This window comes from Actinomadura oligospora ATCC 43269 (genome assembly GCF_000518265.1).
Taxonomy (GTDB): domain Bacteria; phylum Actinomycetota; class Actinomycetes; order Streptosporangiales; family Streptosporangiaceae; genus Spirillospora; species Spirillospora oligospora.
This window is the reverse complement of record NZ_JADG01000013.1, coordinates 54,421-112,091: the sequence shown is the minus strand read 5'-3', so window position 1 is coordinate 112,091 and position 57,671 is coordinate 54,421. Positions and strand designations below refer to the sequence as shown.

The window sequence follows — 57,671 nt, the reverse complement described above, 5'->3', positions numbered from 1 at the left end:
TCAACGAAGAGATCGTCCGTCTCGTGGACGCGTCGGCCGATGACCTGGCCGTGGTCGAGGCGCGTGAACGCGCCGAGCTTGAACGTCGCCAACGGCGGTACCGCGGCGACCGGGCCCGGGTGCCGTTGGCGAGGCGAACGGTGATCGTGGTCGACGACGGTATCGCCACCGGTTCGACGGCCCGAGCCGCGTGCCAGGTGGCGCGCGCCCAGGGGGCGGCACAGGTGGTGCTCGCCGTCCCGGTCGCGCCTCCTGGCTGGACCGCCGGGCTGGAGGGCGAGGCCGACGAGCTGATCTGCCTGGAGACACCTGCGGGATTCGCGGCGATCGGGCAGTGGTACGCCGACTTCTCCCAGACCAGCGACGAGCAGGTCGCGGCCTGTCTGCGGCAGGCGGGCGGCCCCGCACCCGCGCCGGGCGCCGGCACATCGCCGAACGGCGACCCCGCGGTGGATGAGGAGGTCGAGATACAGGCCGGGCCGGTGCGGCTGGCCGGGCGCCTGACCGTGCCCGAATCCCCGCGCGGGTTCGTCATGTTCGCCCACGGCAGCGGCAGCAGCCGCCACAGTCCGCGCAACCGCTTCGTGGCCACCGTGCTGAACCAGGCGGGGCTCGGAACTTTGTTGTTCGACCTGCTGACGAAGCAGGAAGAGGCCGACCGGGCCAACGTGTTCGACATCGAGCTGCTCGCCCGCCGCCTGGTCGACACCACCATCTGGCTGCGCGACCGCCCGGAGATGAGGGGGCTGCGCGTCGGCTACTTCGGCGCCAGCACCGGGGCCGCGGCCGCGCTGTGGGCCGCCGCCGAACCCGATGCGGGCATCACCGCCGTCGTTTCCCGTGGCGGCCGGCCCGACCTCGCAACCGCGCGGCTGCCCCAGGTGACAGCGCCCACGCTGCTCATCGTCGGCGGATGGGACGAGGTCGTCCTCGAGCTCAACCAACAGGCCCAGTCCCAGTTGCGCTGCGAGAACCGGCTCGCCGTCGTTCCTGACGCGACGCACTTGTTCGAAGAACCCGGAGCCCTCGAAACGGTCGCGGGACTCGCGCGAGAGTGGTTCATCGATCATCTCGCGCCGGTATCGCACCCCTAGACCATCGAGGACATCCGCCAAATGATCTCCCACTTCGCGAGCGGTGCCTGAGAAGGGCCTCCGCTCACCCGGCGTATGCGGTGATCACGCCGTCACGGTCAAGGTCGACCCGGGTCCCGAAGGGATGGCTGATTCGGTCGAGGAGCGCCAGAATCCACCGGGAATCGGCTCCAGAGGCGTGCTCCAGACGTATCTTCCGGGCCTGCATGGGCACGATGCGCAGGTCGGCGAGCACGCCTGTTCCCGACTCCACGGAAGCGAAGTACATCAGGCGCAGGTCGTCCCGGAACTCCTCGTAGCCCCTGATGCCCTCGTAGTCGTCGACGAAGTCGCCGCAGCCGTACAGGATGGCTTTGCCCCGGTAGATCTCGATCGGGCGGGGGTGATGCGAGGAATGCCCGTGCACGATGTCCACGCCGGCGTCGATCAGCCGGTGCGCGAAGCGCTCTTGGCCCGGAAGGACGTCATATCCCCAGTTGGAGCCCCAGTGGACGGAGGCGATCACGATGTCACCCGGGCGTTTGGCCTCCTGGACCCGGTCGGCGATGTCGGCGGCGCCTGCTTCTGACGGGCCGGGCAGGAAATCCACACCGGCGCGATCCGGAGCCGCGGCCCAGTCCGCGGGGATGCCGCTCGAGGCCATCCCGAACGAATAGACCAAGACGCGCCCCGACCCGTCAACGGGGCATGCCGCGGGCCGCCGCGCCTCGACGACGTCCCGGCCCGCCCCCACCGCCCGCAATCCCGCCCTGGTGAGGGCGGTCAGCGTCTCCTCCAGACCTGGGCGGCCGAAGTCGAGGACATGGTTGTTGGCCACGGCGCAGGCGTCGGGCCGAAGTGCGGTCAGGCATGGAATGTTGTCGGGGTTCATTCGGTAGTTCACGCCCTTGTCCGGCGCGAAGGCGTCGCTTCTCGTGATGCTCGTTTCAAGGTTGATCAGTCGGATGTCCGGCTCGAGATCGTCGAGTACCGGCAGCGCCTCTCCCCAGGGCCAGGAGAAATCGACCGGCCGAGGAATCGGGCCGTTCACGGCCTCGGCGAGTTCAACGTAGGTTCTGGCATTGCGCACGCATGCCTCTCGCAGCGCGGGATCTCCGGGGTGCGGAAGGATCTGGTCGACCCCGCGGCCGAGCATCACATCACCGCAGAGGAACATCGTCACCCGACGATTCACCATACTTCCACTATGCACCCCTGCAATTTCGTGTGGTGCTCCGGGATCACCGCGGCCACGGAAGGCCCGGAAGACAACCCCACCCAACGCCACCACCGACCGTGATCGCCCCTCGGACACCATGTGGGCCGCCCGGGTTGCCTGTGAGGCTGGGAAATGGGACGGGCGGGCACTTTACGCCCTTGAGGGGTGTCAGGTGAGGTGGGGCGGGGGCCGGCCGGATCGGCTTACAGGCTGACAACACCGAACTTCTTGTGGACAGGTCGGACAATCGGCGAACATGATCCCCGCCTCGGGCGAAACGTCTGCCCGGCGGCCGGCGGGAGGGCCGGTGGCCTTCCGCGTCGTCGCTCCGGCTGCAGACCTCCGTGTTGGAGGCCGTCGCCGCCCAAGGCCGTCGCCCGCACCGCGCGTCGTTGGGTTCGCGGCCTGAACGACAGGCCGAAGTCCGATCCACTCATGGGTCTCCGACCCTGGTTCCACAGAAGTGAAAGGGACAAGCATGAAGTTGCTCGGCAAGACTCTGACCGCGGCTGCCGCCGTGGCCGCGCTTGGTGGGAGCGTTATCGCTACCGCGGGGACCGCCGAGGCGGCCGGACGCAACGGGAAGTGCGACACCGGCGAGTTCTGCCTGTACTACAACAGCGGCCAGAAGGGGTCCCTCTCGGACTTCACGGGGTCGGTCAGCAACTACGGCGCCAAGCAGCCGGGTTGCTACGACTTCAAGAGCGCCGGCGCGGGCAAGGGCAAGTGCGTCAAGAACGCGGCGGCTTCGGTGTGGAACCGCAGCAGCAAGACCGTTCGGATCTACTTCAACAGCAACTACGGCGGCCGTTACCAGGACTTCAAGGCCGGGGCGAAGGGCAACCTCAACTCCGGGCTGAAGAACCAGAACGCCTCGCACTCGTTCGGCATCCCGAAGCCGGGCACCGGGCAGACGCCGCGTAACGACTACGACCACAACGCGCGCGGCTTCGCGCAGAACAACTGCACGGCGTTCGCCGCCTACCGGATCGCGAGCCGGCTCGGCGTCCGCAACTTCAGCAACCACTGGAAGACCACCTGGGGCAACGCCGGCATGTGGGACAACGCCGCGCGCCGGGTCGGCGTGAGGGTCGACAAGACGCCGAAGGTCGGCGCGATCGCCGTCAACGACGTCCACAAGGTCGGCCACGTCGCCTACGTGAACAAGGTCTACTCCGACGGCTCGTTCGACGTCGAGGAGTACAACTGGAACACCCCGCTGCACTACGGCACGCGTCACCACATCCGGGTGAGCAACGCCCAGTCGGCCTTCCAGTGGATGCTCCACTTCTGATCGCCTGACTCCGGATCCCCGTCGTGGCGCGAGCGTCACGGCGGGGATTTCGTTTGCCCGTAAGAGATCCGGTCGTGAGTGTTCAGCCGCAGTACCTGGGTTGTTCTGGTTCGGCCGTCAGGGTCGCCGACGGGCGTCGTGGGGCGTCCGGTGATCGCGTGGCGGGCCCCGGGGTTCGCGCGCCGGGTGCGAGGAGCTGGTCGATGCGGGTCGGAGGGCTTTCGCTGCGCGTTGCGATCGCCGGGGCGGCGCTGGCGGCCGGGGGCGGGCTCGCGGTGGCGGCGCCCGCGCAGGCCGAGCCGTCGTTCTGCGGGCACGACCAGCGCGCGACGCCTTACGCGCGGTACCTGTGCGCCAGGACCGGCGAGCTGCTGGACGTGCGGATCGGGGACGTCAAGCCGACGCAGCCGTCGCTCGGATACGGCGAGGTCTACTACAAGCTCGGGCGCTACACGCTGGGCAAGGACGCGGTCAACAAGAAGTTCGACGACTGGTGCGAGGCGGACGGACGGGTCTCGGCGGCGAGCGTGAAGCCGGGGGCCCGGCTGGACGATCCGTCCTCGTTCACCTGCGAGCTGCCGGTCGGGGGTGAGACGGCCGACAGCGTCGCGGAGATGAAGACGGTCGTCATCGGTCCTGGAGGACGTCCGTACCTGACGGACGGGCACCACACGCTCACGTCGTTCGCCGAGACGCCGGACGGCGGGCTCGACACGCATGTGCGGCTGCGCGTCCTGGCCAATCTCAGCGCTCTGACCCCGAAGACGTTCTGGGCCAGGATGGCCGCGAACAAGTGGGACTACCTGCGTGACCCCGAGGGCAGGCCCGTCAAGGTGAACAAGCTGCCGGACAGCGTCGGCCTCGCGAACTTCCAGGACGACAAGTACCGCAGCCTCCTCTATTTCAGCCGCGACATCGGTTACACGCAGAACAGCGTGCCGTTCCAGGAGTTCTACTGGGGCAGCTGGGTTCGGGACGCCAGGCCGGTCGACCTCTCCTCGTGGGACGAGAACGACCTGGCCGGCTACCTGAGCACCGTCAAGGCGCTGACGCAGAAGATGACGGCGCTGTCCAAGAGCTCCGTGGTCGACAGCGGGTTCACGGCCGGGCAGCTCGGCGCGCTCGACCAGTGGAACGCCGGGGCGCCTGCCGACAAGGGCGAGTTCGCCAAGCTCAGCAAGCCCTACGACGTGTCCAAGCCCGGCAAGCTCGCTTACGCGCTGGAGTACAAGCGGGTGCACGGACTGAGCTGACGCTTTGCGCGGTGTCCGGATCGGCGTGGTCGGCCGGGCCGGGCGTCGTTTGGACCACCGACGAGGTGCGGGTCGAGGTGAGCCTCGGCCCGCACTTCGCATTTCCAGGAGTTGTCCCCGGGGGCGGCGTTCACTTGGAGTCATGGTCCGTGACCTTGTGTGACGACGGATGTACTCTCGCGTTCGATCATGCGGGCCTGGCCGTTGGGGCCATCGGCACGCGGGAATGGAGGGGGCATGCCGTCCACGGAGGCCGGTGGCGGGCGACCCGGCGACGGAGAGGTCGACGAGCTTCGGCAGCGGGTGGCCGAGTTGGAGAAGCAGGGGACCCGGCCGCCACGGCACCGCGTCCGCTCCTTCGGTTCCGGGCTGCTCGTCGTCTGCGCCTGCGTGCTCGCGATGCTGTCGGTGGTCTCGGTCTGGGCGAGCGACCAGGTCACCGATACAGGACGGTTCGTGGCCGCGATGGGGCCGCTCGCCAAGAACTCCGACGTGCAGACTGCCGTCACCAACCGGGTGACGAAGGCGGTGGAGCAGCAGGTCGACGTGAACTCGCTGGTGAAGGAGCTGTCCGCCGCCGCGACCGAACGCGGCGTGCCGCCGAGGACCGCCACCCTGATCAACAAGCTCAGCGGGCCGATCGGCAACGGCCTGAACAGCCTGATCAGCACCGTGACCGGCCGCGTCGTGGCCAGCGACGCGTTCGCGACCATCTGGACCAAGGTGATCACCGCCGCGCACGCCGCCGTGGACAAGGTCCTCACCGGTCAGGGCGGCGGCACCGTCAAGCTGACCGGCGACAAGGTCACCGTCGACGTCGGACCCGCGGTGGACAAGGTCAAGACCCAGCTGGTGGACTCCGGGTTCGGTCTGGCCTCCAACATCCCGGCCGTCCACACCGACTTCACGCTCTTCGAGTCCTCGGCCCTGGCGAAGGCGAAGTCGGGGTTCCGGCTGCTCCAGATCCTGGGCGTCTGGCTCCCGATCGCCGCCCTGCTCGTCGCCGCCTGCGGCGTCTACCTGGCCAAGGACCGGCGGAGGGCACTGATCGGCACGGCGATCGGCTTCGCGGCGGCGATGCTGGTGCTCGGCCTCGCCCTCGCCGTCTTCCGCACCTACTTCCTCGACCGGCTGCCCGCAGACGCCGACCCCGGCGCGGCCGGGGCCGTCTACGACGCCCTGGTGCTGTTCCTGCGGCAGGCCGTGCGGTCCGTGGCGGCGGTGGCGGTGCTGGTCGCCCTGGCCGCGTTCTTCAGCGGGCCGTCCCGTGTGGCCACGACCGTGCGGACGGCGTGCAGCACCGGCATCGGCGGCGTCCGCTCGGCGGCGGAGTCGGCGGGGTTCCGGGCCGGTCCGGTCGAGGGCTTCGTGCGTCGTCACAAGCGGTGGATCGGCGTCGGGATCCTGGTCGTCGCGGCGGTCGTCTTCGTGCTGTGGAACCATCCGACCGGCCTGGTGGTCTTCTGGTTCGCGGTCGCCATCGGGCTCGCGTTCGCCGTCCGCGAGTTCCTGGCGCCGTCCCCGGGCGTGGACGCTCCACGGCCCGGGGCGGCGGCACAGGCGGGTGCGAGCCCTTCCAGTTAGCGGGTGCCCGCGAACTCCAGCTAGCGGGTGCCCGCGAAGGAGCGGCCGAAGAACTCGATCTCGGAGATGCCCACCTGGACGTTCGGACCGGCGCCGTAGGCGGCCTGGATCGTCAGGCGGATCCTGGTGACCTTGTGGGCCCGCAGGGGGAGCTTCTGCGGGCCCGCGGCGTCGTCCAGGCGGAGCGTCTTGGTGGTCGTCCCGCCGTCGGACGTCGTGATCAGGGCGGCGAGGATCTGGGGACGGCCCTGGCGGGCGTACTGGTCGGGCTGCTTGGAGACGCCCGGGGTGATGATGACGTTCAGGAGGTCGGTGGGCTGGCCGAAGGTCGACTCCAGGAACTGGCCCGCGCCGCTGCCCCCGTACCCGTCGCCCCACCAGGTGTCGGCCAGGCCGTCGAAGGCCATGCGGGGGCCGTGGCTGGGGTCGGAGTGGGACGCCTTGGAGTCGCTCACCGAGACCGGGACGCGTTTGGCGAAGTGGTCGTAGACGCCGTTCACGGCGTTGTCGGCGTAGGCCACGCCGACGCCCACGGCGGTGAGGCCCAGGGCTGCGGCGATCGTGGTGGCGAGGGCCCGGTTCAGGCCGCGGCGCAGGCGGGGCCGTTCGCCCGCCCAGGGGGCCTCGGAGTCGTCCGGGCGGAGGATGCGGCGCCACCAGGAGCGGGTGCGGGGGCCGGACGGGTCGGCGGAGACCAGGCTCATCGCGCACTTGCGGCAGAAGTGCCGTTCGCGGGGGTTGGCGGTGTCGCACCAGGGGCAGATCACCCCGCCGACGACGGCCATCTCCTCGGCTTGCCTGATGTGGGGACGGGCCTGTTCGGGACGGCCGGGGAGGACCGGCGCGACGTGCGGGTTGGCGGGGGCGGGGGGTTGCTGGTCCGCCACCGGGACGAGGAGGCGGCGGGCTCGTTCGGCCGCGTCCTCGGGCGGGGTGGAGTGGGTCGCCGCCGGGGGTGAAGCGGCGTCCGGCTTCGGAGGGGACGGTTCGGTGGAGTCCGCGCGGTCGGGCTCGGGTTCGGGGGCGAAGCGTCGTCCGGTGGGGGCGTTCGGAGGTGCGGACTCGGGGTGGACGTTCGGCGGTTCCGGCAGGGTCGGCGTGGCCGGTGGCGGCGTCCGGGGCGGGGCGGGCGGAGGTGTCGCGGCGGGCGGGGGTGTCTTGGCCGCCGGGGGTGTCGCGGGTCGGGCGGGCGGGGGCGTCTTGGCCGGGGCGGGGTTCGACCAGTCGAGGACGGCGCCGCAGATGTCGCAGAAGGAGCCGGACTGGCCGGGGGCTCCGCAGTCGGGGCAGGCGTCCTTGGTCGTCATGGGGCTTCCTTGGTCGGGGCGGTCCACATGCCGGTGGGCGCGGCCGTGGCCGGGAGGACGTGGACCTCGTAGGGCATGTGGGCGGGACGGGCGGCGGCGACCAGGTCGTCCAGGCGCTGGGCGTCGATGGCGGACGGGTCCGGGACGCGCAGGGTGACGTCCAGGTGGGGGGTCCGGCTGCCGGGGAAGTCGCCGAGGGGACGGGGCGACCAGGTCGCGCCGCCGCTCTCGGTGATCTCGGGTTCGACGCCGAAGGCGAGGCGGACGGCGGCGGCGAGTCCCCGCCGGGTGCCGCGCAGGCGGTGGAGCCCGGCGGCGGTGGCGACGGTGTCCCGGGCCTGGTGGTCGGGTTCGTCGCCCCGGAGCTCGGCGCCGACCCAGCCGGCGAGCCAGGTGACGAAGTCCGGCGGGGCGAGGGACGGGGAGAGGTAGGCGTCCAGGCAGTCCAGGACGGACAGGACGGGGGCGAAGACCTCGTCCAGGCCCGCGGTGAAGCGCTGGGCGAGGTCGTCCTCGGCGAAGACGGCCGGAAGGTGGTCGCCGAGCGGGTAGGGGGTGCCGAGGCCGTCGACGCCGCCCCTCACCGCCTGCCTCCGAGGACGCGGACCTTGTGGTCGTGGGAGAAGAGGAGGGCGGCGGCCGACAGGTCGATGCGGTCGACGGCGTCGCCGCGCTTGCCGGTGAGGGGGTCGGCGGCGTGGAGGCGGACCTCGTCGACCAGTTCCACGCCGGGGACGCGTTGCAGGACGGCGAACACCTCGCCGGACTGGAGCGGGCGGCCGAAGGGCCAGCCGCGGCCGTCCGCGCCGCCGGTGAGCGGGTCCAGGTGGCCGTAGAGGGCCTCGAGGGCGGCGGTGCGGACCTTCTCGGCGTCGGCCGCGCCGAAGGCGTGCAGGGTCGCGACGACGGTGACGCCCTGGTAGAACGGCGGGCCGACGCTGAGCCGGATGCCGATCGGGCGGCGGTCGTCCAGGTAGCGGGTGATGCGGCCGAGGAGGTCGTCGCCGGGGACGAGCTGCTCGAAGCGGAGCCGTCCGCCGGGGTCGGGGACGGCCTGCGGGACGACCAGGACGCGCACCGCTCCGACGCCCGCGTCGTCCACGGGGAGGCAGCGCAGGCGGGCCGCCTCGGGGGCGGCGCGGCGGGCCAGCTCCTCGTAGTCGCGCGGGGTGACGGCGCGGTCCTGGGCGCGGAGGGTGATGGGGGCGCGGCGGCGGGCCTCGTCCAGGGTCTCGGGGTCGACGCCGCCGCGCGCGGCCTCCCTGTTGGTGACGCGGGCGACGTACGGGATCGAGCTGCGCAGGACGCGGAGCGCGCCGCGGGCGACGTTGCCGGACTGCCCGCCGCCGGTGCGGTAGGAGCGGGCGCGCAGGGTCGCGCCCTTGTCGGGGACGGCTCCGTACTGGCGCAGGCCGCCGTCCGCGAGCCGGACGGCCGGGCCGAAGTCGACCTCGCCGGTGGCGGGGTCGAGCCGCGCGTGCCGGTCGGACGGCCCGGACGCGGCGAAGTCCTCGACGATGTCCCAGGTGTCCCAGCCGTCGCCCGAGGAGGTTTCGAGGACGAGGGGCGGGTCGCCGTTCACGACCGGGGTGCGGGCCAGCTGGAAGCGCTGTCCGGGGACGCCCGCCGACTCGCCGAGCACCTCGTCGGTGACCAGTTCGGCGTGGATCGCCCGGGTCGTCCCGCCCAGGGTTGCGGCCTCGGCGGCGCGGACGGTCGGGGACACCGAGTAGAACGGCTGCCCGGGTTCGGGGTCGAGGATGCGGCAGCGCAGCCAGCCCGCCTCGTGCGCGCCCGCGCGTGACATGACGTGGCCGTCCGGGACGTGCAGGACGATCTCGCCCGGACGGTTCAGGCCGCCCGTCCCGTCGCTGTCGAGTTCGCAGGCCCGCCACCCGGCGGCCGTCCACGCCTCCCAGACGAGGGGCGGCTGGCGGGGGTCGACGCCGATGCCGTCCACGCGGCTGTCCAGGCGGAGGAGGACGGCGCAGGACGGGACGGCGGCGGAGAGGCCGAAGGCCAGGACGTCGCCGGGACGGGGCGCGGCGGAGAAGCAGTCGATGTCCCGGCCTTCGAGCAGGTCGGCGGTGCGGTCGGTCAGGGGGCCGCCCTCGTGCTGGACGCCGAGCCGGTCGAGTTCGCAGGAGACCAGGTCGAGGGCGTCCTCGGTGGCGAAGACGGTCGCCTCCTCGGTCTCGGTGCGCTGGGTGGCGACCTCGGTGGACGCCGGGATCGTGACCGTCCGGTCCTGCGGGGCCGACAGCCAGAACGTCATGTCGGTGCGGGCCGTGGACGGCGGCAGGAGGGTGATGCCGAGCAGGTCCAGGAACGCGAGGTAGTTCTTGTCCGGGACGCGGTTGAGCCGGTAGACGAGCTGGTCGGCCATGTGCGCGACGGCCTCGATCAGCGTCACGCCGGGGTCGGAGACGTTGTGGTCGGTCCATTCGGGGGCGCGCCGCTGGATGTACCGCTTGGCGTCGTCCACGAACTGCTGGAAGCGGCGGTCGTCGAGGTTCGGGGAGGGGAGGGCCATCAGCTCGCCGCCGTTTCTGCCTCGTCCGCGGCCTCTTCGTCGTGGCGGGGGATCACGTAGAAGGGGAAGACCAGGTTGCGCGGGTTGTTGGTGCCGCGAATCTTGTAGCGGACGTCGATGTACAGGACGCCGACGTCCTCGGCGTCGGCGGTGACCTCGACGTCCTCGACGTCCACGCGGGGCTCCCAGCGGTCCAGGCTGGTGCGCACCTCGTAGGCGATGCGGCCCGCGGTCTCCTCGTTGACCGGGGCGAACACCATGTCGTGCACGGCGCACCCGAACTCCGGACGGGTCGGGCGCTCGCCGGGGGCGGTGGCCAGCACCAGGCGCATCGCCTCCTCGATCTCCCGCTCCCCGGTCACCAGCGCGATGCCGCCCGAGGCGTTGACGCGCATCGGGAATCCCCAGCCCGCGCCGACGAACTGCTCCCCCATCGTTTCCTTCCTTGCCGTTGTGGCGTTCTCAGGCGGGGATGACCATGACGGGCATCTCGTTCTGCTGGATCACGCCCATGACGTTGAGCTTGCCCTGGACCTCGACCATCCCGGTGATCTTGAAGAGGGCGGCCTCCATGCTCACCTCGGCGCCCTTGATGTCCACCGTCCCGCCGCTGATCACGACCTGCGCGCCGCCCTTGATGTCGACCCGGGCCGCGCCGTCGATGTTCACGTCCGTGCCGCCCTTGACGCTCACGCCGCGCGCGCCGCTCACCTCGACCGTCCCGTCGCTGTGGACGGTCACCCTCGTGCCGCGCTCGTTCAGCTCGACCTTCATGCTGTCGTCGCCGCTCGACACGGTGACGCCGCGCTTGGTGGGGGCGTCCAGCAGTTCGATCCGCTGGCCGGTGCGCGAGGCGAACGCGCGCCAGTTGACCTTGCCGCCGGTGCCGACCAGCGGCGTCCGCTCGTACTTGGGCAGCCGGTCCACGCCGTTGTAGAGGCCGCCGACGACGTACGGGTGGTCGAGCGCGCCGCGGTCGAACGCGACGAGCACCTCGTCGTCCACCTCGGGCATGATCAGGGACCCGCCGCGCCGTCCGCCGTACTGGACGACGCGGGCCCAGTCGCTCACGTACTTGTCGTCCAGCCAGGGGAAACGGAGCCGGACGCGGCCCTGCTTCAGCGGGTCCTGGACGTCGGTGACGATCGCGATCGCGACGCCGGGCAGGCGCGGCGCGGACGGGACACCGCCCGACGCGAGCCCGAACAGCGAGCGGTGCTGGCGTCCGGTGACCGTCACCTGCGTCTCGTACCGCTCGCCCGTGGAGAACACGTGCCGGACGGTGCTGACGGTGTACTTGCCCTCGAACGGCTTGCCGATCCCGTTCAGCGCGACCGGCAGCCCCGGACGCAGCTTGGGATCGCCGCGGACGACGGCCTCCACCTCGGCGAACGCGGAGCTGACGTCGGCGGCGAGCGCGTCCGCGGCCCCACGGACCTCCGCCTGCCGGTCGTACGGGACGCTCGTCTCGACCAGCCGCGCCTGGCCGAACGGCCCGATCGCCTGACCTCCGGTGACGCCGATCTTCAGCTCGGGGTTGGTCGTCGCCGGGGCGCGCGAGGTGAGCTTCTGCTTCCCCGCGACGTCCCAGCCCCGGACCTCGACCTCCTTGACCTGGTCGGACGCCGTGACACCGGTGCGGACGCTCAGCAGGTTCACGCCGAACTCCAGCACGTGGTGGCTCTGCTTCGCGTGCGTGCCCGCCCCCGGCGCGCCGGACGCGTCGGAGGGCTTCACGAACCGGAACTTGCCCTTGTCGTCGAAGGACATCTCGACGTCGTTCTCCTGCGCGAGCCGCGTCAGGAAGTCCCAGTCGGTCACGTTCGGCTGCGTGATCAGCTCGTAGACCGTGCTCGTCGAGTCGACCTTGCCGACGGCCAGGCCGTTCCGGGACGCCAGCCTGCGCGCGATGTCGGAGGCCGTCATGTTGACGTAGCCCTCGACGCGGCGGTTGCGCAGCAGCCGGTGGCCGGGGTCGTGGCCGCGGATGACGCTGTACTTCCCCGTCCCGTCGCAGTCGGCCTCCAGGGCCGTGACCTCGCCGGTGAACAGGGGCGTGCCGCCGTCCCGGCCGACCGCGAGCGCGCGCAGCACGACCTTCGAGCCGATCTTGACGCCGAGGCGTCCGAGCACCTTCTGGTGCGGGTCGCGGAAGGTGAGCTGGAACGCGGCGGGCACGTTCACCGACGCGTCCACCCAGCCGTCCACCAGCAGCGGCTTCACGGTCGCGGGCAGCGGCGCGCCGTCGATGGCGACGGCCAGCAGGTTGGTGTAGGTCCCCTCGGACACGTTTCTCAGCCCTCCCTCAGAGTCAGACGTGGAGTTCGTCGGCGGCGGGCAGGAGCAGCTCGCGGCCGGGCGGCAGCCGCATCGGGTCGTCCAGGTCGTTGGCCTCGGCGATGATCCGCCAGGCGGTCGCGTCGCCGTACTCGCGCCAGGCGAGCGAGGCGAGGCTGTCGCCCGCGACGACCCGGTGCACCCGGCGGGCCGACAGCGCGCCGGACGTCGGGTTCTGCCCGGCGGTCGCGTGCGGGATCTCCTCCAGCGAGATCCGGCAGGTCGCCCGGATCGGCTCGCCGGTCGCGTCGAACAGCGTGTAGGACGCCGCCGCCTGCCGGACGTAGGCGACGAACCGGACGGTGCTGAACTTGCCCCACTCGAGGATCACCCACGGCGGGGACGGACGGTCCGGCAGGCTCGACGGGACGACCTTCAGGCAGGAGAACAGCGCCTCCACGGCCGTCCGGACCCGCGAGTCGCCCGGTTTGTCGGAGCAGTCCAGGAACATCTCGAGGTCCAGGCTCTGCTGGTCGGTCCCGAGGAACTCGGGGCGGCCCGCCTCCCGGGACGCGACCGTCGGCGTGTACGTCCACTGCGCCGACCGCGAGATCTCCAGCTGCGCCGGGTTGAACTGGAACGCGATCTTCCTGATCGTCCCGCCCGGGGTGGTGGAGTCCCCGGCGGGCGGCTCGTGGATGCTGAGCGTCGCCTTGACGTGGCTGGTCCGGCCCCCTCCGCCCGCCATCACGCGCCCCCGGACCCGGTGAAGCCGTGGTGGGCGAGCTCCAGGACCTCGGTCGCGACGGTGTTGGAAGCCGGGTCGAGGGTCGGGCCGGTCCAGTTCACGGGCAGGACGTCCAGGAGGCCCCAGCGCGCGACCAGCTCGCCGTTCGCGCGGAGCGCCTCGATCTGCGCGGTGGGCCGCCGGATCCCCGTCGAGACCGAGGAGATCCAGGTCATGACCTTGACCGTCTCCTCGTTGATCGGCCGGGTGAGCCGGATGTTGGAGTGCCGCACCCGGGTCGGCAGCTGCCACACGTGCCCGTTGTTGCCACCCTCCTCGCGCAGCTCCACGTCCACCTGCGCGGCGAGGCCGTCGCAGCCGTTCCAGTCGCCGAGGGACTCCCCGTCGATGGTGAGCCGGAAGAACAGGCTCGACCCCGGATCCTTCGTGTTGCTCATCCGGCTCTCCTTTCTGCTTCGTCGGTGCGCGTCTGTTCGTCGGTGCGCGTCTGTTTGGCGGTGTGTGTGGTCGTGTCGGCGGGGGGCGTGTCGTCAGCGGCGGGGGTCACGCAGTCTCCCCACGCGCTCGCGGTCCAGCCGCAGTTCGGTCCTGAGCAGCCTGGACAGCGGGCCGACCAGTCGTCGGGCGAGTTCGTCCAGGTCGGGCTCGGTGGCCGCCTTCCGGTTCCGGTCGGCGGCCTTGTGCGTCCGGCGCTGTGGTGGGGGCGGGGGCGACGGTGGGGGTGACGCGACGTGCCGTCCTCCTCCGGACGCCCCGTCCGAGGGTGCTCGCTGCACGACCGGAGCGGACGGCGGGGGCTGGGATGGCCGCTGCTGCTGTGTTGCTGGTGGCGGGGCGGCTGGGGTCGTCCGCTGCACCGGCGCCGCTGGGGCGGGCTGGGGCGTCCGGACGACGGGCATGGCCGGAGGCGGCGACACCTGGGGATTCGGTGCGTCTGCCCGGCTGGTTCTGTCCATGGCCTGACCAGGCGTTATGTGACCGGTTTCCAGCGCCGCCATCGACGTTGCGGCGGCTGTCGTCCCCAGGATCGGGGCTTTCCGCTGCAGCGCGACGACCTTCCTGGACGGTGGACGCCGTCCAGGAGCCGCGTTGCTGGACGCTGTGTGGGCAGCAAGGGGTTCGGCGGGCATCCGCTGGATCGGCCGACGCACCGCGACGATGGGCAGCGCGACCGCCGGGCCGTCCGGACCGGTCGCAGCCGTTGTTGCTGCCGGTGCGGGTGCGGGTGCGGGTGTCGCTGGGGTGCTGCGCTGGACGGGATGCGCGGTATCGCCGACCGGACCCACGGACGATGTCGTGTCCTTGCCCCCCGTCTCGCCGCCGTCCGTGCCTGATGGCTTGGCAATGCGTTGCACCGGAGCCGCAGCGGCGGGCGCGGGCCGTCCGCCGATCGGCAGGACGGTGGGCGGAGTGCCTCGCAGGGGAGCACCCAACCCCGACCGGACGCGCGAAGTCCGCGCCGGTCCGCCGGGGGGTGTGGAGGCGGATGGCGGCACTGCGCTTCGTGGCGTTTCGCGCAAGGGAGCGCCCAACCCGGACCGTCCGCGCGAACTCCGTCCAGCCCCGTCCGGGGACGACGTCTCGGAGGAGGGGGTGGACCTCGACGCGTCCTGGGATGGGGAGGGGACCGCGGACCTCTGCACAGGCGCGAACGCGGACCCGGGGGAAGTCGCGGACGAAGGACGGATCACTGGCCTTGACGTGAGCGGTGACAGAGGTGCGCGCGCTGGCCCGGACGCAGAACCTGACGGCGACGCGGACTCAACACGAGGCGCGGACGCGGGCGGGGTGGGCGTCCCTGAGGTGGAGCGGGACGGAGCGGAAGCGGGTTCACCGGAGGACGCCGAGGCGGGCCTCAGCCCGGGGGCGGACACCACCGGAAGGGGAATCATGGGCCGTGGGGTGGACCTTCGCGATGCCCCTGGCCTGCTCCCGGATGTGGGTGCGGATTTCGTCGTGGTTGTGGGCGCTGGCAGGCGTGGAGGTGACGTGAGCGGCGCGGAGGAAGATCCAGCAGGGGACGCCGATGCGGACCCCGGCGCAGGCGAATGTGGAACCACGGGCCGTGGCGCGTCCCCACGCGCGGGCGCGGGCGTGGAGGCGGATGACGACGTGTGCGCGGTTCCAGGCGCGGGCGCGGCCTGAGGCGGGGACGTGCGCGCTGCCGCGGTCCGCTGCACTGGCGCAGACGCGGGCCCAGACGCCGATGCTCCCCCAGGCGCGGACGGAGACGTGGACGCGGATGCTGACCGAGGCGTGGACATAGGCGCGGGCGCAGCTCCAGACGTAATCGCGGCCCCAGACGTCGGCGCGCCCCCACGCGCGGACGCGGACGCGGGCGCAGACCCACTCGCGGAGGCGATCCCAGGCGTGGACGCGGGCCGAGGCGTGGACGCGGGCCGAGGCGTGGACGCGGGCCGAGGCGTGGCGCGGGCCGAGGCGTGGACGCGGACGCGGGTCCAGGCGCGGGCCGAGGTGCGGACGCGGGTCCAGGCGCGGGCCGAGGTGCGGACGCGGGTCCAGGCGCGGACGCGGGCCGGGATGGGAGCGATGTCGTGGACATCGGCCCACCCGCGGGCGCGGGTCCAGACCTTGGCGCGGTCCCCGGCGTGGGCGCGGACGGAGGCGTGGGTGGGAGCGACGTCGTGGACGTAGACCCAGCTGCGGGCGCGGGGCCAGACGTTGGCGCGCGCACCGGCGCGGACGCGGGCCGAGGCGCGGGTGCGGGCTGGGACGCGGGCGTGGAGGCGGATGACGACGTGTGCGCGGTTCCAGGCGCGGGCGCGGTTCCAGGCGCGGGCGCGGCCTGAGGCGGGGACGTGCGCACTGCCGCGGTCCGCTGCACTGGTGCAGACGCGCCCCTGGGCGCAGACGCGGGCCCAGACGCCGACGCTCCCCCACGCGCGGACGCGGACGCGGGCGCAGTTCGAGGCCCAGGCGTAGGCGCGGACCCACTCGCGGGCGCAGGCCGAGGCGTGGACGCGGGCCGAGGCGTGGACGCGGGTCCAGGTGCGGACGCGGGCCGGGATGGGAGCGATGTCGTGGACGTCGGCCCACCCGCGGGCGCGGGCCCAGGCGTGGGCGCGGGGCCCGGCGTGGGCGCGGACGCGGGTCCAGGCGCGGGCGTGGGTGCGGACCGAGGTGCGGAGGCGGCCCCAGGTGCGGACGCGGGCCCAAGCACGGACGCGGGCCCTGGCGTGGGGGTGGGGCCAGGCGTGGACGTGGGGGCGGGTGGGACCGGCTTTGGGGCTGCGGGTTCGGGAGGTGACTTTGGCGCTGTGCCGGTGGGTGACGTGCGCGGCTGGGCGTCAGGGGAGGGTGTGGCGCTTTTCGGCGCTTGTCGCATGGGGGCGCCGAGGCCGGGACGGCGGCTACCAGCGGGTTTGCGGACGGGCGGGGTCGGGCTCGGCGAGGCGGGCTTGGGTGTCGCGCTCGTGGCCGGAGCGTCCGAGGTCGCCGTTCGCTGCACTGGTTCGGCGGACGTGGGGGCCGGGGCAGGTTCCGGGGTGTCCGGAGAGGTCGAAGGCCGTCCGGGGGTGGTTTGGCCGGACGGCGCTGACGCTTCGCCGCTGCGTCCGGGGGTCCTCGCGGCTGCGATGGGGCGGACCCGGCGGGGTGGGAGCGGGCTCACCCGCGCGGCGGTCAGCGGTGAGCGCCCTGACGCCGCCCGCTGGACGGGACGAGCCGCCACGACCGGCAACGTGGTCGATGACGGTCCCGAAGCACCGGCGTTCCGTCCGGCATCGGAGCCGGACGCGGTCGAGGGGGACCGGGATTCGGGCGCGGCGCCGGGGGCGGAGGACGCCGACGTGGGCCTCGGCGCGGGCGTGGAGGAGCGCGGGGCCGCGAGCCTTTGCACGGGCGCGGATGGCGCGGCTGCGGCGGAGGTTGTCCGGCGGAGGGGGACGGCGGGGCCCTGCGGCGTGGGCGGGCGCGTGGGAGCAGGGGGTTCGGGTGGATCGGTGGGGCGGAGGGTCGGGCGGACGACAGGGAGGGCCGCCGTCCGGACGCCGAGGGCCTGGGGAACTCCGGCGGGGCGCAGCATGCCATCGGCCAGGCCGGACGGGGCCTGGGGGCGGACGAGCTTGGGGACGTCGCCGGAGACCGACGGGCGCTGCCACGTCGGCAGGGTCGGACCGAACCCCGGGTTGGCGACGGTCTGGATCGGACGGGCCGGAGCGGGAGCGGCCAGGCCCGTCCAGCCCGGCTCGGATGCCCCCGGCCCCGGCCCCGGAGCAACCGACCGCGCGGACGCAGGCGCTGGCGCAGGTGCAGGCGCGGGCGCAGGGGTGGGCGCGGGCGCAGGGGTGGGCGCGGGCGCAGGGGTGGGCGCGGGCGTGGAGCCAACCGACGGTGCGGAGCCGTTCGACGGCGCGGAGCCGTTCGACGGCGCGGAGCCGTTCGACGGCGCGGAGCCGTTCGACGGTGCGGAGGTGTCCGGTTGGGTGGGTGGGGTTGGGGGGCGGGGGGTTCGGCGGAAGGGGTTGGGAAGGGGCATGGGTCAGCCCTCCGTCCCGGACGTGGCGTTGGCGCGGTTCACGAAGGTGGCGATGTTCGTGATGTAGCGGCGGCGGTCCGGGTGTTCCAGGTCGAGGATCTCGGCCCGGGGCCAGTGGAAGTGGTAGGCGATGTACGCGACCTCCTCGTGCAGCCGGTCGGGCGCGTACGTCACGATTCCCCCAGGCGGCTCCCGCCGAGTTCCACCTCGAAGGGCTCGTCGCAGGACGGGCAGGTGACCTCGGCGCGGGTGTGCCCCTCGGCGTTGATCTGCCGGTAGAAGTCCTGGAGGAACGCCAGGTCGGAGGCGAACATGTTCTCCACGGTCCCGTCGTGGACCATCGGGAGCGTGCCCAGCCGGGTGATGACCCGGCCGAGCAGCACGACCGACAGGTACGGCGGGTTCTCTCGGACCCGGACGTCCTGGAGCGGGACCAGCTCGTCGCGGGCGGTGGCGAGCCGCATCGCGCCGTGCCGGTGGACGGTGCCGTTCTCGTCCACGTAGCCGCGCGGGAGCTCGAACTCGAACTCGGTGCGCAGCGGGGCCTCGGCGGGAGCGGACGCGGGCGCGACCGCCGCCGGAGCGTCGGCGGCGGACGGTGACGGCGACTGCGGCGACCCGGGGACGACGGGGGCGGAGCGGCGCATTATTCGATCGTCAGTTCTTCGAAGGTGATGGTGACGGACTCGGTGAGCGCCGCGTTGCCGCCCGCCTCCAGCTGGCTGGCCTCGATCTTGCTGCACCAGGCGTTGCGCATGTGGTACCGCTTGACCGGATTGTTCTGGTAGTCCATCACGATGATGCTGGCGTTCTTGCGCGCCGAGCCCATGTTGCCCTTGATGGAGTCCTTGATCCAGGTCGTGAACGCCTGGCTCTCGGTCTGGCCGCGCACGACCGTGGCCTCGCCCGCCTGCGCGACGCCGGGCATCTTCTTGGTGATCGGCTTGCCCTGCGCCGAGTTCTGCTTGAACTCGATGACGTCCTGCGCGTAGGTGAGTCCGGTGACGCTCTGGAGGTACTCCACCATCACGCCGTCGATCTGGAGGCCGAAGTTGTGCGACGCAACGGCGTCGCCGCCCTGGAAGCCCATGGTTCCTCTTTCGGGTCAAACGGGTCGGGAAGGGATTGGCGCGACCGCGCGGTCACGGCCTGAGGCGACCGCGCGGAGGTCGCGACTTGACGCGACCACGCGGAGGTCGCGGCCTGGCGTAACCGCGCGGACGTCGCGGCCTGGCGTAACCGCGCGGACGTCGCGGCCTGGCGTGACCGCGCGGTGGTCGCGGCCTACTCCTCGAGGTCGCCGCCGCCGGAGATCTGCGCGAGCCGGAACACCACGAACTCGGCGGGCTTGACCGGGGCGACGCCGATCTCGCAGACGACGCGTCCGAGGTCGACCGACTCGGGCGGGTTGGTCTCGGCGTCGCACTTGACGTAGAACGCCTCCTCGGGGCTGGACCCGAACAGCGCGCCGTCCCGCCACTCGGTGACCAGGAACGCGGAGATGTTGCGCCGGATCCGCGCCCACAGCGCCTCGTCGTTCGGCTCGAACACCACCCACTGGGTGCCGATGAGGATGGACTCCTCGAGGTAGTTGAAGTACCGGCGGACGTTCAGGTACCGCCAGGCCGGGTCGGACGCGAGCGTCCGCGCGCCCCACACCCGGACGCCGCGTCCGGGGAAGGCGCGGATGCAGTTCACGCCGATCGGGTTGAGCAGGTCCTGCTCGCCCTTGGTGATCTGGAGGCCGAGGTCCACCGCGCCGCGCACGACCTCGTTCGCGGGGGCCTTGTGGACGCCGCGCTCGGCGTCGCTGCGCGCCCAGATCCCGGCCATGTGCCCCGACGGCGGGACCATCGAGGCCTTCCCGGTGGACGGGTCGAACGCCTTGATCCACGGGTAGTACAGGGTGGCGTAGCGCGAGTCGTACCCGGCGGTCTCCATCCGCCACTCGCGGATCTGCCGGGCGTTCAGGCCGGGCGGCGGGTCGATGATCGCGACCCGGTCGCCCATCAGCTCGCAGTGCGCGATCATGCCGAGCTGGACGGCCTTGACGCTCTCCATGTCCAGCGCGCCGCGCTCGTAGGCGCTCATCAGGTCGGGGCAGGAGACCATGGTGACCGCGTCGAGGGCCTCCAGGCCGCCGAAGCCGGTGCGGTCGGCGGTGTCGCCGAGGTAGTGCTCGGGGGTGACGGTCCCGTTCTCGCCGACCGGCGCGGCGGGCGCGGCCGGACGGGCGAGCTCGACCGACTGGTTCTCGGGCCGCGCGAGCTGGCCGGCGCCGACGGCCTCGGTCACCGTGATGAGCTTCGACCGCTCCTTGACCTGCGTCACGATGTAGGCGCGGGTGTTCTTCCGGGTCGAGACGTGGAAGTTCTCGACCGTGTTGCCGTCCAGCTTGACGATCAGCCGGAACCGCTCGTCGGAGCCGCCGGGCTTGTCGGCGTCCTTGGCGTCGCCCTTCGCGTCGGCCTTGCCGTCGGCGCCCTTGGCGTCGGCGGTGCTCTCGACGTCGGCTATCTCGACGGTGATCCGGCCGGCGGACGCCGCCGCGGGCAGCGCGTTGACGTGGAACCCGCCGAGCCGCGTGGGCTCGGCCGCGGCGATCGCCCTCGGCCCGCCCTGCGCGACGCTCTCCCCGGCGGCGGGAGCGCCGCCGACCCGGATGACGTAGCAGGTGGTGCCGCCGTTGTTGAAGAACCCGTACACCGAGTGCGCGAGGTAGTAACCGTCGGTGAAGTCACCGAACGCGGCGACGTACTGGGACCAGTTGGTGACCAGCACCGGCTCGTTCAGCGGCCCTTCGGGCGCGAACCCGACGAAGGCCGCCACCGAGGTCCCGACCCCCTCGATCGGCCGTGACCCGCTGGCCACTTCCTCGACGTAGACGCCCGGCGACAGGTACGAAGGCATGCTCGGCTACTCCCCCAACAGGACGGTCTGCTGACCACTCGACCCTGCCGTTCCGCCCCGCTGTCCGAAACGTCCGGACGGCTTACCTCCGGGGCAATCCTCCCTGCCCGTTCGGCCACCACCCCGACCACCGCGCTGGCCGCCGTCCGGGCCCGCCGTCCGGGCCCGCCGTCCGGGCGCGCCGCGCCAGCCGCCGCGTCGGCCACGTCGGCCACCGCCCAAGCGGTCGCGTCAGTCGCTGTGGGGGGCGTGGGCGCAGGTGCCGGTGGGTGGGGCGGTGGACGCGGCCGTCTCGGCGTCGCGTTCGCCGAGTTCGGTCGCGAACCAGCGGCGGACCTCGTTGGACAGGCGGGCGCGGCTCGTCCCCTTGGGGTCGTAGTAGGCCGCGTACGCCTCGGCGAACCATTCGTCCGGGGTCGAGAACTGGTAGTTCGACACGGCGTTGCCGCGCGCGGCGGCCTCGTAGGAGACCCATGCGTCGTAGTGGTCCACGTGGTAGATGCGCCCGCCGACCTCCAGGTGCGCGCGTCCTCCGTCGTTGAGCATCCACGGCTGCGCGAGGGCCTTGCGGACGAAGCCGACGACCTGCCCGCGCCGCTCGTCGTCCAGGCCGCACCCGGCGAAGTGCCCGTCCAGGTTCGCGGCGTGTTCGCGCAGGGCGTCCGGTTCGAGCGAGGTTCCGGCGGCGAACGCCTCGGGGGCGAACCCGAACCGGGTGGCGAGGGCCTCGACGATGCCCGCCCGGTGCTCCCTGCGCCATCCGCCGAACTCGGGACGGGAGCTGAGGTGCAGCGCCCAGCCGACCTTCCGGTCGACCGAGTGGCCGATCTCGTGGCGCAGCGTCCACTTGACGAGGTTGCCGTTGGCCAGCACGTCGGACACGCCGCCCATCACGTGGCGGTCCGTGCCGGGCACCATGACGCCGAGCTGCTCACCCGTGGTCAGGCCGTCGTAGCCGAGGGCCGCGCCCATGTCCATCAGGCCGCGTTGCGCGCGGGACCCGCGGTTGAGCGAGGTGTACATGAACGCGGGCATGCCGAAGGGGTTCACCATCCCGATCCGCTGCGTGCGCGAGTCGTACGCGCTGGCCTGCCCGAGCCCGTCGCCCATCTGGATCGAGCGGAGGAACGGGTTGCCGCGGACGTGGTCCTCCGGCAGCTCGCCCAGCACCTTGTCGATCTCGTACAGCATCGAGTGGCTCATCCGGGGACCGCCCGCCACCGAGCCGATGTCGATGCCGTGCTTCTCGGTCAGCTCGCGTTCGCGCTCCTCCGCGCCCTCGTTGGCGACCCAGCCCGCGACGCCGCGTCCGCCGGTCCCCGGGGAGAACTTCATGCGCTGGACGCTTCCGCCCCCGCGTCGGGGCCCGGTCGCGGAGCCCTCGTCCTCCAGGCGCTGGACGGGCTCCCCGCTCATCGCGCGGACGGCGTTGGCCTCGGCTTCGCGCTCGAACCGGTCGGACGGGTCGCTGACCTTGAGGCCGTCGCCCGCGTCCGTCCCGGCGACCGGGCCCGAACGCTGCTGGATGACATGGGTCAGCTCGTGCGCGAGCATCCGCTTCCCGGACGCCGATCCAGCGTCGTAACGGCCGCGCTGGAACACGATGTGCGAGCCCGAGGTGAACGCGTGCGCGTTGACCGATTCGGCCGCCGTGTGGCCCGTCGAATCGGTGTGCACGCGGACGTCGGAGAAGTCGGCTCCGAGACGTCCCTCCATCTCCTGCCGGACGTCCGCGGCGAGCGGACGTCCGGGGGAACTCAACGCCTGGTGCACCGCCGTCCGCTGCACGGCGTGCCCGCACGACGCGTCGTGGACGTGCCGTTCCTCCTCGGCCGAGCGGGAGATCGCCGCGTTGCCGACCAGGCGTTGCAGCTGGCTCAGCTGCGGAGCGGACACCCCGGCCAGGCCACGCGCGCGGATCAGGGCCGCCGCCACGGGACCGTCCGGTACGGGATGCCGCCGGGACGTCCCCGGACGGTGCGCGGGCGGGGTCCCGGCGTGCCGGTGGGCTTCGTCGGTACGGCCACGGTCCTGCACGGCGCGGGCTCCTCCGAGACAAGGGACGGGTGATCCTTCCAGCCTGCCGGACCCGTCACGGTGGACGGCAGGTCCGCGCGGCCCGCCGGACGGGCAGCCGCACTGCCCTTCCGGACATCGGCCCGGACGGGCGGCCGTCCTTCCGGACCTCGGGCCCGGCAGGGTGGGTGTCCTTCCGAGGTCGGGTCACGAGCCGAGTTTGCGCGCGATCTCCTTCTTCGCCGTCGCCGGATCCATGCCCGCCAGGAGGGACCAGTCGAGCCCGAGGTCGGCGACGAGCTTGCGCGCCTCCCCCGATCGCCACTCGTCCAGCGCGGCGATGAGCTCCCGCGTGCTCACCGCGTGCTCGTGCTCACCCGCGTCGACGCCGTCCCACTCGGTGTTGTCGAAGAGCTCCGCGATGCCGAAGGTCTCCTCGGCGGGGTTCAGGGCCAGCTGGTACAGGGCCTCGGCGCGGGAGTCGCGCTTGGTCGGGCCGGACTTGCGCCAGAACGCGGCCGTCTGGAGGAGCCGTTCGAAACGCTTCCGCTTGCGGACGTTCCCCTCGTCGTCCTTGACGTACTCCTCGCGGGCCCAGCGCTTGCTGAAGAACTGCCAGCCCTTCCACGCCGCCACCCCGATGGACGCGGCGGCAGCGGCGGCGGCCAGGCCCCATCCGACCGGGGTTCCCGCGAGGGCGGCACCGCCGAGCGCGGCGGCGATCGCGACGACCAGGCCCGCGACGCCGCTGCCGACCGACAGCAGGCCGCCGACGGTCGAGATCGCCTTCCGGGACAGGCCGCGCGTGTTCTTCTTGTCGGCGTAGCGGCGCAGTTCGTCCAGGGTGACGGCGTCGGTGCGCTTGCCCGCGGCGTCGCGTTCGACCTCGACCGTGTAGCGCTTCAGCGCGTCCGAGAGCTCGTCGAACAGGACCCGGCGCCGCTTCACGCCGTCCTCGGCCGTCCGGTGTTCGGCTTCGAGCCGGGTGAGCGCCTCCCGCGCCTGCGCGAGCTCCTGTTCGGCCTGCGCCTTGGCCTGCTGGGCCGTCCGCAGGCGGGCCGCCGCGTCGGTCCGTCCGCGCGCCGCCGCCTGGGCCGTGCCCTGGTCCCGCGTGCCGAACGCCCCGCGCGTGCGCTTGGCCTGCTTCTTCGCGTTCCGGCGGCCGGACGCGGCGGCCTCCTCGGCGCGCTCCCGCTCGGCGACGGCGGCCTGCGCCCGGGTGATCTCCTGTTGCTGCCGCGCGACCTCGGCCTGCTTGCCCCGGACGCCTTCGGCCAGCTCGGCGAGCAGCGCGGCGATGTCGTTGGCCTCGTTCAGCGCGGCCGTGTACGCGCCGCGCGCATCACTCTCGTCCGTCATGTTGGCGCGCAGCCTCTTGACGCGGTCGAGGGCCTTGAGCGTCTTGCGGCCGTTGCGGAGCGTCCCGACGATCCCGGTGATCAGGCCGAGTGCGCCGCCGGAGAGGTTGAGGCCCTGGTTCGCCGCCGCGCCGCTGATCGACATGCCCTGCTGGGCCATGCCCATGGCGTTGCGGACCGTCTTCGCGCCGCCGACCGTCCCCTCGTACGCGGCGGTCCCGATCTTCCGGTCCGCGACGCCGCGCTCGGGGCTGTCGGGGTCGAGCTTCGAGCGGTCCTGGACCGCGTCGTAGCCCTCCATCACGGCCTTGACCGTCTCGACGCCCGTGGCGAGCAGGCCCAGGTCGGACGAGACCTCGCCCGCGACCTTCGCGCCGTCCGCGGTGACGCCCTCCCGCCAGTGCGCTGCGCTGAGCGGCCCGCCGACCGTGCTGACGATCGTCCCGGCGTTGTCGGCGGTCTTGTTGACGCCCCGGTCGACGGTCTTGATCACGTCCTCGTGCTCGACCGTGGTCGTCGCCCGCTGAACGGCGGTCCCGGCCTGGACGGTGCCCGCGGTCCCGGCCTGGACGGTGCCCGCGGTCTCGGCTTGGACGCGGAGGACGTCGGCGGTCGCGCCGTTTCCGGCGGCGCGCTGGAGCTGGTGCAGCATCTCCGGGGACGCGCCGGATCCCGCGCGCACCAGCGCGGCGGCGAGTGTCGCGCCGTCCTGGACGCGTGGTCCCGGCGGACGGGCAGGGCCGCGCCCGGGCTCCGCGTCCCGCTGCTGGGGTCGCCGCGTTCCTTGGCCTCGCACCCGGATCCTCCCGCCGTCCGCTGTCGGCTGTCCGCCGTCCGGTCCCGGAAACATGTCATGGACGGGCATGACCGCAGGGGCACAACCTCGGGCAACCCGCCGCGTCCCGGAGGACGGGCCGTCCGGGCAACGCACGCCTCCCGCGCGTCTGCCCGTCCGGACGTTTCGGGGGGACGGACCCGCGCATAGCGTGCGGGCAGTGAGTATCTGGACTTCCCTCGAACCCGGCTCGGTCACCGTCGACCCCGGCAGCACCGGTTCGCTGACGTTGCGGCTGCGCAACACCACCGACCTGGTCGAGGAGTACCGGATCGCGGTCGCGGGCGACGCCGGGCGCTGGGCGCAGGTCGAACCGCAGGTCCTCCGGCTGTACCCGGGCACCACCGGGGCCGTCCAGATCACCTTCGCGCCGCCCCGGTCCCCGGACGCCGCCGCCGGGTCGCACCCGTTCGCCGTCGAGGTCGCGCCCACCGAGCAGCCGCAGCTCAAGACGGTCGTCGAGGGGAACCTGACCCTCACGCCGTTCAGCGAGCTGCGCGCGGAGCTGCTGCCGCCGACCGTCCGCGGACGGTTCGGCGCGCGCCCGAGGTTCGCGCTCGACAACTTCGGCAACACCAAGGTCACCGCGTCGCTGGTCGGCAAGGACACCGGCGGGCAGCTCCGGTTCGAGCTGATCCCGGCGAACGTGCAGATCGAGCCGGGCCGCGCCGCGTGGGTGAAGGGACGCGTCCGGCCGCCGCGCGTCGCCTGGTTCGGGTCCCGCGAGTCCCATCCGTACAGCGTGGACGTGCAGCGCTCGGGCGCCGAGCCGATGACGGTGAACGGCACGTACGTCCAGCTCGCGCTGCTGCCACGCTGGCTGCTGGGGTTCTTCTCGATCCTGGTCGCGGCGGCCGTCGCCTTCGCCGTCGCGTGGTTCGTGTTCATCCCGCAGTACGCCTCCCGCGCGCGGGACGGCATCACGCCGCTCAACCCGACCGGCAACCAGGTCACGATGCCGACGCCCACACCGGACGTCCCGAAGGACCAGAAGTCGCCGGAGGACAAGGGCCCCAAGCCGTCCGACTCGCCGGGCGACCAGAACAAGGCCGGGGGCGGCGGAGGCGGGCACACCAAGCCCAAGAAGAAGGCCGTGACGTGGGTGACGCTGGTGAACGGCAAGAACCACGGCTGCCTGGACAACGCCAGCGACGGATCCAGCGTGTACGTCATGCAGTGCAACGACGGCGACAACCAGGCCTGGGCGTGGATCAAGGTCGGCCAGAACTGGAAGCTGAGGAACAAGAAGAACGGGATGTGCCTGAGCGAGAGGGGCGAGCAGGGCTACCTGGTCAGCTCGGTCAACACGGCCATGGCCGACTGCGGCGAGGCGGACGTGTGGGGCCGGGAGAGCGACTGCGTCCGCAACCGGAAGACCGACTCCTGCCTGGACACCGCCGAGGACGGCCACGCCGTCTACCTCTTCAACCGGAACGAGGGCGACAACCAGCGCTGGCGCACCGTCCGCTGAACGCGGTCCGGCGCCGCCGGGGAAGGGCGGCGCCGGACGGGTGCGGGTCAGAACTCGGTGCCGGGGAGCAGGCGGCCCATCTTGCGGTACTCGCGCCTGGCTCCGGCGAGGACGTCCGCCATGGCGACGGGACGTCCGGCGCCCGCGGCGAGGTAGGCCGCCGTCGTCGCGGCGCTGCGGATCGCGCCGCCCGACAGCTCGAACTCGGCGGCGCACCGCGCGAGGTCGATGTCGTCCCCGCACGGGACCGGCGGCGCGAGCGCGTGCTCCCACAGCGCGCGGCGCCGGCGCGGGTCGGGGAAGGGGAAGTCCACGACGAGGTCGAGCCTGCGCGTGAACGCGTCGTCGATGTTGGCCCGCAGGTTGGTGGTCAGGATCGCGATCCCGTCGAACGACTCCAGCCGTTGCAGCAGGTAGGCGCTCTCCAGGTTGGCGTACCGGTCGTGGGAGTCCTTGACCTCCGAGCGCTTGCCGAAGACCGCGTCCGCCTCGTCGAACAGCAGGACGGCGTCCAGGCGGTCGGCCTCGGTGAAGATCCTCTCGAGGTTCTTCTCGGTCTCGCCGACGTACTTGTCCACGACGGCGGACAGCTCCACGACGTACAGGTCGAGGCCGAGCTCGGCGGCGACGACCTCGCTGGACATCGTCTTGCCGGTGCCGGACTCGCCCGCGAACATCGCCACCACGCCCCGGCCGCGTCCGCCGCCCGAGCGCAGCCGCCACTCGCCGAGGACCCGGTCGCGGTGGCGGGCGCGCGTGACCAGCTCGCCGAGTTGGTCACGCTGCTCGTCCGGCAGGACGAGGTCGTCCCAGCCGACCGCCGGGCTGATCCGGCGCGCGTGCTTCTGGAGGCCGGTCGCGTTCTGCAGCCGCGCGCCGCGATGCAGGTGGACGGCCGCGAGCGGGACGTCCTCCAGCGCCGCGTGGTCGAGCGCCGCCCGCACCGCGCGGCGGATCTGCGGCGCGTCGAACCGGAAGGTCGCGGTCGCGGCGGCCAGGTCGAAGCCGAGCTCGGCGGCGTCCACGCCCAGCCGGGCCAGCTCCGCCCGCCACACCCCGGCCGCGGGCCGCGCCGCGACCTCCAGGACGAGCGGCTGGACGTCCGACCAGGCCGGATCGTACGGCCGGTCCCCGGACAGCAGCACCGGCACGGGACGCGCCCCGGCGGCGGCCGTCGCGAACGCCCGCACGAGCGACCCGTCCGGCACGGGCCCGACGACGATCCCGGCCCCCCGCAGCCGCGCCTCCCGCACCAGCGCCGGGACGAGCCCGGCCTCGAGCCGCGCGGGATCGGCGCGCAACACCGGAAGCCCCGCGAGCCCGAGCGCCCGGCACCCCGCCGCCACCCCCACCCCAGGCCGCGCCTCCCGCAGATACACCGACGCCGGCGAAGCCCCGCTCGCCAGCAACCGCGCCAGACTCAGCGCCTCACCGTCCGGCGAAGCGCCGTCCGGCGGAGCACCGTCCAGCGGAGCACCGTCCAGCGGAGCACCGTCCAGCGGAGCACCGTCCAGCAGGTCGCCGTCCAGCAGGTCGCTGTCCGGCGGAACGCGATGCAGCGGGTCGCCTGGCGTCGTGTCCAGGAGCCGGGCGTCCCGTTGCGTCGCCACGCGTGGGGTGCCCGGCCGGGTGTCGTCGGCGGGTGGGGGGCCGAGGGTGACGGCGTGGAGGAGGGCGGAGTCGAGCGCGTCGCCGCCCAGGAGGTGGTCGACGATGCGGTCGGGGACGCGCAGGGAGCGTCCGAGGAAGGGACGGTCGTCCTCGTCCAGGACGATCAGACCCTGCGCGACCAGCGGCGACGCGGCGGCGAAGCGGGCGCGGGCCGGGGCCGAGGCGGCGGGCAGGCCGCACAGGTCGAGGGTGAGGCCGACGGTGGCGCGGCGGCGGCTGACGTCGTCGTTGAGGTAGCCGTACAGCTGCTCGAAGGAGCGGTCGATGTCCGGAGCGGCGGCGATGAGCAGGATCTCCAGGTCGAGACCGTCCAGCGCGAACAGCTCGGCGAGCCGGTGCAGGACGGTGTCGCCCGCGGAGAAGTCCAGGATGTGGACGGCGCGGTCGTACTCGCCGTCGCGGGCGGACGCGGGCGGCGGGCCCCCGGCCAGCCGCAACGCGGTCTCCGGGGCGAGGTACAGCCCCCGGAACGGGTCGGACGCCGTCGGGTCGTCCGAGCCGCGGTCCTCGACCAGCATCCGGACCCGCTCCCGCAGCAGTTCGAGCCGTCCCGCCAGGTGGTCGGCCCCGGGCGGGACGGCGGTGTGGGGTTCGATCACTTCTGGAGCCTGCGCGTCCGGACGGGCGGGTCGGGCAGCTTGGCCTCGACGTCGCCGACGGTGACCACGACGCTGTCGGTGACGGCCGGGCCGACCGGGTACTCCGGCGAGACCGGCATCGGCGCGGTGACCACGACGTCGAGGGACGGCTTCAGCTCGCCGCCCAGCGCGGACCAGATGTCGGCGATCGACCGGGACTCCGGCGGCGGGACGGCCGCGGTGACCGGGACGGCCATGCCGAGTTCGGCCAGCACCCCTCCCGGCGGCAGCGCCCCGTCCGGGAGGATCTCGTTCCGCAGCAGGCAGGCGAGCACGGCCGACAGCAGCCGGTGCTCGTCCTCGGGACGCTTGGTCCACGCGGTGACCAGGTACGACAGCCGGAAGTGGCGCGGCGGCTGGCGGCGCGCGACGACCCGGCCGTCCGGTCCGTGGACGGCGAGCGGCCCGCGTTCGCGGCGGCCGAGGTCCTCGCGGATGTCGTACAGGTAGGCGTTGACGGTGGGCGTGTTGCGCTGCGCGGCCCACTCGCGGTTGGGGGCCTCGAACGAGACCCGCACCTCGCCGGACGGCACGGCGCGCTCGGTGATCAGCGCGCGCAGCGCCTCGTCGACCTCGTGAATCATTTAGATGTATCCCTCGCGGATGGCGTAGGCGACGGCGTGCGCGCGGTTGCGCAGGTGCAGGCGGCTCATCACGCCGTGCAGGACGTTCTTGACGGTGCGTTCGGAGTAGGAGAGCTTCGCGGCGATCTCGGCGGTGTCCATGCCGTCCGCGACCAGCCCGAGCACGTCCAGCTCGCGCTGCGCGAGCCCGATGGCCCCGCCGCCCGGCGCCTGCGCGGCGCCGCGTTGGATCCGCCCGACCTGTTTCAGGAGGCGTCCCAGCAGGTCGGGGGGTAGGTCCGCGCCGCCGCGCGCCGCCGCCAGGACGGCCCGGGTGAGGGTGTCCGCGCTGGCCTCGTGCCGCCACAGGATCGCCACCACGCCCGCCTCGACCGCGTCCAGGAGCTGGGCCTCCTTGAGGTGCGCGGCGACCAGGACGGTGCGGGTCCGGGAGACGCGCGCGTAGCGTCGCAGCGCGCCGCGGGTCGATTCGTCCACGGTGTCGGCCACCACGACGGCGACCTCGGCGTCCGCGTCGTCCACGAGCCGGAGTTCGGACCTGCCGCGCAGTCCGGAGGTGACTCCGGCGAGCGTGATGGGGTCCGGGGCGTGCACCACGACGGGAATGCCGGACAGGGTCATGGTCATTTCGCGCTCTCTCCCTCGGACATCGGGGATCCGGCGGCGGAATCGGCCGCGGTCGGCCCGGTCGGGGCCGCCGGCGCCGGCCGCGCCTGATCCTTAAGAGTCGGCTCGGCGGGGATCTGTTCGGGGACGCGCAGGGTTCCGTCCGCCCGGACGGGCCAGCGCGTCCCGGCCCCGACGACCTTGCCGAGGGCGATGACCACGCCGCCGGGCGGGGCCGTCCGGGGCACCTTCATGTCGTCGGCGACGAAGACGACGCGTCCGCGCTCCTCGCCCTCGTCGGCCTCCGGGACGGGCCCGACGTCGGCGGATCCGACCGTCCGGATCCGCACGCCCCGGGTCCAGGGGCTCGCGCGCAGTCCGTCGGCGAGCGTCCGCGTGGCCCTGCGGACGGCCGAGCGCGATCCGGACAGCGAGATCGGCCCGGGGACCGATCGCAGGTCGACCCACATCCCGGGTCCGACCGGCGCGAGCAGCGGAAGCGGCGCGGGCGCGTCCCGCACGTCGTCGGTCAGCTCGGTGATCTCACTGCTGGCGAGCCGCCAGCACGTGCCGCCCGGGTCGGCCTTCCAGGGTTCGGGCGCGCCCGTGTCGGGCGTGGTCAGCAGGACGGTGAGCCTGCCGTCCGCCAGGCCGACGGCGCGGATCCCGGGCATCGCCCGTCCCGCCTCCTCGCAGTCGACGGCCAGCAGCCGCAGCCCGCGGTCGACGGTCCGCGCGGCCTCCGGCCCGGTCTCGGGACGTCCCGCCGGAACGCCCTCCTTCCGGCGTCGCGCGAACAGGACCCCGGCGACCAGCAGCCCGGCCATCAGGAGCCCGCCCGCCGCCGCGCCGACGATCGCGATCACGTCGCCGCCGCCGCTCTTGCCGTTCCCGGCGGCCGAGGTCGCCGCCACGTTGACGCCCGCGCCGGGCGAACCCTGCGCGACCTGCGGCAACTGCGCGCTGGAGGTCGGCTGTGGCAGGGGCAGCGAGCTGGGCGCGTCCGACGGCGTCGGAACCGCCTTCACCTTGTCCTTCGCCTTGTCCGGCGACGCGGTGTCGGTCTTCGGCGTGTGCTTGGCGGTCGTGGGCGGCTTCGCCGGGGAGTGCTTGGCGGACGGCTTGCGCGCGGACGCCCCGCACGCCGCCGTCCGGCTCGGGTGATACCTGATCCCCGTGACCGTCCCGGCCGGTATGTGGTAGTTGCGCGTCTTCGGCCCGAGGCACGCCACGAGCCCCTGGTAGGGCGAGTCCCGGTAGAGGCCCATGTAGCCGCCGCCCATGTTGACCGCCGACCGCGTCCGGTCGTTGACCTGGTCACCGGCGAAGTCGTGGTCGTAGGACGGGTTGTTGGTGGCCCACAGGCCGTCCTGCTCGCCGTTGTCCCCGAACACGCAGGACCACCCCGGCGAGCACACCGAGAACGCCCGCGCGGGGACGGCCGGAATCCCCACCGCCAGGACCGTGACCACGGCGATCACCGTCCCGGTCCGCCCGGCCGGAATCCTCCTGGGCATTCGACGCCCCTTCTTCTGCTGTGTCACCCGGGCAGTCTCGGGGGCGTCGATCATCATCCGATGAACGCGCGGCGGTTGCCCTTTCGGACAGTCCGAACGGGCAACCGCTGTCAAGTCGCGAAGGCGCCGAGACGTCGGGAGCTGTCGTCTTTTTCGACTCATGGTGTTTGGTTGTGTCGTCCGCTGTTGAAGTGGAGGGTCTTCTGAGGTGAAGGGAGGGTGTCAGCCGGATTCACGGTCGATTTCTCACCGTCCCTGAGGGGAGGGGACACTGAACGGGACCCGGCGTCGCGTTTCACCGCCTCGCCCGGCACTCCGAACACATAGGACTCCCCCGAAGCGCGCGGAGTTCGGAGAAACCTCCGCCGCGACTCCCGAGGCCACGCGCCCGCAGCCCGTCGGCGGGAGGCCCCGGAGCTCCTGGGGAGGCGGTCGTGGTCGCCGCCGCCGCCCGCGCCGACGTCCCGTCCGACGGCGCCGCGGAACGCTTTCTCCGCGGCGAAGCGCACCCCCGCCGCCTTCCGGAACCCCCAGGCGTTCGGACGCTCTCAGCGACATGGAAGTCAGCCGGTCATGAGGTGAACCGGAGGTGTGAGCCACGGAGTCCCAGTGCTCACGAAGCCCACCTCTTTAGTCAGGCGAACGGTCGTTGAGCACGCTAGCAGGACGAAGTGAACCACCGAACGCGCCCTCTCCCTGAAGAGGAATGCGCCATCGGGCACTGGCGAAAAGTAAACCCTTGGGGCCCGATTGCGGCGAAGCCGGAACAGGCCGATGTCCGGCCATTGACCTGGGGTGGTTCGTCATTCCTGGATGATCTCCGCTCGACTCCGATGCGGCGCTCGTCGCTTTCCGCGTCGCGTCGGCGCCTCACGTTGGCGCTTCCCCCGGCGGACCGGAACACCGTCCCGAACGGCACGCTCCGGCGGAGCCGGGCGGGCCGGACGTCCCCTTGCGTTTCCCGGTGCGGGTGGCCGACTCTTGAGCCTCATTCGATCCTGGGGGACATCGATGATCCGGATACTGCTGGCCGAGGACGTCCGCATCCTGCGCGAGGCGCTGGCCGGGCTGCTGTCGCTGGAGGACGGCATCGAGGTCGTCGCCGAGGTCGAGCGCGGCGACGCGGTCGTGGCGGCGGCGCTGGACGCGCGCCCCGACGTCGCGGTGCTCGACATCGAGCTGCCCGGCCGGGACGGGATCGACGCGGCGGCGGAGCTGAAGGAGCGGCTGCCGGAGTGCCGCACCCTGATCCTCACCGGTGTCGGACGGCCCGGCACGCTGCGCCGCGCGCTGTCCGCGCAGGTCGCCGGGTTCATGGTCAAGGAGGCCGCGCCCGCCGAGCTGGCCGCCGCGATCCGCAAGGTCGCCGCGGGCGGACGCGTGATGGACCCCCAGCTCGCGTTCGCGGCGCTGGCCGTCCAGGACTGCCCGCTCACCGAACGCGAGGTCGAGGTGCTCCGCCTGACCGCCGAGGGCGACGAGCCCACCGAGGTCGCCGCGCGCGCCGGACTGGCCTACGGGACCGTCCGCAACTACCTGGCGTCCGCGGTGACGAAACTGAACGCCCGCAACCGCGTGGACGCCATCCGCATCGCCACCGACGCAGGCTGGATCTGACCCCTCCCCCTGGACGCCCGTTATGCGGCGGACAGGGCGGTCGCGGGACGTGCGGGGTGTGCGGGGAAGTCTGCGACCAGCGTGAAGCGGTCTCCTTCGCGCCGCACATGCAGCGTGCCACCGGCCTCGGCGCTCCGCGCCCGCAGGTTGGCGAGCCCGGAACCGCCGCCCAGGCCAGGCGCGGAACCGCCGCCCAGGCCAGGCGCGGAACCGCCGCCCAGGCCGGGCGCGGAACCGCCGCCCGGGGCGGGCGCGATGCCATCGGGTTCGGGTGCGCCGTCGTTGGAGACGGTGAGCCGCAGGCCGTCCTCGCCGACGGAGATCCCGATCTCGCATTCGCGGGCGCGGCTGTGCCGGACGATGTTGGTCGCCGCCTCCCGCAGGACGACCGCCACCGCCGAGCCGTCCACGCCGGGCGGCACCTCGTCCGCGTCCACGCGCACCTCGATCCCGGCGGCGGCCAGCATCGAGCGCGCCGTCTCGATCTCCGCGGGCAGGGACAGCGAGGCGCGGACGCGGGCGATCGACCGCACCGACGCCAGCGCCTCCTCGGCGAGCGTGACCAGTTCGTCCAGCTGGGCACGCGCGGCGGCGGGGTCGCGGTCCGCGAGCCGTCCGGCCAGTTCGCCCTTGACGACGAGGGCGGACAGCTGGAAGCCCATCAGGTCGTGGACGTCGCGGGCGATCCGCAGCCGCTCCTCGACCACGGCCATGCGCGCGACCTCCTGGCGGGCCTCGGCCAGCGCGGCGATGGCGACGGGCAGGCGGCACAGCACATAGACCAGGATCGTGAACTGGACGACGGCGACGAGGTTGCTCAGCACCCACGCCCAGCCCGCGCCCAGCAGGTACCCCTGCAGCGCGGGGAAGCCGAGGAGCACCACGGCCGTTCCCCAGGACCACGGCGGACGTCCGTGGAACAGCACGACGCCGGTGACCAGCGCCGCGTAGCTGGGCGTCATCTTCGGGCCGATGACCAGGAACGCGCTGACGAGCAGGACGGTCTGGAAGGCCACGGACGCCCACAGGGCGCGGGGCGGCGCACCGTTCTCACGCGGGAAGACGTGCCGAACCTGGAGCAGGCCGATCAGCGGCAGCACGGTGAAGGCCACCGGATACTTGGCCCAGGCGATGCCGTCCGGGTCGGGCCCGCCGTCGTACAGGCCGAGCAGCGTGGTCCCGACGTGGTCGATCTCGAAGAGCAGCAGGACGACCCAGGCCAGCCACGGGGCCGTGCCGGACACCCGCGCGCCCTTCGGACGACGGGCCGGGACGCTCGCCCGCACCGACGACGCGCTGGTCTCGAGCCGTCCGCCGAGTTCGGCGAGCCGCGCCGCCGGGCCCCGGAGCGCCTCGTCCAGGTCAGCGGACGAACCGGCGAAGGTCACCGCCAACCCGGCCGGGGCGGTCAGCTCGATCGAGCACCGTTCCGGCGAACCCTGCCGCAGGACGGCGACGACCGTCCGCCGCAGGAGCGCGGCCAGCGCGGCGTCCTCGGCGGCGGGCAGGCGCAGCGGCGGACCGTCGACGACCACCTCGACACCCGCCGCCTCCAGAACCGAACGCGCCGCCTCGACCTCATCGTCCAGCGACCGTTCCCGGTGATCGGCGGAAACCGTCCTGACCTCGTCCAACGCCGCCCGCGCAACCTCCACGATCCGCCCCGCTCCACCAACCGCCACGGACGCGGCAGCCGGTGCAGGCGCGACGGCCGGGGCGGGCGCGGCGGCCGATGCGGGCGCGGCGGCCGATGCGGCCGCGGGGCCGGTGACGCCGACGGTGGGCGGGGTGGAGCGGGCTTCGCGCGCCAGGGACAGGACGAGGGCCAGTCGTTCACCCAGTGCCGCGTCCAGGCCGCGCGCGATCCGCAGTCGTTCGCGCGCGACTTCCAGCGGGGCGAGGTCCGCGCGGGTCGCGCGTAGCTCCTCCGCGTACCGGGTGAGGCGCGCCATCGCGAAGAACGCCATCCCGATCGTCAGGGTCACCATCGCGCTGTAGGCGGCGAAGGCGGGGCTCCGGTCGTGTCCCCAGGTCGTCCGGGCGAGGAACTCGGCGGCCACGACGAGCCCTGTCGGCAGCCATGACCACCGGCGGCCGACGGTCAGCAGCAGCGACGTCACGACCAGCGCGGACGCCGACCACCACGCCGCGCCGACGAAGGGGTACGGCCCGAAGGCCAGTGCCGTCTGGAGCACCAGCGCCGCCGGGATCCAGCGGCGCGGGAGGACACCGAACGCGATCGCGGCCGGAAGCCCCGCCAGGACGGCGAGCCCGGCGGACGCGAGCAGCCCGGTCCCCGTCCCGGCGGGCGCGAGGAAGTCGCTGCCGATCAGCACGTTCCACGACCGGTAGCCCCACCACAGGACGAGGCTGGCGAGGAACAGGGCCGCGGGAGACCAGGGCCGCCGCAGGGGATCACGGGTCCGGATCACACACCCCCCACCACGATGACGACCACCACTTCCCCGTGCATTCTGCACGGCCGAGCATGCACCCCCTCATCCCGGACGCTGCGAGCCGCAGCCGAACCGGTGCGCCCGGCACTACCCGCCCGACGCGCCGCCCGCGAGGCTTCTGCAGGTCAGACCACCTATGAAGGGACATCCCGTGAGCAACGAGATCACACCTTTCCGCATCGACGTCCCGCCGTCGGAGCTGGACGACCTGAGGGACCGCCTGGCCCGCACCCGCTGGGCGGACGAGCTTCCGGAGGCGGAGGTCACCGACGGCGTCCAGAAGGGCGTGGCGCAGCCGGGCTGGGAGTACGGCGTGCCCGGCTCCTACGTGCGTCCGCTGGTGAACCGCTGGCTGGAGAAGTACGACTGGCGGAAGTGGGAGGCCAAGATCAACGCCTTCCCGCAGTTCACGACCGAGATCGACGGCCAGCTCGTCCACTTCCTGCACGTCCGCTCACCCGAGCCGGACGCGACCCCGCTGATCCTCACCCACGGCTGGCCGAACACCTTCCTCGAGTACGTGGACATGATCGGCCCGCTCACCGACCCGCGCGCGCACGGCGGCGACCCGTCCGACGCGTTCCACGTGGTCATCCCGTCCATCCCCGGCTTCGGGTTCTCCGGGCCGACCAGGACGCGCGGCTGGAACGCGGCCCGGGTCGCCTCCGCGTGGGCCGAGCTGATGGCGCGCCTCGGCTACGACCGGTACGGCGCCCACGGCAACGACGCGGGCGCGATCGTGTCGCCGATCCTGGGCGAGATGCACAAGGACCGCGTGGTCGGCGTCCACGTCAACCAGATCTTCTCCTTCCCGAAGGGCGAGCCCGGCGAGTTCGACGGCCTCACCCCCGAGGAGATCGGCTCCCTGCAGTTCGGGCAGGCGTTCGTCGAGCACGCCATCCACGACCGCTCCCAGGCCGCCCAGCCGCAGACGCTCGCGCACGCGCTGTCGGACTCCCCGGCCGGGCAGCTCGCCTGGATCGGCCAGCTGTTCGGCGACGCCCTGACCCCCGACGAGGTCCTGACCAACGCCACGATCTACTGGCTGACCAACACCTCGGCGTCCTCGGCCCGCTTCTACTACGAGAACCGCGACTGGTTCGCGACGCACGCGGGCGAGAGCCAGGGCGAGCGGACGACGATCCCCCTCGGCCTGGCGTCCTTCGCCTACGACTTCCGCCCCGTCCGCAAGTTCGCCGAGCGCGACAACGCCAACATCGTCCACTGGAACACCTACGACAAGGGCGGCCACTGGGCCGCCCACGACGCCACCGACCTCCTCACCGACGACATCCGCCAGTTCTTCCGCACCCTCCCCTGACCCACGCACCCCCCTGAGGCCCCAGGTCCACCGACCTGGGGCCCACGCGTCACCCAGCGAACGCCCCACCCAGGCGGATCTCCACCCAGACGAGGTGGCCGGTCCTCTGACAGCCCTGAACACCAAGCCCGGCCGCGAGCTGCGACAACGACCACAGCCCCCGCCCGGACTCGGCCCAGACATCAGGTTCCTCGACGGCAGGCACACTCGTGCCGCCGTTGTCGGTCACCGCGACGTAGACCGGGTCGTCGTACACCAGCTCGACGCCGAACCACCCGCCGTCCTCGCTGGACCGGGTGTGCCGCAGGGTGTTCGCGGCGAGCTCACCGACCGCGAACTCGACCAGGTCCAGGCACTCCGCACCCGCGAACAACGTCCGAGCGAACCCGCGCGCCTCCGCCACCTGCTCAGGACGTCCGCAGAACGCGCGACGCCACCGCATCTCGTCCGGCGCCCACAGGAAGTCCGCCGCCGAGCCGGGCGGACACGTCAACCGCACCATCCCGTCCCCTCCTCCGATCCGTGTGACCACGTCGCGTCCTCGCCCGTCACGCGGACGCCCGATTCCGGCGCACCACCGCTCATCGCCTCACCCTCCGTCCACGCCGATGCCGTCCCACGCACTTCGGACCAGGGCCCCGGACAGCCCAGAGCAGCAGCGTCACCGCGCAGGCAAGCGCGACCACCAGAAGCCCCACCGCCACGGCCAATCCGCTCACCCAGGCCACCCCGAAAGGAGAACGACAGCGTTCTCAATTGCGAGCTGCTCAGATATCTCGACGACCATTCGACCGTGTCGACGCCGATTGACACGATCAGGAACGGACATTGTTCGCCATTGCGTCGAAGCCGTCACCGCCAGCCCCTTCCACTTGCCTGAGCAGCGCGAATGCATACGCTGCCCGGTTCTCCGAACACGCTCCGCACTCACCATTAAGCTCTGAGTGTGTGCTTCGCAGTACGCACTGGCAAGCGATTCAATTGAGAACCTCTCAAAAAATCACGTCCCTCAGAGCACATTTCCCCCAGGGAGGTACCAAAGGTGCGGAAGATCAGCAGTACCGTCGCCCGACGACGCCTGGCGCGTGAAATGAAGCGCCTCAGAGAACAGGCGGGCAAGAAGCGGGAGGAATCCGCCGCCGCGGCCGAGATCGCCCCGGCGACGCTCAGCCGGATCGAGGCGGGAACCCATTCCCCCAAGTACGCCTCGATCCTGGCGCTCTGCCTGTACTACGGCCTCGACCTCACCGACGCGCAGGCGTACGCCGAACTCGCCCGTCAGAGCAAGGGCGGCCCAGGCTGGTGGCACCGCTACAGCGACGTCCTACCCAAGGGCTTCGAGATCCTGGTCGGACTGGAGGACGAGGCCAGGGGCGCACGCAGCTACAACGGCGAGTTCCTCGACGGCCTCCTGCAGACCGAGCGCTACATGCGCGCCCTGCTGCGCTCCGAACCCGAGACTCCGACCGAGGAACAGATCGAGCAGCGCGTGGCCGTCCGGCTCAGACGCCAGGAGCGAATGTTGCGCGCACCCGACGCTCCGCAGCTCTGGATCGTCCAGAGCGAGGCGAGCATCCGCCGCCTGGTCGGCGGCCCGGCCGTCATGAAAGAGCAGCTCGACCACCTGCGCGAGCTCTCCCTGCTGAACAACGTGACCATCCAGGTACTTCCGTTCATCAGCGGAGCCCACCCCGCCGGACACGGCGATTTCCGACTTCTCGATTTCTCTGGCTCCAAAGACCCCGAAGCCGCTTATGTCGAGTACCGTCTGGGCAACATCATCCTCGAGGAGCCCGAGGAGGTGGCCACCTACGCCAAGGTCTTTGATCTGCTGCGCGCCGACGCGCTGGGGCCGGACGCCACGCGCGCGCTCCTCGGGGAAGTCGCGGCCCACCTGTAGTGCCCCTACGAAGAAGGGCTGGTGCCCGAAGATGCTTCCCATTCGCAACGATCTGACGTGGCGAAAAGCCACCCGCAGTCAGAGCGACGGCGGCGCTTGCGTAGAAGTCGCCGCCCACCAGGGCACGGCCGTCCGCGACAGCAAGAACCCCAAGGGCCCGCACCTGACATTCTCCCCCGACGAGTGGCGCGCCTTCACCGCACGAGTGCGCTCCGGCGACTTCGACCTCTGAGCAAGACGGACGCGACGTGAACGGGTTCGCCGGGCCGGTGGCGCGCCCTGTCACCGGCTGGCGCAAGAGCAGCTACAGCGGCACCGGTAATGCGGACTGCGTCGAACTGGCCGCACTAAGCGACAACCGGGTGAGGACGTCGCCGTTGAACGCCAGCCAGCGTTCACCGGTGAACGGGAGGCGGCTCGCGGCGAAGCGGAGACCTCCGCCGCGTCCCCTGGCCGCCCGCGAGGATGATCGCCTGCCTGACCTGCGTATTCGTCCCTCGAGCCATGCCCGAACCCTAGCCCCTGGCTGAGGCGGCGACATCAGCAGGGCAAGTACTCGGTGAAATTGCCTGACTGCACTGTGCGATGTGACGGTCCGGAGGTAGGCCCCAGGCGTCGTTAGGGCTCGCGGACGACCTCGACCGCTTCCCGGACGTCCGGGTGTGGGTCGTTGGCGAGGGTGTCGAGTAGTTCGGCGACGCCGGGGGTGGACCAGCGGGCGATCGCCCACACCAGGTCCTCGCGGACGCCCGGGTCGGGGTGCGCGGCGAGGCGGGCCAGCTCGGGGAGCGGGCCTCGCCGACGCATGCCGAACCAGTGCAGCGCCTCCCGCAGCGTCGCCGGGTCTCCCGGGTCACCGGCCGCCGCGATCCTGGCGAGCAGCACCCGGGCCGGTGGCGGCGGGCCGTCCAGGGGGTGGGGCAGGCGCTCGCGCAGGCGGCGTGAGCCGTACTCTCCCCTCACCCGGCATCCGAAGCAGGTGCAGGGACGGGTGCCATGCGCGTCCGGGCGGTACCGCCAGCCCGCGACCTGCGGCACAGTGCGGATCCGGTGCAGTTCGCGCGGCCGGATCGCCCGGGGGACGAACACCTCCCACCCGCGTGGGTCGTCCAGCGCCGCGACCCGCCGGACGGCCTCGGCCGCGGTGACGGCGGACTGGGCGTCCCGCCACCGGTCCGAGTAGCGCCCGACCAGCACGTCCCGGTCGTCGTCCAGGCGCACGTGGACGGCCACCATCCTGCCTTGGCCACCGAAACGGGCCAGTTCGCGCAGCCACTGGTGGGTGAGGGTGTACGACGGCAGGACCGGGAAGCAGTACACCCCGCGCGCGCCGCCCTGCCCGTGGGCGACCGCCTTGATGCCGGACCGCCGGACGGACCGCGCGTTCCCCGCCGCCGTCAGGTGCACGAACATCGCCATGACCGGGCATGCTACTTGCCCGATATCAACGGATCCTCCGAAATACGCGACGAAGCCCCAGGCCGGGAGGGCCGGGGCTTCGCGGCGGGGATCAGAACTGGTGTTCGCCGTCCGGGTCGCAGTACTCGACGTCGTTGGTGGGGGCGAAGGAGCCGACGATCAGGCGGCGGATGAAGGCGCCGCCCTTGGGCACGTCGTCGGCGTCGACCTCGTAGGTGAACTGCTGGCCCTGGCGCAGGCGGCGGCCGTTGATCGTCACGGCCCGCCGGACGACGTAGATCGCGCCCCAGGGGCAGCAGAAGTAGCTGCCGAGCGTGGAGCCGGAGCCCGTCTTGGCGTAGTCGATCGCCCCGGTGTCCTTGGCCGCGTCGATCTCGTCCTGGATCCGCAGGGTGGCCGCGGGGGCGGTGTCGAACTCCCACAGCTCCTTGATCGACTGGTGGGCGCGGGGGTCCTTGCGCCACTTGGTGCGTTCGAGCGGCGAGGTGAGGCACCACGGGTCGAACGCGGACGAGTCGGGCGTCGCGAGCTTCTTCGTCGCCGTGGTGACCGGGACCTCGCCGGTGTCGTAGCGGGCGATGAGCGACGGCATGGCCGTGAGCTGCCCGAGGTGGTAGAACGCCTCCAGCGCGCGCTGGAGGCGCTCCTCGATCGCCTCGTGCAGGCCCGGGTCGGGGTCGGCCTCGAGCAGGCCCTCGGCGTAGTCCGACGCGGTGCTGCCCTCGGCCGCGAGCTGCCGGAGGCGCTGCAGGTCACGGGCGTGCTTCTCGGCGTCCTGGACGGACGCCTCGAACACCCCGAGCGCCACCTCGGCGTGCGACCGGACGGCCCGCGCCGCGGCGAGCATGCCCCGCAGATGCGGCAGCGGGCAGGGCGCGGCCTCCGCCCATTCGGGCAGGTCGGCGGGGAGCGCGACGGTCGCGGAGACGTCGAGCGCGGGGTTGCCCGCGGCCTGCCGCGCCCGCGACGACCACGACTCGACCTGGCCGAAGCAGTCGGTCACCTGCGTGTGCGTGACCGGCGGGACGTACCCGACCGTCCGCGGGTCGGCGCTGTAGTCGGCGTCCAGCAGGTTCTCGCCGATGGACTGCAGGACGAACGCGTTCCACGAGCACAGCAGCTGGCTGGACACCCCCGGCTCCACGTGCCAGAGGTTCGCGCCCTCTTCGGCGAGTCTCTGGCGCAGGGTCTCCGCCTTCTGCATCTCCGCGTAGGCGACCCCGCCCGCACGCCGGAACGACTCGAGCGTGTCCGACCGGACCTCCCCCTTGAGCTTGGCCGCCATCCTGACCATCAGGGTCGGTTTCGCGGACTCGTCCGGCATTCCCATCACTTCTCCCTCGTCAAGAACGCGGCCACTCGAGCGGCAGTCTAAACACCCACAATCAGACGTATTCGGAACATGACTTGGCTCCCTCACTTTTCGTCAGGCCGGGCCGTCCACCGGTCGGTGTCCACCGGCCGTGTCCACCGGTCGGTGGACACGAGGTTCAGCCGGTCGAGGCTGTCGAGGGAAATGGGCTCCCGGCCAGGCTTTTCCTCATGAAGAACCCCTCAGTGCGAGTGGCGCGGTGGAGCGCCCATCACCCGTGGCGCGCGATCGCCGGGTGGCTTCTGTTCGTGGTGGTCTGCCTCGGCGCCGGGATCTCGCTCGGCGGCAAGGCGGCCACGTCCGAGGACTACCGCGTCGGCGAGGCGGGACGCGCCGAGGCGTACGCGGCGGAGGGCGGGCTCCAGCAGCGGGCGCTGGAGCGCGTCCTCATCGCGGCCAGGGGGACGGCGCCGCTCGACAAGGCGAGGGGGACGGCCGTCGCCCAGGACGTCCGGACGCGGATGGGACGGCTGCCGGAGGTCGAGTCGGTCGGCGCTCCGGTCTGGTCGGACGACGGACGGGCCGTCCGGGTCGACGTGACCTTGAAGGGCCCCGAACTGGACGGCAGGAAGCACGTCGATCCGGTGCTCGCGCAGACCGCCGAGGTGCGCAAGGCGAACCCCGACCTGGCCGTGGACGAGGCGGGCAGCCCGTCCATCAGCAAGGACGTCCAGGGGCAGCGCGGGTCGGACCTGTCGCGGACCGAGGTGTTCGCGCTGCCGGTGACGCTGATCGTGCTGCTGCTCGTGTTCCGGTCGCTGGTGATGGCGGTGGTGCCGCTGCTGCTGGCCGTGTCGTCGATCGCCGCGGGCGTCGGGCTGTCGATGGTCGCCTCGCACGTCTTCCCCGACGCGGGCGTCGGGACGAACGTCATCCTGCTCATCGGCATGGCCGTCGGGGTCGACTACACGCTCTTCTACCTCAAGCGCGACCGGGAGGAACGGGCGAGGTCGGGCGGGGCGCTCTCGTCGGCGGCCGTGGTGGAGCTGGCGGCGGCGACGTCCGGACGCGCGGTCGTCGTGTCCGGGCTGGCGGTCGCGGTGACGTCCGCGACGCTGTTCCTGGCGGACGACGTGATCTTCTCGTCGCTGGCGACCGGCGCGATCGTGGTGACGATGGCGGCCGTGGTCAGCTCGCTGACCGTCCTGCCCGCGCTCCTCGCCAAGCTCGGCGGACGCTCCGCCCGCCGCGCGAACCGGAACTCGCGCAGCGCGGGCCGGAACGCGGAGCACGCGAGCGAGAGCACCGGGCGGGCGAGCGGGAAGGCGGAGGGTGCGCGGACGGCGGGGCGTGTCACCGGGGCGGTGCTTGCCGCGGTCGCCCGGCGGCCCGCGGCGATGCTGGGGGTCGCGATCGCGGCGCTGCTGGTCCTCGCGGCTCCGATGAGCTCCATGAAGCTGACGGACGTGGGCCGCGAGACCTACTCGCGGGAGCTGCCCGCGATGCGGTCGTTCGACAGGGTGAACGCGGCGTTCCCGGACCTGAAGGCGGTCGACCAGGTCGTCGTCCGCGCGGACGCGTCCCGGCAGGGGGACGTGGCGTCGGCGCTGGACGCGCTCGCCGGACGGGTGAGGGCCGACCCGCTGTTCGACGGCCGGACGCGCGTCCGGGTCTCGGCCGACCGCCGGATCACGATGCTGGAGGTCCCCGTCCCGGCGTACCCGAGCCAGAAGCGGGCGCAGGACTCGCTCAGGCGGCTGCGCGCGGCGCACGTCCCGGCGACCGTCGGGAAGGTCGGCGCCGACGTCGCGGTGACCGGGGACGTCGCGCGGTACGCCGACTATCCCGAGCACCAGAAGCAGCGCCTGCCGCTGATCCTCGGGGCCCTGCTGCTGGTCACGTTCGCGATCACGGTGCTGGCGTTCCGGTCGGTCGTGATGGGGCTGGTCGGGGTCGTCCTGAACCTGCTGTCGGCGGCGGCGTCGCTCGGCGTGCTCGCGGCGGTGTTCCAGCACCGGTGGGCCGAGGGGCTGCTCGGGTTCACCTCGATGGGGTCGGTCGGGTCGCGGGTGCCGCTGTTCCTGTTCGTGATCCTGTTCGGGCTGTCGATGGACTACCAGGTGTTCACGCTGAGCCGGGTCCAGGAGCTGGTCCGGAGCGGGGTTCCGGCGCGGCGGGCCGTCCTTGAGGGGATCGGGGCGTCGGCGGGCGTGGTGACCAGCGCGGCCGTGGTGATGGTGACGGTGTTCGCCAGCTTCGTCCCGCTGCACCTGATCGAGATGAAGCAGTTCGGGTTCAGTCTCGGGTTCGCGGTGCTGCTGGACGCGTTCGTGATCCGGCTCGTGGTGCTGCCCGCGATGATGCTGCTGCTCGGCGACGCCGCGTGGTGGCCGTCCCGGCGGCGGCCCGGGCGCGACGCGGACGAGATGAACCGGGCGATGCGGCCCGTAGGGTGACCAACGTGCCTCTTCCCGACGACCGGCCGCGCGTCCTGCGCTGGAACGCCGTCCTGTGGGTGCTGGTCGGCCTCGCTCCCGAGGCCGTCGCGTCCCACGACGACGTCCCCGGGACGCGTGGCTGGTCGTTCGGTGTGCCGGTCGCGCTCGGCGTCGCCTACGCGCTGTTCCACCGCTTCCCCGGACGCGTCGCCTGGTTCCCGTGGGTGCTCGCGGTCGGCATCGGGGCGGTCGCCTACCTGCGGGACGGGGCGGCCACCCTGTTCATCGCCTCGCTCCCCCTGTTCTGGCTGCACGCGCGGACCGTCCGGGAGCCGATCCGGACGAGCGGCCTCGCGGCGCTCGCCGCCCTGGTCGGCGACGGCCTGCGGGGCGGCGGGCTCCAGGGGAACGCGATCGTCACGCTGGTCGGCTTCGCGGCGGGGACGGTCCTCGCGCTCACCGTGCAGCGGATGCTCGACCGGGCCGACCGGCGCGCGGAGCGGCTCGGCGAGGAGCTCGCCGACGCGCGGTCCGCGCTGGCCGAGGCCCTCCGGAAGGAGGGCGCGGCGGCCGAGCGCGAGCGGATGGCGCGGGACATCCACGACACGCTCGCGCAGGGGTTCGCGTCGATCGTCGTGCTCGCCGAGGCCGCGCGCTCAGGCGTCCGGGTCGCGCCGGACGACGCGTCCCGGCAGCTGACGTCGATCGAGCGGATCGCGCGCGACAACCTGTCCGAGGCGCGGGTGCTGGTCGGGGCGTCCCCGAGCGAGACGATCGCGTCCGGTTCGGTCACCGGGACGCTGCGCCGCACCCTGGACCGCTTCGCCGAGGACACCGGCCTCGCCGTGCACGCCGAGCTGGACGAGGTGGACGGCGACCAGACCACCCGGATCGCGCTGCTGCGCTGCACGCAGGAGTCGCTGGCGAACGTCCGGAAACACGCGGGCGCGTCGACCGTCGGGGTCGTCCTGACCCGGTGCCCGGGCCACGTCGAGCTGGAGGTCACCGACGACGGGCGCGGGTTCTCGGTCGAGGACGCCCAGGGTTTCGGCCTCGCCGGAATGCGCCGCAGGCTCGCCGAGCTCGGCGGCGGCCTCACCGTGACCAGCTCGCTCGGAGACGGCACGCGGATCCTCGCCGTCCTGCCCCTGGAGGATTGAGACATGCTTTCGGTGATCGTGGCGGACGACCATCCCGCGATGCGCGCGGGCGTCATCGCCCTGCTCGCCGCCGACGACGGCATCGCGGTCGTCGGCGAGGCGGGCGGCGGACGGGAGGCGGTCGCGCTGGCCGCGGAGCTGCGCCCGGACGTGGCGCTGCTCGACCTGCGCATGCCCGACCTGGACGGCGTCGCCGCGACGGCGGAGATCGTCGCGTCCGGTCCGGGCACCCGCGTCCTCATCCTCACCACCTACGACACCGACTCCGACATCGAGCGGGCCGTGGAGGCCGGGGCGGTCGGCTACCTGCTGAAGGACACCACGCGCGAGCAGCTCGTGGACGCCGTCCGGGCCGCGTCCCGGGGCGAGACCGTGCTCGCCCCGAAGATCGCGCAGAAGCTCGTCGCGCGGATGCGGCGGCCCGCCCCGGCGGCGCTCACCGCCCGCGAGGTCGACGTCCTGCGGGCGGTGGCGGACGGCCTGTCCAACCCCGAGATCGGCCGGCGGCTCGTCATCGCCGAGGCGACCGTGAAGACCCACCTGCTGCGGATCTTCGCCAAGCTCGACGTGAGCGACCGCACCCACGCCGTCGTCAAGGCGCTCGAACTCGGGCTGCTCCCCCGCTCCTGAGCGTTCAGCGGTAGCCGCGGAAGAAGGCGCGCAGGTCGTCCACGAGCAGGTCGGGCGCGTCGTGCGCGGACCAGTGGCCGCCGCGGTCGTGCTCGGTCCAGGCGACGATGTTCTTGTGGTCGCGGTCGGCGAACCGGCGCAGCGGCCGGAAGTCGAACGCGAACGAGGACAGCCCGATCGGGAACGTCGTGGGCGTCGTGTCCTTCTCGGCGTGGTGGCATTCGTAATAGAAGCGCGCCGAGGACGCGGCGGTGTTGGTCAGCCAGTAGATCGTGGCGTTGGTCAGGATGAGGTCCGGGTCGGGGACGCCCGCGAGGAGCTGGCCGATCCAGGCGAGCTGCCCGGCGGGCGAGTCGGCGAGGGCGTGCGCGAGGGTCTGCGGCTGCGCCTGCTGGATCTTGTCGTGGACGGCGTGCTCGACGAAGCTTCCAAGGAAGCCCAGGTAGTTCTGCTCGTCCTCGGTGAGATCGGTCAGCTCGGCCGGGTCGCCGGTCGGGAACGAGAAGATCTGCGTCACGTGGACGGCGAGGACGCGGTCCGGGTGGCGGCGGCCGATCTCGGGGCTGACGATCGCGCCGCCGTCGTTGCCGTGCGCGGCGAACCGGTCGTAGCCGAGGCGGGTCATCAGCTCGGCCCACGCGTCGGCGACGCGGGCCGCGTTCCAGCCCCTGGTCTTCGGGCGGCTGGAGAAGCCGAAGCCGGGCAGGGACGGGATGACGACGTCGAAGGCGTCGGCCGGGTCGTCCGGGTTCGTGAGCGGCTCGACGAGGCCGAGGTACTCGACGAAGGTGTTCGGCCAGCCGTGCGTGAGGATCAGCGGCGTCGCGTCCGGGTGCGGCGAGCGGACGTGCACGAAGTGGATCGTCTCGCCGTCGATCTCGGTCGTGAACTGCGGGAACGCGTTCAGCCGGGCCTCCTGGGCGCGCCAGTCGAAGTCGCGCCAGCGGGCGAGCGTCTCGCGGACGAACGATCCCGGGACGCCGTACTCCCAGCCGGGCGGCACCGGGCCGCGCTGGACGCCGTCGGTGACCTCCTCGTAGGGCAGCTCGTCCGCGAAGCGGGTGCGGGAGAGGCGGTCGGCCAGGTCGTCCAGGTCGGCCTGCGGGACGGTGATCCGGAACTCGTTGATCTCGCTCATGTGAAAGAGTCTGTCGTGGCATTAGGCAGGATTCGTTCCTAATGGGTCGGCAGGGTGAAGAACATGTTGGAAACCTCGGCACGGCTGCTGAAACTGCTGGCTCTCTTGCAGACCCCCCGCGACTGGACCGGCACTGAGCTGGCCGAACGCCTGGACGTGAGCGGACGGACCGTCCGCGCCGACGTCGAGCGCCTGCGCACGCTCGGGTATCCGGTGCGCGCCACGCGCGGCTCGGCGGGCGGCTACCGGCTGGAGGCGGGAGCCGCCCTGCCGCCGCTCCTGCTGGAGGACGACGAGGCCGTGGCCGTCGCGGTCGGTCTGCGGACGGCGACCAGCGGCGCGATCGCGGGCAACGAGGAGGCGTCGCTGCGGGCGCTGGCCAAGCTGGAGCAGGTCATGCCGTCCCGGCTGCGGCACCGGGTCGGGACGCTCCAGGCGTACACCGTTCCGGTGCCGAGCGACCGTCCGGGCCCTTCGGTCGATCCGGACGTCCTGACGGCGATCGCGAGCGTGTGCCGGACGCGCGAGCGGCTGCGGTTCGACTACACCTCCCATCGCGACGCGCCGTCCCGGCGGGAGGTCGAGCCGTACCGCCTGGTCACCTGGGGACGCCGGTGGTACCTGCTGGCCTGGGACGTCGAGCGCGAGGACTGGCGGACGTTCCGGGTGGACCGGATGCGTCCGAAGACCCCGACCGGCCCGCGCTTCACGCCCCGTCCGCTCCCGGACGAGGACGTCGCCGCCTACGTCTCACAGCGCGTGTCGTCCGCCGCGTGGCGGTACCGGGCGCGGGTCCTCGTGCACGCCTCGGCCGAGGCCGTCTCCGCGCGCATCTCCCCTGCTGTGGGCGTTGTGGAGGCTGTGGACGACGCGTCGTGCGTCCTGCACACGGGTGCGGACACGGTCGAGTCGCTGGCCGTCCACCTGGGGCTGCTCGACGCCGACTTCGAGGTGAACGACCCTCCTGAGCTGGTCGAATACCTGGAGCGTTTGTCCCGGCGCTACGGACGTGCCGTCAGCGACGGCGGACGCAGGTCGTAGTGGCGTCGCAGGGCCGACGCGGCGGCCAGGTAACCGGCCATGCCATGGACGCCCGGACCCGGCGGTGTGGACGCCGAGCACAGGTACACGCCGTGCAGCGGCGTCGTGTACGGATCCCAGCGCAGCGTGGGGCGCGCGGCGATCTGCCGAAGGGACATCGCGCCCGCGCCGATGTCGCCGCCCACGTAGTTCGGGTTGTGGATCTCGTATTGGGCGGCCGTGATGCCCCGCGCTTCCAGGACGGTGTCGCCGAAGCCCGGCGCGAAGCGCTCAATACGCGCGCGCACGAGGTCGATCGGCGGGGTGTCGTCGCCGTTCGGGACGTGCGCGTACGCCCAGACCGGACGCTTGCCATCGACGACCCGGCTCGGATCGACCACACCGGGGTCCACGACGAGGACGAACGGGGATTCGCTCAGGTGACCTCGGGACGCGAGGCGTTCGCTGCGCAGTATCTCGGCGCGCGTTCCGCCTAGGTGGACGGTTCCGGCGCGTCCGACTTCGGGGTTGGCCCAAGGGATCGGCTCGGAAACGAGGAAATCGACCTTCGCGGCACCCGGCGCGTAGCGGAAGCGGGACAGCGCACGGGCGTACCGGGCGGGCAACTGGCGGCGGGCAACGGAGAGGAACTCGCGGGGGCTCGTGTCGAAGAAGACGAGGGGGAATCCGGCGAGTTCTCCCAGGTCCGTGACGCGGTGGCCGACCTGGAAGGTTCCGCCGTGCGCGGTGATGTCGTCCGCCAGGGCCTGGGCGATGGCGGCGCTGCCGCCGCGCGGGAGGGGCCATCCGGAGGTGTGGGCGAGGTGGCCGAGCATCAGGGCGACGGCGTTCCCGACGAGCCCCGAAACCTCGCCGACCGCGTGGCCCGCGACGCCGGTGAACAGCGCGGACGCCTCCTCACCGCGGAACGGTTCGCCGCGCAGCGCGCCCAACCCGAACCGCAGCGCGCCCACGACGTCCGCGGGGGACGTCGGCGGGTGGCGGAGATCGGAGAGGAAGAGCCTGGTCAGGCCGTCGCTGTGGCGCGTCAGCGGTGCGAAGAGGCGACGCCAGGCGGGACCGTCCGCGCCGAGCGCGTCGCAGGTGGCGTCCAGGGAGCGGTGGGCGAGCGCCGCGCGTCCGCCGTCCAGGGGGTGGGCGTAGCCGACCTCCGGCCGGACCAGCTCGACGCCGCGTCCGGGCAGGTCGAACTCGCGGAAGAACGGCGAGGCCGCCGCCATCGGGTGGACGGCCGAGCAGACGTCGTGGACGATCCGCGGGTCGAACGGGGACTCGCCGCGCAGGCCGCCGCCGATCTCGGACGCGGCCTCGAAGAGCACGACGTCGAGCCCGGCGCGGGCGAGCGTGACGGCGGCGGCGAGCCCGTTGGGGCCGGTGCCGACGACGGCGGCGTGTCCCTGTGACATCGCCACACCGTACCCAGGCCGGGCGGACGGGCAGGACGCCGGGACGGCGGGACGGCGGTCAGCTGGGCAGGGTGGACGGCTCGGTGGGCAGCGGGCTGGTCAGGTGGCCCGCGACCGCGTTCGCGACCATCGCGGCGAGGGTGTCGACGTCCATCGAGGCGAGGGGTTCGATGCCGAGCAGGTAGCGGCAGTAGACGACGCCGAGGCTCTGGCTCAGCAGCAGCGCGGCGCGCTCGCGCACGTGCGGGTCGTCCGGGCGGGCGGCCCGCACCGCCGGGACGATCTCGCGGTCGAAGATCTCCTGCACCTGGCCGGCGGCGTCCGGACGGGTCGGGGCGGCGCGCAGCAGGACGGCCTCGGCGGCGTTGTCGCCGCTCTCCCAGCGGGCCAGCATCGCGCGCACGTACGAGGCGGCGGCCTCCGCGGGGTCGTCGGTCAGGGCGGGGACGGCCAGGTCGATCGTGGACGCGGCGGTGTACAGGGCGGCCTTGCTGCCGAAGTAGCGGATCACCATGGACGGGTCGATGCCCGCGTCCGCCGCGATCGAGCGGATGGTGGCCCGGTCGTAGCCGTCCGCGGCGAAGGCTCGCTGTGCCGCCGCGAGGATCGCGGCCCGGGTCTGCGCCGAGCGCTCGGTGAATGCCATGCCAACAAGTGTAGGCCAACACCTGTTGGCAAAGTCGGATTTGTTTGCCACCATGTGTTGGCAATCAGGCATTGGCAAACAACGGGAGCCCCCCATGAACGCTCTTCCCGCCACCGCCGAGGTGCTCGTCGCCGGAGCCGGGCCCGCCGGGCTCGCGCTGACCGCGACGCTGCGCGCCAAGGGAGTGGACGCCCTCCTCGTCGACCGCCTCGCGGAGGGCCAGAACACCTCGCGGGCCGCCGTCGTGCACGCCCGCACGCTGGAGGTCCTACGCGAACTGGAGGTCACCGACGAGCTGGTCGCGGCCGGGATCATCGCGCCCCGGTTCACCGTGCGCGAGCGGGACCGCGTGCTGCTGACCCTCGACTTCGACGACCTGCCGACCGACTTCCCCTACGCGCTGATGGTCCCGCAGAACATCACCGAGGCCGTCCTGCTGCGGAAGCTGGAGGCGCTCGGCGGAGCCGTCCGGCGGCCGCACGAGCTGACCGCGATCAGCCAGGACGCGGACGGCGTCACCGGCGTCCTCTCCGACGGCCATGAGGTCCGCGCGCAGTACGCGGTCGGGACGGACGGCATGCACAGCGTCGTCCGCGAGCAGACCGGCATCCCCTTCGAGGGCGACACCTACGCCGAGTCGTTCGTCCTCGCCGACGTCCGGCTGGACTGGGCGGCCTCCGACCACGAGGTCATGCTGTACTTCTCGCGCGAGGGCGTGACGGTCGTCGCGCCGCTCCCGGGCGGACGGCACCGCATCGTCGCGACCGTCGCCGAGGCCCCCGAGCACCCGACCGTCGAGGACGTCCAGGCGCTCCTCGACGCGCGCGGCCCGCGCAAGGACCCGGCCCGCGTGTCCGACCTGGTGTGGAGCAGCCGGTTCCGCGTCCACCACCGGCTCGCGGCCCGGTACCGCGAGGGCCGCGTGTTCCTCGCCGGGGACGCCGCGCACGTGCACAGCCCGGCGGGCGGCCAGGGCATGAACACCGGCATCCAGGACGCCGTGGACCTCGGGCACCGCCTCGCCGCCGTCCTCCGCGACGGCGCGTCCCCGGACACCCTGGACGCCTACGAGACCGTCCGGCGTCCGATCGCCGAGGAGGTCGTGTCGCTCACCGACCGGATGACGCGCGTCGCGACCGTCGGCAACCCGGCGCTGCGGAACCTGCGCAACACCTTCCTGCGCACGCTCGACTGGCTGCCGCCCGTCCACCGCGCGATGGCGATGCGCATCTCGGAGCTCTCCAACCCCGAGTGACCGCCGGATCGCCCGGAATACCGGGCTGATCACGCGGATGGTCCCGTGAGAGGATCTGCCTCCTCACACCCCTTTCGCCCCGTCCGGGGCCATCCGCAGGAGCACCACGTGCCCAACCCCCTGAAGGCGACCCTGGTCGCCGCGGCGGCCCTCGCGGCCGTCGTCGCGGTACCGGCGTCCGCCGACGCCGCCACCCACGCCTGGCGCGTGACCCTCAACGTCCACCCCACCTCGCGCACGCAGATGAGCGCGGTGACCATCGCGTCCAAGAAGGACGGCTGGGCATTCGGCTGGGCTTATCAAGGGAACAAGCGTCCGGCTATCGTGCCGTTCTCCTACCACTGGAACGGCAAGACCTGGAAGTACGTCGCCCTGCCGAAGGGCCTGGACGGCATCATCCGGGGCGCTTCCATCCGTTCGGCCTCGGACGCGTGGGCGGTCAGCACGCCCGGCGAGACCCCGGGCAAGGGCCCGAACGCGATCCTGCACTGGAACGGGAAGCGCTGGTCGGTCGTGAAGCGCCTGCCGGGACGGCCGAGCTCCGTCAAGGCGTTCAGCGCGAAGAACGTCTGGGTGTTCGGGGCCGACATGGCCGCCGCGGGCTCGGGGACGTGGCATTACAACGGCCGCACGTGGACGCGCGTGAAGACCGGCACGTTCGCTCCCAACAAGGTCAGCGCCACGTCGTCCACGAACATGTGGACGTTCGGACGCGACGCCGCGCCCGGCAGGGACGGCAAGACCGTCGGACGGTTCGACGGCCGCAGGTGGACGACCACCAACGCGGGCGTGACCATCAACGGGATCCTCGCCGTCTCGTCCCGCAGCGTGTGGGCGACCGGCTGCAACTACGGGGCCAAGAACCCGAACTACCTGCTGCACTGGAACGGCAAGACCTGGAAGCGGGCCGCCGCCCCCGGAACGTCGTGCTTGCAGGACATCACGTACGACGGGTACGGCGGCTTCTGGTTCGTCTCCCAGGACGCCAAGGGCAACGGAGTGATCGCGCACCGCTCGAAGGCGGGCAGGTGGAGCACGGTCCGGCCCCCGCACCCGAAGGGGACGCCGTTCCCGAGTGGGCTGGCGCGCGTTCCGGGGACGGGCGTCACCTTCGCCACCTCGACCACGGTCGTGATCGGCAAATCCGGTGGCTGGAACAGCTCGTCCGGTCAGCTGCTGAAGTTCTCCTGACCGATGGGACCAAGGGCCGCCCGGATCGTCGCCGGTGCGCTGCTGGCCTGCCTGTGCGGGCTCTACGCGTCGACGGCGGTCGGGCGTTCCGCCGTGGTCCTCGCAGCCTCGTGCGTGCTGTGCGCCGGGGTCCTGGCCGTCTGGCTGCGTTCGCTTCGACGTGGCTGGACGGCCTGGGACCTCGGCGTTCTCGCGCTGTGCGGGTACGCGTGCGTGATCCCCGGCTGGGTCTCGATCGGGCTGGTCGGGATGGTCGGCGGGGCGCTGCTCGTCGCGGGATGGACGCGGACGGCCGGGGCCGTCGCGCTGAGCGCGTTCGCGCTGGCCGCGCTGCGTGGCGGGTCGCCCGCGCATGTCGTGGACGTGGCGCTGACGGCCGTCCTGAGCGCGGTCCTCGTCGTCGGGCTCGCGCGGCTGGTCGCGCGGATCGAGGGACGCGCGGCGGCGCGGATGACGCTGGCGCTCGCGGCCGTCGAGGAGGAGCGGCTGCGCGTGGCGGCCGAGCTGAACGCGGGGCTCGGCAAGGGCCTGGACGCGGTCGCGGACGCCCGTCCGGACGATCTGGAGGCGGTGCTCGCGACCGCGCGCGAGGCCCTGGCGACGGCGCGCGCCGCGTCCGTGGAGCTGCGCAGCCTGTCGCTCGCGCCGGAGATCGCGGCGGCGCGCGGGCTGCTGGCGTCCGGCGGCATTGAGGCGGACGTGACGACCGGCCACCGCGAACCTCTCGGACGCGCCGGGGCGCTGCTCGCGGTCGTCCTGCGGGAGGCGGTCACCGACGTCGTCCGGCGCGGGACGGCCCGCCACTGCGAGATCACGACGGCCGAGCGGGACGGTCTGCTCACGCTGCGGGTCGTCAACGACGGCGTCCGGACGTCCGAGCAGGGCACCCGCGCGCTCGAAGGGCTGGAGGCGCGGATCGCGGAGGCGGGCGGACGGCTCCGCGCCGGGCTGGACCCGGACGGCCGGTTCGCGGTCGAGGCGTCCGTGCGGGTTCCGGCGGACCGTCCGGTCGCGGAGGCGACGGCGGAGCGGCGGCTCGCGGTCGCGCTGCTGGCGGCGACGACCGTCGTCCTGACGGTGAAGGGCCTGCTCCAGGTGCCGCCGCGCGAGCTGCCGATCGCGGTGCCGTCCATGCTCGCGATGGCGATCCTGCTGCGCTGGACGCGTCCGCGCGGACGCTGGTGGGGCGTGCTGCTGGCCGTCCAGGCGGTGGCGGGCTTCGTGCCCCTGTTCGTGCTGCACGAGCCCTGGGGGACGCTGCCCGGGTTCCTCGTCGGGTCGCTGTTCGTGCTGCTGCCCGCACGGGTCGCGGCGGTGCTCGGCGTGCTGGCGGTCGTCCTGACCGGCGCGGCCGTGTGGGGGCACGGGATGGTCGTGAACACGCTGGTCAGCGTGCCTCTGTCGGCGCTGGTGGTCTACGGGCTGCTGCGCCTGGCGCGGCTCGCGGACGAGCTGCGGGACGCGGCGGCGGCCCAGGCCCGCGCGGCGGTCGTCCAGGAGCGGCTGCGCGCCGCGCGCGACCTGCACGACCTGCTGGGGCACGGGCTCGCGGCGGTCCTGATCAAGGGCGAGCTGGCGCGCCGCCTCGCGGCCCGCGACCCGGACCGCGCCGCGCGCGAGTTCGCCGACATGATCGCGATGGCCGAGCGGGCGCGCGCCGACATGGCCGCCGTGACCGGCGCCGCGCCGCGCCTCGCGTTCGGGCCCGAGCTGGAGTCGGCGCTCGGCGTGCTGGACGCGGCGGGCATCGAGACGACCGTCCGGCACGAGGGCGATCCACCTGAGGACGCCGAACCGGTGCTGGCGATCATCCTCCGCGAGGCCGTCACGAACGTCCTACGCCACAGCACCGCGCAAAACGTGGAGATCACGGTCACCACAGACAGCCTCACCATCGCGAACGACGGCGTGCCCGGCGACGTCACCCCGCCCGGCTCCGGCCTCGGCAACCTCGCCACCCGCCTGGCCGCCATCGACGCCACCCTGGAAACCACCCGCCCCCCAAACGGCTTCCGCCTGACAGCACGCCTCCCCGGCTGACCTCAGCCCCGCGCAGCGAGCGCGTTACCAATCGCGCGGGGCGACGCCGAAGGCGAGCCCCGCGCGATTGATCGCGAAGCGATGCCGCGCTCGCACGAGCCTCCGGGCCGCGCCCGAGCCGCTAGGCGAGGGTGCGGAGCCGGAGGCTCAATTAACAGAGCCAGCCGGACTCCCTGGCGATGCGGACGGCGTCGGGGCGGCCTCGGGCGTTGAGCTTCGCGACGATCGCGGTGAGGTTGTTGCGGACGGTTCCGGCGGACAGGTGCAGGCGGGACGCGATCTCGGACGGTTCGGCGCCGTCGGCGAGCAGGCGCAGGACGTCCTTCTCGCGCGGGGTGAGGGGGTCGGCGGCCAGGTCCCAGGCGGTGACCGCGAGGCTCGGGTCGAGGACACGCTGACCGGCGTGGACGGTGCGGATCGCGGCGACCAGGTCGTCCGGCGGGGCGGTCTTCAGCAGGAAGCCGCCGACGCCGGAGTCGAGCGCCCGGCGGAGCTGGCCGGGCGCGCCGTTGGCGGTGAGGATCAGCGTGCGGCAGGACGGCAGCTTCTCGCGCAGCCGCGCGGCGGCGGTGAGGCCGTCCGTGCCGGGCATGTCGATGTCGAGGACGGCGACGTCCGGGCGGTGGACGAGCGCGGCGGACACCGCGGCGTCGCCGTCGCCGACGTCGGCGACGACCTCCAGGTCGTCCTCGAGTCCGAGCAGGGCGACGAGCCCGCTCCGGATGACGTGCTGGTCCTCGGCGAGCAACACCCTGATCACCTCACGAGCGTACCCATGACGATGTCACGGGTGGTCGATGACGAGCGCTCTTAAGAACGAACGCGCAGGTCAGCAGAGTAGAAGACATGAGCGAAGCGGTGGTCATGTCCGAGGTCTGCAAGGTCTACGGCAGGAACGGGAGCGCGGTGGCGGCGCTCCGGGAGGTGTCGGTGACGCTGCCGTCGGGCGCGTTCACCGCGGTGATGGGGCCGTCCGGGTCGGGGAAGAGCACGTTCCTGCACTGCGCGGCGGGGCTCGACAGGCCGACCTCGGGCGAGGTGCGGCTCGGCGGGACGGCGCTGTCGGGGATGTCGGAGACGAAGCTGACCGAGCTGCGGCGCGAGCGCGTCGGGTTCGTGTTCCAGGCGTTCAACCTCGTCCCGTCGCTGACGGTCGAGCAGAACGTGACGCTGCCGCTGAAGCTGGCCCGCCGCAGGCCGGACCGGGCGTACCTCACCGAGGTGCTCGGCCGGGTGGGGCTGAGCGACCGGGCGACGCACCGTCCGGGGGAGCTGTCCGGCGGGCAGCAGCAGCGGGTGGCGCTCGCGCGGGCCCTGGTCACCCGCCCGGACGTGGTGTTCGGCGACGAGCCGACCGGCGCGCTCGACACGATGACCGCCCAGGACGTCCTGCGGCTGCTCCGGCAGACCGTGGACGAGCTGGGCCAGACCGTCGTGATGGTGACGCACGACCCGGTGGCGGCGTCGTTCGCCGACACCGTCCTGTTCCTCGCGGACGGCCGGATCGTGGACGCGCTCGACGCGCCGTCCGCGTCCGCCGTCGCCGACCGCATGACCCGTCTGGGGGCGTACGCGCGATGATCCTGAGCACTCTGAGGTACCGCAAGGCCGCGTTCGCGGGCGCGTTCGTCGCGCTGTTCTTCGCCGCCGCGCTGGTCACGGCCTGCGCGACGCTGATGGACACCGGGCTGCGCGGGACGGTCGAGCCCGTCCGGTACGCGGGCGCGCCGGTCGTGGTCGCCGGTGACCCGCAGACGCACTTCCAGAAGCATAAGAAGGGCAAGACGAAGAACAAGTCGAAGCCGAACGCCGCGCGCGCCTGGATCCCGGCCGACCTGGCCGACAGGGTGAGGACGGTCCCGGGGGTGCGGCGGGTCGTGTCCGAGGTGACGTTCTCGCTGGTCATGCCCGGTGTCGGGCCGACCGAGGGGTACAGCTGGGAGCCGCTGACGCCGGTGCGGCTGCGCTCCGGACGGGCCCCGCAGGCCGCCGACGAGATCGTCCTGGACGGCAGGGCGGCGAAGGTGACCGTCCTGACGGCGGGCGGGCCGCGCACGTACCGGGTCGTCGGGGTCGCCGACCGGCCGTACGTCACGCCGGACGAGGCGCGCCGCCTCGCCGGGCATCCCGGGCAGGTGACCGCGATCGGCGTCTGGGGCGGCGACCCGAAGGCGATCGAGCGGGCCGTCCAGGGGACGGGCGCGACCGTGAGCACGGGCGACGCGCGTGGACGCGTCGAGTTCGCGGGCGTCGGAGCGGCCCGGACGAAGCTGCTCAGCATGGGCGGCGCGCTCGGCGGGACGTCGCTGATCGTGGCGCTGCTGGCCGTCGTAGGGACGTTCGGCCTGGCGATCCAGCAGCGCGAGCGGGAGCTGGCGATGCTGCGCGCGGTCGCCGCCACGCCCCGGCAGTTGCGCCGGATGCTCGGCCGCGAGGCGCTGCTCGTCGGGGCGCTCGCGACCGTCCCGGGCGCGCTCGCCGGACTGCCGCTGGGCGGCTGGCTGCACGGGCGGATGGTCGCCGGGGACGTGATCCCCGCGAACCTTCCGCTGGTCACCGGGCCTTTCCCGCCGCTGGCCGCCGCGGCGGCGACCCTCCTCGCGGCGTGGCTCGCGGCGCGCGTCTCGGCGCGGCGGATCACCCGGCTGCGTCCGGTGGAGGCGCTCGGCGAGGCCGCGCTGACGCCGCCGCGCGTCCCGGTGGTCCGGCTGGTCGCGGGCGTCGCGGCGGTCGCGGGCGGGGTCGTGCTGAGCTTCGTCCTGCGGTCGGTGCACACCGACGCGGCGGCCGGTCCGCTGACCCCGCTGACGGCGCTGCTGTTCACCACGGCGGTCGCGCTGCTCGGGCCGCCGCTGGCGCGGGCCGCGATCGCGGTCGTGGGCCTGCCGCTGCGGGCGTCCGGCGGGACGGGCGAGCTCGCCGCCGCGAACCTGGCCACGTCCGCCCGGCGGCTCGCCTCGGTGATCACTCCGCTCACGCTGATGATCGCGATGTCGGGGACGCTGCTGTTCGCGCAGTCCACGCTGACCGGCGCGGCCAAGGCGCAGGCCCGGACCGGCACGATCGCCGACTACCGCCTCGGCCCGGCCGTCCCCGCCCCGACGGCGGACGCGCTGCGCCGCGTCCCGGGCGTGAAGGCGGTCACCGAGGTCGTCCACAGCCGCGTCCGCGCCGTGAACAGCCCGTACAGCGTGCAGGGCGTCACCCCGGCGGGCCTGTCCGCGACCATGGACCTGGACGTCCGGGACGGCTCGCTCGACCGCCTCGGCCCCGGCACGATGGCCGTCCGCGACGGGATCGGCATGAAGG

Annotated in this window: 47 protein-coding genes (2 of these 47 only partly in view); 19 read left to right on the top strand and 28 right to left on the bottom strand. The window is 72.9% G+C overall.

Features of this window, described 5'->3' with window-relative positions; translation table 11 throughout:
- Positions 1-1,094: the 3' portion of a phosphoribosyltransferase gene (locus tag P696_RS0122545; protein WP_026414111.1), read on the top strand. It extends 232 nt beyond the left edge of the window; only the last 1,094 of its 1,326 coding nucleotides appear in the window; its start codon lies beyond the left edge, outside the window; it ends in the stop codon at positions 1,092-1,094.
- Positions 1,095-1,158: 64 nt separating this feature from the next.
- On the opposite strand, the gene P696_RS0122540 is transcribed toward P696_RS0122545, so the two are convergent.
- Positions 1,159-2,250, bottom strand: a complete 1,092-nt coding sequence (locus P696_RS0122540) for a CapA family protein (protein ID WP_245627781.1) — start codon at positions 2,248-2,250, stop codon at positions 1,159-1,161.
- Between the two features lie 520 nt (positions 2,251-2,770).
- On the opposite strand from P696_RS0122540, the gene P696_RS52805 reads away from it, so the two are divergent.
- The 3 genes from P696_RS52805 (at position 2,771) to P696_RS0122525 (ending at position 6,423) form a co-directional block, all read left to right on the top strand.
- Positions 2,771-3,586 (top strand): CHAP domain-containing protein, encoded by an 816-nt coding sequence (locus P696_RS52805; protein WP_051468011.1) that lies wholly within the window; start codon positions 2,771-2,773, stop codon positions 3,584-3,586.
- A 203-nt stretch (positions 3,587-3,789) separates the two neighbouring features.
- Positions 3,790-4,839, top strand: a complete 1,050-nt coding sequence (locus P696_RS0122530) for a ParB/Srx family N-terminal domain-containing protein (protein WP_051468010.1) — start codon at positions 3,790-3,792, stop codon at positions 4,837-4,839.
- A gap of 237 nt (positions 4,840-5,076) precedes the next feature.
- Complete coding sequence (locus tag P696_RS0122525; RefSeq protein ID WP_157429860.1) at positions 5,077-6,423, top strand: hypothetical protein; 1,347 nt, start codon at positions 5,077-5,079, stop codon at positions 6,421-6,423.
- A gap of 20 nt (positions 6,424-6,443) precedes the next feature.
- Here P696_RS0122525 and P696_RS0122520 read toward each other — a convergent pair whose 3' ends face one another.
- The 15 genes from P696_RS0122520 to P696_RS0122440 all read right to left on the bottom strand — a co-directional run bounded on the left by P696_RS0122520 (position 6,444) and on the right by P696_RS0122440 (position 24,866).
- Entirely contained in the window at positions 6,444-7,730 is a 1,287-nt protein-coding gene (locus tag P696_RS0122520) for an NADase-type glycan-binding domain-containing protein (protein WP_026414107.1), read from the bottom strand.
- On the bottom strand, positions 7,727-8,314 hold the full coding sequence (locus P696_RS47355) for a phage tail protein (protein ID WP_034486290.1): 588 nt from the start codon (positions 8,312-8,314) through the stop codon (positions 7,727-7,729). Before P696_RS47355 ends, P696_RS0122520 begins: the two co-directional genes overlap by 4 nt.
- On the bottom strand, positions 8,311-10,263 hold the full coding sequence (locus P696_RS0122510; protein ID WP_026414106.1) for a putative baseplate assembly protein: 1,953 nt from the start codon (positions 10,261-10,263) through the stop codon (positions 8,311-8,313). Before P696_RS0122510 ends, P696_RS47355 begins: the two co-directional genes overlap by 4 nt.
- The gene (locus P696_RS0122505; RefSeq protein ID WP_026414105.1) at positions 10,263-10,697 is read right to left on the bottom strand and encodes a GPW/gp25 family protein; all 435 of its coding nucleotides are present in this window, start codon (positions 10,695-10,697) and stop codon (positions 10,263-10,265) included. The genes P696_RS0122510 and P696_RS0122505 overlap by 1 nt, the downstream gene beginning before the upstream one ends.
- Positions 10,698-10,725: 28 nt before the next feature.
- Positions 10,726-12,552 (bottom strand): VgrG-related protein, encoded by a 1,827-nt coding sequence (locus P696_RS47350; RefSeq protein ID WP_034486289.1) that lies wholly within the window; start codon positions 12,550-12,552, stop codon positions 10,726-10,728.
- Positions 12,553-12,574: 22 nt separating this feature from the next.
- Positions 12,575-13,288, bottom strand: coding sequence for a CIS tube protein (locus P696_RS0122495; RefSeq protein ID WP_026414104.1), 714 nt, complete (start codon positions 13,286-13,288; stop codon positions 12,575-12,577).
- On the bottom strand, positions 13,288-13,725 hold the full coding sequence (locus tag P696_RS0122490) for a phage tail protein (protein WP_026414103.1): 438 nt from the start codon (positions 13,723-13,725) through the stop codon (positions 13,288-13,290). Before P696_RS0122490 ends, P696_RS0122495 begins: the two co-directional genes overlap by 1 nt.
- A 93-nt stretch (positions 13,726-13,818) precedes the next feature.
- A complete protein-coding gene (locus P696_RS56155; RefSeq protein ID WP_157429859.1) occupies positions 13,819-14,064 on the bottom strand; it encodes a hypothetical protein in 246 nt (81 codons plus the stop codon).
- A 1,054-nt stretch (positions 14,065-15,118) separates the two neighbouring features.
- Positions 15,119-15,859, bottom strand: a complete 741-nt coding sequence (locus P696_RS54745; RefSeq protein WP_157429858.1) for a hypothetical protein — start codon at positions 15,857-15,859, stop codon at positions 15,119-15,121.
- A 1,930-nt stretch (positions 15,860-17,789) separates the two neighbouring features.
- Positions 17,790-17,960 carry a DUF6760 family protein gene (locus P696_RS54740; RefSeq protein WP_211245829.1) on the bottom strand — a complete coding sequence of 57 codons (171 nt, stop codon included), beginning with the start codon at positions 17,958-17,960 and terminating at the stop codon, positions 17,790-17,792.
- Entirely contained in the window at positions 17,957-18,433 is a 477-nt protein-coding gene (locus P696_RS0122460) for a hypothetical protein (RefSeq protein ID WP_026414099.1), read from the bottom strand. The genes P696_RS54740 and P696_RS0122460 overlap by 4 nt, the downstream gene beginning before the upstream one ends.
- Positions 18,433-18,876, bottom strand: a complete 444-nt coding sequence (locus P696_RS0122455; RefSeq protein ID WP_026414098.1) for a phage tail protein — start codon at positions 18,874-18,876, stop codon at positions 18,433-18,435. The genes P696_RS0122460 and P696_RS0122455 overlap by 1 nt, the downstream gene beginning before the upstream one ends.
- A gap of 194 nt (positions 18,877-19,070) precedes the next feature.
- Positions 19,071-20,696 (bottom strand): phage tail sheath family protein, encoded by a 1,626-nt coding sequence (locus P696_RS0122450; protein ID WP_026414097.1) that lies wholly within the window; start codon positions 20,694-20,696, stop codon positions 19,071-19,073.
- Positions 20,697-20,927: 231 nt separating this feature from the next.
- Positions 20,928-22,733 (bottom strand): eCIS core domain-containing protein, encoded by a 1,806-nt coding sequence (locus tag P696_RS57515; protein WP_211245828.1) that lies wholly within the window; start codon positions 22,731-22,733, stop codon positions 20,928-20,930.
- 186 nt (positions 22,734-22,919) lie between these two features.
- Entirely contained in the window at positions 22,920-24,866 is a 1,947-nt protein-coding gene (locus P696_RS0122440) for a coiled-coil domain-containing protein (RefSeq protein ID WP_157429857.1), read from the bottom strand.
- A gap of 199 nt (positions 24,867-25,065) precedes the next feature.
- Between P696_RS0122440 and P696_RS0122435 the strand changes: the two genes are divergently transcribed.
- The gene (locus P696_RS0122435; RefSeq protein WP_026414095.1) at positions 25,066-26,376 is read left to right on the top strand and encodes an RICIN domain-containing protein; all 1,311 of its coding nucleotides are present in this window, start codon (positions 25,066-25,068) and stop codon (positions 26,374-26,376) included.
- A 47-nt stretch (positions 26,377-26,423) separates the two neighbouring features.
- Here P696_RS0122435 and P696_RS47340 read toward each other — a convergent pair whose 3' ends face one another.
- Genes P696_RS47340 through P696_RS0122415 form a run of 4 tightly spaced genes read right to left on the bottom strand, consistent with a single transcriptional unit; the run spans position 26,424 to position 31,392 of the window.
- Positions 26,424-28,646 carry an ATP-binding protein gene (locus P696_RS47340; protein ID WP_034486286.1) on the bottom strand — a complete coding sequence of 741 codons (2,223 nt, stop codon included), beginning with the start codon at positions 28,644-28,646 and terminating at the stop codon, positions 26,424-26,426.
- Positions 28,643-29,269 carry a Pvc16 family protein gene (locus P696_RS0122425; RefSeq protein WP_026414094.1) on the bottom strand — a complete coding sequence of 209 codons (627 nt, stop codon included), beginning with the start codon at positions 29,267-29,269 and terminating at the stop codon, positions 28,643-28,645. The genes P696_RS47340 and P696_RS0122425 overlap by 4 nt, the downstream gene beginning before the upstream one ends.
- On the bottom strand, positions 29,270-29,896 hold the full coding sequence (locus P696_RS0122420) for a helix-turn-helix transcriptional regulator (protein ID WP_026414093.1): 627 nt from the start codon (positions 29,894-29,896) through the stop codon (positions 29,270-29,272).
- Positions 29,893-31,392, bottom strand: coding sequence for a peptidase inhibitor family I36 protein (locus P696_RS0122415; RefSeq protein WP_034486284.1), 1,500 nt, complete (start codon positions 31,390-31,392; stop codon positions 29,893-29,895). Before P696_RS0122415 ends, P696_RS0122420 begins: the two co-directional genes overlap by 4 nt.
- Before the next feature lie 1,011 nt (positions 31,393-32,403).
- On the opposite strand from P696_RS0122415, the gene P696_RS0122410 reads away from it, so the two are divergent.
- Positions 32,404-33,009, top strand: coding sequence for a response regulator transcription factor (locus P696_RS0122410; RefSeq protein WP_026414091.1), 606 nt, complete (start codon positions 32,404-32,406; stop codon positions 33,007-33,009).
- Positions 33,010-33,029: 20 nt separating this feature from the next.
- Here P696_RS0122410 and P696_RS52795 read toward each other — a convergent pair whose 3' ends face one another.
- The gene (locus P696_RS52795) at positions 33,030-35,441 is read right to left on the bottom strand and encodes a sensor histidine kinase (protein WP_051468008.1); all 2,412 of its coding nucleotides are present in this window, start codon (positions 35,439-35,441) and stop codon (positions 33,030-33,032) included.
- Between the two features lie 160 nt (positions 35,442-35,601).
- On the opposite strand from P696_RS52795, the gene P696_RS0122400 reads away from it, so the two are divergent.
- The gene (locus tag P696_RS0122400) at positions 35,602-36,786 is read left to right on the top strand and encodes an epoxide hydrolase family protein (protein ID WP_026414090.1); all 1,185 of its coding nucleotides are present in this window, start codon (positions 35,602-35,604) and stop codon (positions 36,784-36,786) included.
- A gap of 49 nt (positions 36,787-36,835) precedes the next feature.
- Here P696_RS0122400 and P696_RS52790 read toward each other — a convergent pair whose 3' ends face one another.
- Positions 36,836-37,288 (bottom strand): ATP-binding protein, encoded by a 453-nt coding sequence (locus tag P696_RS52790; RefSeq protein WP_051468007.1) that lies wholly within the window; start codon positions 37,286-37,288, stop codon positions 36,836-36,838.
- A 540-nt stretch (positions 37,289-37,828) separates the two neighbouring features.
- Between P696_RS52790 and P696_RS0122390 the strand changes: the two genes are divergently transcribed.
- Genes P696_RS0122390 through P696_RS54730 form a run of 3 tightly spaced genes read left to right on the top strand, consistent with a single transcriptional unit; the run spans position 37,829 to position 39,216 of the window.
- A complete protein-coding gene (locus tag P696_RS0122390; protein ID WP_034486282.1) occupies positions 37,829-38,686 on the top strand; it encodes a helix-turn-helix domain-containing protein in 858 nt (285 codons plus the stop codon).
- 31 nt (positions 38,687-38,717) lie between these two features.
- Positions 38,718-38,918, top strand: coding sequence for a DUF397 domain-containing protein (locus tag P696_RS0122385; RefSeq protein ID WP_026414088.1), 201 nt, complete (start codon positions 38,718-38,720; stop codon positions 38,916-38,918).
- Between the two features lie 16 nt (positions 38,919-38,934).
- Positions 38,935-39,216, top strand: a complete 282-nt coding sequence (locus P696_RS54730; protein ID WP_084337967.1) for a DUF397 domain-containing protein — start codon at positions 38,935-38,937, stop codon at positions 39,214-39,216.
- 88 nt (positions 39,217-39,304) lie between these two features.
- On the opposite strand, the gene P696_RS0122380 is transcribed toward P696_RS54730, so the two are convergent.
- Positions 39,305-40,105 carry a HEAT repeat domain-containing protein gene (locus P696_RS0122380; protein WP_026414087.1) on the bottom strand — a complete coding sequence of 267 codons (801 nt, stop codon included), beginning with the start codon at positions 40,103-40,105 and terminating at the stop codon, positions 39,305-39,307.
- A 91-nt stretch (positions 40,106-40,196) separates the two neighbouring features.
- Positions 40,197-41,435, bottom strand: a complete 1,239-nt coding sequence (locus tag P696_RS0122375; protein ID WP_157429856.1) for a hypothetical protein — start codon at positions 41,433-41,435, stop codon at positions 40,197-40,199.
- Positions 41,436-41,647: 212 nt separating this feature from the next.
- Between P696_RS0122375 and P696_RS47320 the strand changes: the two genes are divergently transcribed.
- Genes P696_RS47320 through P696_RS57505 form a run of 3 tightly spaced genes read left to right on the top strand, consistent with a single transcriptional unit; the run spans position 41,648 to position 45,645 of the window.
- On the top strand, positions 41,648-43,873 hold the full coding sequence (locus P696_RS47320) for an MMPL family transporter (protein ID WP_051468005.1): 2,226 nt from the start codon (positions 41,648-41,650) through the stop codon (positions 43,871-43,873).
- Between the two features lie 5 nt (positions 43,874-43,878).
- On the top strand, positions 43,879-45,015 hold the full coding sequence (locus P696_RS57510; protein WP_026414085.1) for a sensor histidine kinase: 1,137 nt from the start codon (positions 43,879-43,881) through the stop codon (positions 45,013-45,015).
- Positions 45,016-45,018: 3 nt separating this feature from the next.
- Positions 45,019-45,645: a response regulator gene (locus P696_RS57505; protein WP_026414084.1), complete on the top strand. Its 627-nt coding sequence runs from the start codon at positions 45,019-45,021 to the stop codon at positions 45,643-45,645.
- Positions 45,646-45,649: 4 nt separating this feature from the next.
- Here the strand turns inward: P696_RS57505 and P696_RS0122355 are convergent, their stop codons facing one another.
- Positions 45,650-46,783, bottom strand: a complete 1,134-nt coding sequence (locus P696_RS0122355; protein WP_026414083.1) for an epoxide hydrolase family protein — start codon at positions 46,781-46,783, stop codon at positions 45,650-45,652.
- 63 nt (positions 46,784-46,846) lie between these two features.
- On the opposite strand from P696_RS0122355, the gene P696_RS0122350 reads away from it, so the two are divergent.
- Positions 46,847-47,824, top strand: a complete 978-nt coding sequence (locus P696_RS0122350; RefSeq protein ID WP_026414082.1) for a helix-turn-helix transcriptional regulator — start codon at positions 46,847-46,849, stop codon at positions 47,822-47,824.
- On the opposite strand, the gene P696_RS0122345 is transcribed toward P696_RS0122350, so the two are convergent.
- Together P696_RS0122345 and P696_RS0122340 are read right to left on the bottom strand one after the other, a co-directional pair.
- Positions 47,785-49,230, bottom strand: coding sequence for a phytoene desaturase family protein (locus P696_RS0122345; protein WP_026414081.1), 1,446 nt, complete (start codon positions 49,228-49,230; stop codon positions 47,785-47,787). The two genes, P696_RS0122350 and P696_RS0122345, sit on opposite strands and share 40 nt — an antisense overlap.
- A gap of 58 nt (positions 49,231-49,288) precedes the next feature.
- A complete protein-coding gene (locus tag P696_RS0122340) occupies positions 49,289-49,876 on the bottom strand; it encodes a TetR/AcrR family transcriptional regulator (protein ID WP_026414080.1) in 588 nt (195 codons plus the stop codon).
- Positions 49,877-49,970: 94 nt separating this feature from the next.
- On the opposite strand from P696_RS0122340, the gene P696_RS0122335 reads away from it, so the two are divergent.
- From P696_RS0122335 to P696_RS47315, 3 genes are all read left to right on the top strand, one after another.
- The gene (locus P696_RS0122335; RefSeq protein ID WP_026414079.1) at positions 49,971-51,131 is read left to right on the top strand and encodes an FAD-dependent monooxygenase; all 1,161 of its coding nucleotides are present in this window, start codon (positions 49,971-49,973) and stop codon (positions 51,129-51,131) included.
- A 108-nt stretch (positions 51,132-51,239) separates the two neighbouring features.
- Positions 51,240-52,322 (top strand): hypothetical protein, encoded by a 1,083-nt coding sequence (locus P696_RS0122330; protein WP_026414078.1) that lies wholly within the window; start codon positions 51,240-51,242, stop codon positions 52,320-52,322.
- Between the two features lie 3 nt (positions 52,323-52,325).
- Positions 52,326-54,362, top strand: coding sequence for a sensor histidine kinase (locus P696_RS47315; protein WP_051468003.1), 2,037 nt, complete (start codon positions 52,326-52,328; stop codon positions 54,360-54,362).
- Positions 54,363-54,513: 151 nt separating this feature from the next.
- On the opposite strand, the gene P696_RS0122320 is transcribed toward P696_RS47315, so the two are convergent.
- Complete coding sequence (locus tag P696_RS0122320) at positions 54,514-55,122, bottom strand: response regulator transcription factor (protein WP_026414077.1); 609 nt, start codon at positions 55,120-55,122, stop codon at positions 54,514-54,516.
- A gap of 86 nt (positions 55,123-55,208) precedes the next feature.
- On the opposite strand from P696_RS0122320, the gene P696_RS0122315 reads away from it, so the two are divergent.
- The gene (locus P696_RS0122315; protein ID WP_026414076.1) at positions 55,209-55,943 is read left to right on the top strand and encodes an ABC transporter ATP-binding protein; all 735 of its coding nucleotides are present in this window, start codon (positions 55,209-55,211) and stop codon (positions 55,941-55,943) included.
- Positions 55,940-57,671: the 5' portion of an ABC transporter permease gene (locus tag P696_RS0122310; RefSeq protein ID WP_026414075.1), read on the top strand. The gene runs 644 nt beyond the window's last position; the window shows 1,732 of its 2,376 coding nt (coding positions 1-1,732); it begins with the start codon at positions 55,940-55,942; the stop codon falls past the right edge of the window. The genes P696_RS0122315 and P696_RS0122310 overlap by 4 nt, the downstream gene beginning before the upstream one ends.

What these genes read in the sequence shown, in the direction of transcription:
- P696_RS0122510 (WP_026414106.1), bottom strand. Translation starts at nt 10,263, where the DNA reads ATGGCCCTCCCCTCCCCGAACCTCGACGACCGCCGCTTCCAGCAGTTC.
- P696_RS0122505 (WP_026414105.1), bottom strand. Translation starts at nt 10,697, where the DNA reads ATGGGGGAGCAGTTCGTCGGCGCGGGCTGGGGATTCCCGATGCGCGTC.
- P696_RS0122350 (WP_026414082.1), top strand. Translation starts at nt 46,847, where the DNA reads ATGTTGGAAACCTCGGCACGGCTGCTGAAACTGCTGGCTCTCTTGCAG.
- P696_RS47315 (WP_051468003.1), top strand. Translation starts at nt 52,326, where the DNA reads ATGGGACCAAGGGCCGCCCGGATCGTCGCCGGTGCGCTGCTGGCCTGC.
- P696_RS0122410 (WP_026414091.1), top strand. Translation starts at nt 32,404, where the DNA reads ATGATCCGGATACTGCTGGCCGAGGACGTCCGCATCCTGCGCGAGGCG.
- P696_RS0122385 (WP_026414088.1), top strand. Translation starts at nt 38,718, where the DNA reads ATGCTTCCCATTCGCAACGATCTGACGTGGCGAAAAGCCACCCGCAGT.
- P696_RS0122450 (WP_026414097.1), bottom strand. Translation starts at nt 20,696, where the DNA reads ATGCCTTCGTACCTGTCGCCGGGCGTCTACGTCGAGGAAGTGGCCAGC.
- P696_RS0122530 (WP_051468010.1), top strand. Translation starts at nt 3,790, where the DNA reads ATGCGGGTCGGAGGGCTTTCGCTGCGCGTTGCGATCGCCGGGGCGGCG.
- P696_RS0122335 (WP_026414079.1), top strand. Translation starts at nt 49,971, where the DNA reads ATGAACGCTCTTCCCGCCACCGCCGAGGTGCTCGTCGCCGGAGCCGGG.
- P696_RS47320 (WP_051468005.1), top strand. Translation starts at nt 41,648, where the DNA reads ATGAAGAACCCCTCAGTGCGAGTGGCGCGGTGGAGCGCCCATCACCCG.
- P696_RS0122345 (WP_026414081.1), bottom strand. Translation starts at nt 49,230, where the DNA reads ATGTCACAGGGACACGCCGCCGTCGTCGGCACCGGCCCCAACGGGCTC.
- P696_RS0122525 (WP_157429860.1), top strand. Translation starts at nt 5,077, where the DNA reads ATGCCGTCCACGGAGGCCGGTGGCGGGCGACCCGGCGACGGAGAGGTC.
- P696_RS0122355 (WP_026414083.1), bottom strand. Translation starts at nt 46,783, where the DNA reads ATGAGCGAGATCAACGAGTTCCGGATCACCGTCCCGCAGGCCGACCTG.
- P696_RS0122425 (WP_026414094.1), bottom strand. Translation starts at nt 29,269, where the DNA reads ATGATTCACGAGGTCGACGAGGCGCTGCGCGCGCTGATCACCGAGCGC.
- P696_RS57505 (WP_026414084.1), top strand. Translation starts at nt 45,019, where the DNA reads ATGCTTTCGGTGATCGTGGCGGACGACCATCCCGCGATGCGCGCGGGC.
- P696_RS0122520 (WP_026414107.1), bottom strand. Translation starts at nt 7,730, where the DNA reads ATGACGACCAAGGACGCCTGCCCCGACTGCGGAGCCCCCGGCCAGTCC.
- P696_RS0122400 (WP_026414090.1), top strand. Translation starts at nt 35,602, where the DNA reads ATGAAGGGACATCCCGTGAGCAACGAGATCACACCTTTCCGCATCGAC.
- P696_RS0122340 (WP_026414080.1), bottom strand. Translation starts at nt 49,876, where the DNA reads ATGGCATTCACCGAGCGCTCGGCGCAGACCCGGGCCGCGATCCTCGCG.
- P696_RS0122455 (WP_026414098.1), bottom strand. Translation starts at nt 18,876, where the DNA reads ATGGGCTTCCAGGGCGGCGACGCCGTTGCGTCGCACAACTTCGGCCTC.
- P696_RS0122490 (WP_026414103.1), bottom strand. Translation starts at nt 13,725, where the DNA reads ATGAGCAACACGAAGGATCCGGGGTCGAGCCTGTTCTTCCGGCTCACC.
- P696_RS0122495 (WP_026414104.1), bottom strand. Translation starts at nt 13,288, where the DNA reads ATGGCGGGCGGAGGGGGCCGGACCAGCCACGTCAAGGCGACGCTCAGC.
- P696_RS0122540 (WP_245627781.1), bottom strand. Translation starts at nt 2,250, where the DNA reads ATGTTCCTCTGCGGTGATGTGATGCTCGGCCGCGGGGTCGACCAGATC.
- P696_RS0122375 (WP_157429856.1), bottom strand. Translation starts at nt 41,435, where the DNA reads ATGGGAATGCCGGACGAGTCCGCGAAACCGACCCTGATGGTCAGGATG.
- P696_RS0122415 (WP_034486284.1), bottom strand. Translation starts at nt 31,392, where the DNA reads ATGCCCAGGAGGATTCCGGCCGGGCGGACCGGGACGGTGATCGCCGTG.
- P696_RS0122420 (WP_026414093.1), bottom strand. Translation starts at nt 29,896, where the DNA reads ATGACCATGACCCTGTCCGGCATTCCCGTCGTGGTGCACGCCCCGGAC.
- P696_RS0122460 (WP_026414099.1), bottom strand. Translation starts at nt 18,433, where the DNA reads ATGCGCCGCTCCGCCCCCGTCGTCCCCGGGTCGCCGCAGTCGCCGTCA.
- P696_RS0122380 (WP_026414087.1), bottom strand. Translation starts at nt 40,105, where the DNA reads ATGGCGATGTTCGTGCACCTGACGGCGGCGGGGAACGCGCGGTCCGTC.
- P696_RS0122315 (WP_026414076.1), top strand. Translation starts at nt 55,209, where the DNA reads ATGAGCGAAGCGGTGGTCATGTCCGAGGTCTGCAAGGTCTACGGCAGG.
- P696_RS52790 (WP_051468007.1), bottom strand. Translation starts at nt 37,288, where the DNA reads ATGGTGCGGTTGACGTGTCCGCCCGGCTCGGCGGCGGACTTCCTGTGG.
- P696_RS52805 (WP_051468011.1), top strand. Translation starts at nt 2,771, where the DNA reads ATGAAGTTGCTCGGCAAGACTCTGACCGCGGCTGCCGCCGTGGCCGCG.